This window comes from Microbacterium sp. Z6_144, from assembly GCF_057197625.1.
This window is the reverse complement of sequence record NZ_JBXVPT010000001.1, coordinates 1,570,513-1,628,183: the sequence shown is the minus strand read 5'-3', so window position 1 is coordinate 1,628,183 and position 57,671 is coordinate 1,570,513. Positions and strand designations below refer to the sequence as shown.

Below are 57,671 nucleotides of genomic sequence, written 5' to 3'. Positions count from 1 at the left end.
TGTTCGTGTTCGCGCCGCAGGCGGTCTCGGAGGTCGCGCTCGGGCAGACCGTCCGCGTGACCGGAGTGGTCAGCGAATTCAACGGCCTGACGGAGCTGACCGTCGGGCCCGGCAACGCGCAGGTCATCGCCGGCGCCGCCGACCCTGTGCCCGCCCCGGTGGGGTGGCCCACCGATGACGCCCAGCGGGAGGCGCTCGAGTCGATGCTCGTGCAGCCGCTGGGCTCCTTCACCGTCACGAACACCTTCACGACCAACCAGTACGGCGAGGTCGGACTCGCAGCCGGCGACGAACCGCTGCGCCAGCCGACGGATGCCGCGACCCCGGGCAGCGACGAGGCGGCGGCGATCGCCGCCGACAATGCTGCGCGCGCGGTGACGCTCGACGACGGTGCGTCGACCAACTTCCTGAGCGCCGCGAACAGCGGGCTGACCCCGCCGTACGTGTCTCTGACGGAGCCGGTGGTCGTCGGCGGTGCGGCGCGCTTCGCCGAACCCGTCATCGTCGACTGGCGCAACGGCGCATGGAAGCTCAACCCCCCGCGCGCGCTGGTCGGCGACGGCTCGGGCGACGGCGACGGTGTGGAGTTCTCGAATCCCCGTACGGCGGCTCCCACCGGCGTGGGCGGCGCTGTGAGCGTCGCATCCTTCAACGTCCTGAACTACTTCACGACGCTCGGCGACAGTGGCCCGTCGTGCGAACCATTCGTAGACCGCACCGGCAACGGCAACAACGTGGACGAGGGATGCCTGCAGCGCGGCGCGTGGGATGCGGCGGACTTGGAGCGTCAGCAGGACAAGATCGTCTCGGCCATCACGACCCTCGACGCCTCCGTCGTCGGGCTGATGGAGATCGAGAACTCCGCGGCGCTCGGCGAGACGCCCGACGAGGCCACGGCCTCGCTCGTGGACGCACTCAACGACGCCGCGGGAGCAGGCACGTGGGACTACGTCCGATCCTCGGAGGAGCTGCCGCCCGTCACTGAGCAGGACCTCATCACCAACGCGATCATCTACCAGCCGGCGCTCGTCGAACCCGTCGGACCGTCGCGCGCCCTGGGTACCCTGAGCGAGAGCGACGAGGCGTTCGGCAACGCGCGTGAGCCGATCGGTCAGGTCTTCGAGCCCCTCGCCGGAGGCGACCCGTTCCTGTTCGTCGTGAACCACTTCAAGTCGAAGGGATCGGCCGGACCGCTCCCCGGCGACGAGGACAGCGGTGATGGACAGGGGGCATCGAACGCTTCCCGCGTGGCGCAGGCGACCGCGCTGCGAGACTGGGTCACCGACATCCAGGGCGACACCGCCTCCGTCGTGCTGGCGGGAGACTTCAACTCCTACGGCCAGGAGGACCCGCTGCAGGTGCTCTACGCGGGGGGCTACACCGACGCGGAGGCTGCCTTCGACCTCGGCGAGTCGAGCTACTCGTTCCAGGGACTCTCGGGCTCACTGGACCACGTTCTGCTGAACGAGGCGGCGCTCGCACGCGCCACCGGCGCCGACATCTGGAACATCAACTCGGGCGAGTCGGTCGCGCTGGAGTACAGCCGCTACAACAACCACGGCAGCCTCTTCCACGAGCCCGGCCCGCACCGCTCATCGGACCACGACCCGGTCACGGTCGGCCTCGCCGCCGAGGAAGCACCGGTCGAGATCGACATCCTGACGATCAACGACTTCCATGGTCGCCTGGAGGCGAACCCGTCCGGTGACGAGGCGGGTGCTGCGGTGATCGCCGGGGCCGTGAAGGCGCACGAGGCGGAGAATCCGAACACCTTGTTCGTGTCGTCCGGTGACAACATCGGGGCATCGACGTTCACGTCGCTGATTCAGGACGACAACCCCACGATCGACACCCTGGTGGCATCGGGGCTGGACGTGAGCGCGGTGGGTAATCACGAGTTCGACCGGGGGTTCGATGACCTCGTGAACCGTGTGCTCCCGCGGTTCGGCGGGAACACCGACCCGGCGAATGTCACCGCCGGGCAGCGTGCACTCGGTGAGGCCTACGGACTGGGCGCGAACGTGTACGCGAAGGGCACCACCGACCCGGTGCTTCCCGAGTACGTGATCAAGGAGCAGGACGGTGTGGGCGTCGCGTTCATCGGGACGGTGACACCGGACACGGCGACGATGGTCGACCCCGCCGGGGTCGCGACCATTGAGTTCGGGGACCAGCTGGAAGCGGCCAACCGGGTCGCCGCCGCACTGGCAGCCCGGGATGATGTAGATGTCATCGTGCTGCTGACCCACTCCGGCGCCGCGACCTCCGGCGACTGCGCGGCCCTCGCGGCCGATCGGGCCGGGTTCGGGGCGCTGGCGACCGGCGCGTCGGCGGAGATCGACGCGATCGTGTCGGGGCACACGCACCAGACCTACGCGTGCGACGTACCCGTCGATGGGGCTGCGGGTCAGACCCGCCCCGTGATTCAAGCGGCGGAGTACGGCAAGGCGATGGGCAAGCTCGACATCGCCTACGACCGGGTCCGCGACGAACTGGTCTCCATCGATGGAAGCACCTTCCCCTTGAAGGGCGCGTACCCCGCCGACGCGGACATCCAGGCGACGGTTGACGCGTACGTCGCCGAAGCCGACGTGCGCGGTGCCGTGCCGGTCGGGGAGATCAGTGGCGACATCCTCCGCGGCGGCGCCAAGCCCGGTGATGACCGCGGGGTGGAGTCGTCGATGGGGAACTGGGTCGCCGACGTGTACCTGTGGGCCACCAGTGACAACCCGCAGTTCGCGGGCATCCCGGCCCAGATCGCGTTGATGAATCCGGGCGGCCTGCGAGCGGACCTGCTCCGCGGCGAGGACGGCATCGTCACCTACAAGGAAGCGGCCCTCGTACAACCCTTCGCCAACACCCTGGTGACGGTCACCCTCACCGGCGCGCAGATCCAGGAGATCCTGCAGCAGCAGTGGAAGGCGACCGGCGACCGGCCCAAGCTGCACCTGGGGGTCTCGGACGGGTTCAGCTACGAGTACGTCGAGGATGCCCCGCCTCCCGGGCAGGCCGCACCGCGGAGCGGGCAGGTGGTCTCGATGAGCTATCAGGGTGAGGCGATCGCTCCGACGGACACCTTCACGGTCGTGACGAACTCGTTCCTCGCCAATGGCGGCGACGGATTCACCACCTTCGCCGAGGGCACCGACCGCACCGACACCGGTCAGGTCGACCTCGACGCGACGCTGGCGTACTTCGAAGCGTTCGACGTGGTCGACCCGGCGCCCCTCGGTCGCGCGATCGTGTCCCCCGTCGGCAACCCGGGTCAGAACCCGGGGACGCCGCCGACGCCCGTCGACCCCGGCGGCACCCCGCCGGCGGGGGGCCCGCAGACCGGGCGCGACTGGGCCGATGTCACGCTCAGCAACGGCGGTCGCGTCGAACAGGGCGGCGTGCTGCGGGTCACCGTCAGCGACCTCGACCCCGGGCGGCAGATCGCCGCGACCCTGTTCAGCGACCCGATCATCGTCACCGGCATCCCCGCGGCCGACGCCTCCGGCGTCACGTCGTTCTCGATCGCGATCCCCGCCGACTTCGACCTCGGCGCGCACCGCCTGGTCATCACGACAGCCGGACTCGACCCCATCCAGGTCGGCGTCACCGTCCTCCCATCCGGCGCCCTCGCGGTCACCGGTGCGGAACTGCCGTGGGGTGTCGCCCTGGCGGGCGGGTTCCTGCTGGTGGCCGGCGGCCTGGCGTTCGTCCTCCGGCGCCGGACCGCCGCGTCGCGCTGACGCGTGCAAGGCGGCCCCGGTCTCCCGTGCGGAGAGGCCGGGGCCGCGTCGTATCGTGGAGGCATGTCGGTCCACGTGGTGTTCGTGCACGGGATCCGGACATCGGCGACCATGTGGCGCGCGCAGGTCGCCTACCTCGAAGAGCGCGGTACTCCTGCGACAGCCGTGGACCTCCCCGGTCACGGCTCGAGGATGGCCGAGACGTTCACCCTCGACGGGGCGTTCGAGACGATCGACGCCGCCGTCCGCGCCGCCGCCACGGATGGCCCCGTCCTGCTGGTGGGGCATTCGATGGGCGGACTCCTCTGCATCGAGTACGCCGGGGCCCAGGACACGCCTCCGATCGACGGCTTCATCGCGGCATCCTGCACCGCCATCCCCCGCGGCATCGGTCTGGCCACCTACCGGGCGCTGGCCCGCGGCTTCGACGCCCTCCCCGGCCGAGGGCTGCGGATCACGCAGTACATGCTGCGGAAGACCCTTCCCGCCGAGACCGCCGGTGACTTCGGCGCGGGCGGTTACGCGTTCGACGCCCAGGACAGCGCCATGGCCAGCTTGTCCGTGCTCGACCTGCTCGCAGCGCTCCAGCGCATCCGCGTGCCGCTGTGGTTCATCAACGGCCAATACGACCAGTTGCGGATCAACGAGCGGCTCTTCCGCAAGGTCGCACCCCAGGCCGAACTCGTCGTCGTCCCCCGCACCACGCACCTGGTTTCGGCCATGCGCCCGGAGGTGTTCAACGCCCTCCTCAACCTGGCGATCACGACCATCGAGCAAGACTGATAGACTCGGTCATTGGCTTGCGTGTGGGTCCCACCCCTCACGACCGCTGCGTGGCACCCCTCTACTGTCACGCGGCATTGACCAGATCACTCCGAACGAAAGACGTCGACCGTGGCGAATATCAAGTCGCAGATCAAGCGCAACAAGACCAACGAAAAGGCGCGTGCGCGCAACAAGGCTGTCAAGAGCCAGCTGAAGACCGAGGTGCGCCGCACCCGCGAGGCCATCGCCGCCGGCGACAAGGCCGCCGCGGAGAAGGCACTCGCAACGGCGACCAAGCGGCTCGACAAGGCTGTGAGCAAGGGCGTCATCCACGAGAACCAGGCGGCGAACCGCAAGTCGGCCATCGCCAAGCAGGTCGCGGCTCTCTAAGACCGTTTCGAAGGCCCGTCCCGTTCGCGGGGCGGGCCTTCGGCGTACCCGGCTCGCTCGTCAGGCGGCGAACGGGGCGCGGGTCGCGATGACGGTGATCATCCGCTCGAGCGCGAAGATCGGGTCGCGCGAGGCGCCCTTCACCTCGGCATCGGCACGGGCGGTGGCCTGAATCGCCATCCCCAGCGTCACCTGCGACCATCCGACGAGGTCGCGCCGCGCCCGGTCCACCTGCCAGTCCTTCATCCCCAGCCGGGCAGCGAGAGCCCCGGACGGCTCTCGGTTGCCGGCGACGCGTGCCATCGTCCGCAGCTTCATCGCCACCGCGGCCACGAGCGGCACCGGATCGGCGCCGGAGGCGAGCGCATGGCGCAAGGCTAGCAGCGCATCGCCGTAGCGTCCGGCGATGGCGAAGTCGGCGACGGTGAACGCCGAGGTCTCCACCCGGCCGCCGTAGTAGCGCTCGACGATGCGGTCGTCGATGTCGCCCGGAACGTCGGAGATGAGCTGCTGGCAGGCCGAGCCCAGCTCGGTCAGATCATCCGCGAACGCGGAGACGAGCGCGCGCAGCGCCGTGGGAGCGATCCGCTTGCGTGCGGCGGAGAACTCCCCCGCCGCGAAGTCGTACCGGTCGGAGTCGCGCTTGATCGCCGGGCACGCGATCTCGATGCCACCACCCTGACCCGCGCGGACGGCGTCGAGGAGCTTCTTACCGCGGACGCTGGCACCGGTGTGCCGCAGCACGACCGTCGCCCCCTCCTGCACCTGAGAGAGGTAGGAGATGGCCTCGGCGAGGAACACGTCGGAGCAGCGTTCGACGCCCGAGATGCGAACCAGGCGCGGCTCACCGAACAGGGACGGGGAGCTGACTCCCAGAAGTGTTCCCGCGACGTAATCGTCGGCGCGCACATCGCTGACTTCGAGGCTCGGGTCCTCCGCCCTCAAGTACTCGCGGATACCGGCGATCGCGCGCTCCGCGCACACTTCCTCCGGGCCCGAAACGAGCACGATCGGTGCCGGCTGCGGATCACGCCACGACACCTGCGGAATCGCCGAGCGCGTCTTCGCCGGCGCGCTGCGGCGGGGTGTCGGGGCCATGTCTCCAGCCTAACCAGCGGGTGAGACGCTGCGCTCGCGCCACAGTCGCAGCGCCTCCCCCTCCCGCCACACCGCGACCGCTCCGTCGGTGTCCGATCGCGCGATGCGCGTGCCCTCCGCCCGGAGGATGTCCAGCAGCGTCTCGCGGGGGTGGCCGTAGTCGTTGCCCCGTCCGACGGGGATGAGGGCGACGTGCGCACCGGCGGCGTCGTACAGCGCCGGGTCCTGGTCGGCGCTCCCGTGGTGGGCGACCTTCACGATGTCATACCCGCTCAACGGAGCCGCGCCGCGCATCCGCGTCTGGGGCTCTTCCGACAGGTCTCCCAGGAGGAGACTGCGTGGCAGGCCCCCGCCGTCCACATCCATGGCGACGCTCGCGTCGTTGCCGGGCTCACGAACGGATGCGGCGGGCCAGAGCACGCGCACTTCCGCGTCGCCGAACGACCCGTGGTCGCCGGCGGACACCTGTCGTCGCGACGCTCCGCTCTCCTGCAGTGCCGCAAGCGTCCGCGCGCCGTCGGCATCCGGCGGCCCGTGCCAGACGGTTTCCACCCGCCCGAGCAGTGCCTCGACTCCCCCGGAGTGATCGGCATCGAAGTGCGTCAGGATCAGCAGGTCGACGCGCGATACGGCGAATCGCTCCAGGCAGGTCTGCAACGGCTCCGGGTCGGGTCCGGTGTCGATGAGCGCGACCGCGCCGGCCGAACGCATCAGGACGGCATCGCCCTGACCGACGTCGCACATCGCGACCTGCCAGCCCACCGGAACCGTCCACGGCGCCGCGACGCTCACCAGCGCCGCCTGGCCCGCAGCGAGCCCGCCTGCGACGGCGACCACGAGGAATCCGGAGGATCGGAGCACGAGCCACCGGCGGACGCCGTCGCGCGGAATGAGGATGACGGCGGTGACCGCGGCACACAGCACCGCGAGCGTCGCGACCCCGAGGGTTCCCTCCAGCCACGGTGCCCGCTGCGCGGGAATGCCCGCCATCGTCTCGGCCACGCCGGCGATCCACGACGCCGGGATCCACGCGAGAGCGACGAGCCCCTCCTGCAGGACAGGAAAGGGTGCAGCCAGGCAGGCGAAGAGCCCCACTACCGTCGCCATCGGAGCGGCAGGTCCTGCCAGCATGTTGGCGACCACGCCGAGGACCGGCACGTGCGGGTCGAGGAGGATCAGGAGCGGGGCGCAGGCCAGTTGCGCAGCCAACGGCACCGCGACAGCCAGCGCCAGCGGACGTGGGATCCTTCGCCCCAGCGCCATCGCGAGCGGACCGGCGAGGACGAGCAGCGACGCCGTCGCCGCCACCGACAGCGCGAACCCCCACGCCAGCGCCAGCCACGGATCCAAGAGCAGGAGGACCGCGACGGCGATGCTCAGAACGGCGATTCCCGAACCTGCGCGGCCGAGCGCCAGCGCCAGCATCGCGATCGACGCCATCGCAGCGGCGCGCACGACGCTCGGCTCGGGGGTGACCAGGAGGACGAACAGTGTCAGAGCACCCATCCCCACCGCGACGCGGACTCCCCGCCGCGCACCGCAGAGAGCCGCGCACCCGAACGCGAGCCCGACGACGATGGCACAGTTGGCGCCCGAGACGGCGGTGAGGTGTGACAGCGAGGCGTCGGTCATCGCGTCATCCAGCGCCGTCCCCACCGCCGCGGTGTCGCCCACCGCGAGCCCGGGGATGAGTGCGGCTCCCGGACCGGGAAGGCGAGCAGCGGATGCCGCGAACTCCGATCGCAGGCGCCACAGCAGCTCCCAGACACCCGTCGGGGCACTGATGACGTCGATACCCGAGGAGACCCGGACGACCACGACCTCCCGGTCTCCGGGGTCGGGAGTCAGCGCTGCACCGGACACGCGGATGCGAGCGCCCAGATCCACGCCGCGCGTGGCGGCGTCGCGGTCGTCGGCGGCGACGCCGATGCGGACGGGCAGATGACCGGCCACACCTCGCGCGCCGGAACGGAGGAGGTGGGCCGTGGCGTCGAACCAGACGTCGCCCGAGGGCCCGGGGTCCAGGCGGCCGGTCACGGTGGCCTCCACCTCGACGAACCGACCCCCGGGCCCCGCCACGACACCCGTCGCCTCACGCGCGGGCTGCACCCCGGCCACGTGCGCGCACGCTCCCCCGGCGACGCCGAAACAGACCGCCACGACGGCCAACCACCTCCGCGGGCGCCGAAGCACCACCGCGACGGCGACGGCGACCACGGCGAGGAACCAGCAGGCCACGGCGGCCGCACCGGCCGAATCGGGCAGCAGAACGGCGACCGCGGCCGCCGTCCACGCCGTCGCTGCCACGGGAACCAGTCGAAGCCCGCGTCGCGACGCGTTCACACGCGCACCTGATCGCGCATCCCGGCCAGGAGCTTCTCACCGATGCCCGGCACCGCGAGCAGATCCTCGATGCTCGCGAAGCGCCCGTTCTCCTCCCGCCAGGCCAGGATGCGCTCGGCCAGTGCCGGCCCGATGCCGGGCAACTCCTCCAACGCCGCTGCATCCGCGGAGTTGAGATCCACGACGCCCTCGCCCGCCGGCTGGACGCTGCTCCCTGCCCCGGACGATGGCGGGCCAGCTCCCACGACGGGCACGACGATCTGCTCCCCGTCCGCCACGGTGCGGGCGAGGTTCACGGCGCCCCGGTCCGCGTCGGCCGCGAAACCGCCCGCGGCGGCCACGGCATCCACCGCCCGCGCGTCGGAGGGCAGCGCGTACAGGCCCGGCGCCGCGACCGCCCCGGCCACGTGCACGTAGACCGTCGTCGGCGGCGCGGTAGCCGGGGAAGGCGCCGGCGCGGAGGTCACGGTCTCGGCGGCGCCGGGCGATCCACGAAGGATGCCGATGGCCACCGTGAGGGCGAACGCACCGAGAACGAGCACGACGACCGCGCCCGCCCCGATCCGGCGGCGGGCGCGGGTTCCCTCGGATTCCGAAGCCACCCGCGCCACGCTAGGCGTCGCGGCCCCGCGGCCGCGGCCCGTTCCGGCGTCCCGTGGATGGGCCTTCCCGCACGACGGGTGGGGAGGAGGCTACTTCGTGGAGAAGCTCACGACCTTCGGCGGCCTCACGACCGCCCGGACGACATCCCGGTCGCCGAGAGCGCGCTGAACCTTGACGTCGGAGCGAGCGAGCTCCTCCAGGGCTGCGGCGTCGATCCGGGCCGGAACCTCGAGGGTGGCGCGTACCTTGCCGTCCACCTGCACGATCGCGGTGACGGTCTCCTCGACGAGGAGGGTGGGGTCAGCCGACCGCCACGGCACGAGTCCGACGAACGGCTCGTAGCCGAGCACGGCCCACATCTCCTCCGCCGTGTGGGGCGCGAAGAGGTCGAGCACCATGGCCGTCACCTCCGCCGCTTCCCGCACCGCCGGATCGCTTGCACCGGCCCCGGAGTCGATCGCCTTGCGGGTGGCGTTGACCAGCTCCATCAGGCGCGCGACGACGACGTTGAACTTGGTCTGCTCGACCAGCCCGGGGGCGTCGGCGAGGAGGCGATGCGTCACGCGGCGCAGGGATGCGTCACCCTCGGCCCACACGACGTCGGGGCTGCTGTCGACGTCGTTCGCGACGCGCATCGCCCGGGCGAGGAACTTCGCAGCCCCCGTCGTGGACACGTCGTCCCAGTCCTTGTCATCCTCCACCGGGCCGGCAAAGGCCAGGGCGACCCGCAGCGCGTCGGCGCCGTGGGTGTCGAGCTCCTCCTGGAAGAGCACGAGGTTGCCCTTGCTCTTGGACATCTTGGTCCCGCCCAGGATCACCATGCCCTGGTTGATGAGGTTCGAGAAGGGCTCCGTGAACTCCACCATGCCCATGTCGAACATGGCCTTGGTGATGAACCGCGCGTACAGCAGGTGCAGGATCGCGTGCTCGACGCCGCCGATGTAGAAGTCGACCGGTCCCCACTTGTCGGCCTCGCGGCTGGAGAACGGCTGGGTCTCATCTCCCGGTGACAGGAAACGCATGTAGTACCACGACGAATCCACGAAGGTGTCCATCGTGTCGGGGTCGCGTCGCGCGGGTGCACCGGTCTCCGGGTCGACGGTCTCGACCCAGCCCGTGGCCGCGCCCAGGGGCGAGGTGCCCTTCGGCGTCAGATCGAGGCCCTCGACGTCCGGCAGGCGAACGGGCAGTTGATCCTCGGGCACCGGCATGATGCGGCCATCCTCGCCGTGCACCATCGGGATGGGCGTGCCCCAGAAGCGTTGGCGCGAGATGAGCCAGTCGCGCAGGCGGTAGGTCTTGGCCGCACGGCCGCGGCCGCTGGCCTGGAGGATGTCGATGACCCGGGCGATCGCGGTGCGCTTGGACAGCCCGTCCAGCGGACCGGAATTGATCATCCGCCCCTCGCCGGTGAGTGCCACACCCGTCCGCCGCGGATCCAGCTCGTCCAACTGACCCTGCAGCGGGTCGATCGGCACGCCGTCCTCGTCCACCTCGATCACCGGGATCGCGCCGGTCACCGGCGCCGTGGTGTCGACGACGACCCGCACCGGCAGATCGAAGGCCCGGGCGAAGTCGAGGTCGCGCTGATCGTGCGCGGGAACGGCCATGACCGCTCCGTGCCCGTAGTCGGCGAGGACGTAGTCCGCCGCCCAGATCGGCAGCCGCTCGCCGTTGACGGGGTTGATCGCGTAGCGCTCGAGGAAGACACCGGTCTTGGGCCGGTCGCTGGACTGCCGGTCGATGTCGGTGATCTTGCGGACGCCGTCCAGGTAGTCCTGGAAGCGCATCCGCGCCTCGGGCGAGGCATCCGCCACCAGCTCGGCGGCGAGGTCGGAGTCGGGAGCCACGACGAAGAAAGTCGCGCCGTAGAGCGTGTCGGGGCGGGTGGAGAACACCGAGACCGTACCGGGGCGCCCCTCGATCTCGAACTCGATGTCGGCGCCGATGGAACGGCCGATCCAGTTGCGCTGCATCTGGATGACCTTCTGCGGCCAGAACCCCTCGAGCTGGTTCAGGTCATCCAGCAGCCGGTCGGCGTAGTCGGTGATCTTCAGGTACCACTGCGTGAGCTTCTTCTTGATGACCTCGTTGCCGCATCGCTCGCAGCGTCCGTCCACGACCTGCTCGTTGGCGAGCACCGTCTGGTCGAAGGGGCACCAGTTGACCGGGCTCTCCTTGCGGTAGGCCAGGCCTCGCTCGTAGAGCTTGAGGAACAGCCACTGGTTCCAGCGGTAGTACTCCGGGTCGCTGGTGTGCAGGACGCGGCTCCAGTCGAAGGAGACTCCGTAGTCGTGGAGGCTCTGCTTCTGCTGCGCGATGTTGGCGTAGGTCCACTTCACCGGGTCGGCACCGCGCTGGATGGCGGCGTTCTCGGCCGGCAGACCGAACGAGTCCCACCCGATGGGGTTCAGGACGTTGTACCCGCGGTGCCGCCAGAACCGCGCGACGATATCGGAGTACAGGTAGTTCTCGGCGTGGCCCATGTGGAGGTCGCCCGACGGGTACGGGAACATCGCCAGCACGTACTTGCGTGGGCGTGAATCGTCCTCTCCCCCTGCGCGGAACGGGTCGCGTTCGGCCCAGAGATCCTGCCACTTCCGCTGGATCGCGTGCGGATCGAATCCACCGCTGTCGGCGGCGGTGGAAGGCGTGGTGGTCTGGGACACGGAGGAGCCAATCTGGAGCGTCGGAAGGCGCCTCGCGAGCGCCACTCCCAGATTACCGGACCCCTGCCGCGCCCAGTCGGGGGGCAGCTCCGCACCCAGAGCGGCCAGCGGTGCGCGGGCTTTGAGGGCGACCTCGGCCACTTCCGCATCCACTCGTGATCCCCAGGTGATTCCGCCTCCCGCACCGACGTACGCACCACCGGGGTGCGTGACGACGCTGCGGATCACCATTGCCAGATCGGCGGCTCCGTCGTCGCCCACCCACCCGAAGCATCCCGCGAACACCCCGCGGGGGGCGCCCTCCAGCGAATGCAGGATCGTCATCGCCGACAGCTTGGGCGCCCCGGTCATGCTCCCGGCGGGGAACGTCGCATCCAGCACGGCACCGACCGTGGTGCCGGGCTCCAGGGTTCCCGCGATCGAACTGACCAGCTGGTGGACGGCCGGGTAGGACTCCACCTCCAGCAACCGCTCCACGACCACGCTCCCCGGCCGGCACACCCGTGAGAGATCGTTGCGCATCAGGTCGACGATCATGACGTTCTCGGCGCGCTCCTTCGGGTCGTTCCGGAGTTCCGCCACGAGCCGGCGGTCCACCCCCGGATCGGCGTCGCGCGGACGGGTGCCCTTGATCGGATGCGTGCGGACAGTGCCGCCGGAGATCTCGAGGAACCGCTCGGGGGTGGCACTGGCCAGTGCCACGGCGCCGGAACGCACGAGCCCCCCGTGATGGGAGGGGGCAGCCGTGCGCAGACGCCCGTATACGGCGAGCGGGTCGACGGCGCCGGCGACGGTGAACCGTGTCGTGAGGCACAGCTGATACGCGTCTCCCTCGCGGATGCTGTCACGGCACCTGTCGATGAGCTCGGCGTACTGCGGGGCGGTGTGCCGCGCCGTCGCCGTTCGCCTCTCCGGTCCCGAGGCCGGTGCCGAGGAGACATCGACCGCGGCGCCCACCCGCGCCGCGAGAGCGTCCGCCCGGTCCGGTGGCGCGATCACCCACGTGCGCCGGGCCGCGTGGTCGAACGCGACGACCTCGTCCACGCGGAGCCACAGTTCGGCGGGTACCGGTTCGTCCGCCGCGTGCACCGGCGCGCCCGCCGATGCCGCGCCGGGCTCGTAACCGATCCAGCCGACCCACCCGCCACGGAATGGGCCGGCTTCGGAGCGCTCGGCATGCTGCGTCGTCTCCACGGCACGCACCCGGGCGGGATCGGCCTCGGGGACACCGAACCCGACCCAGCTCCAGCCCTCCTGCGCCTCCGGTCCGGCGTCGAGCCAGAACACGTGCGGGTGGGAAGCGGCGAGCAGCCCGAACACCGCCGCGGGGTCCCCCCACCGCGGCAGCACGACGGCGACGGAAGACGGCGGCACGCTCCCAGGCTAGAGGGGGCGGGCGCCTCTAGGCTCTGTCCCGTGAACGAGATCCTCACGGACCTGCTGAATGCGGTTCAGGGCGTCGATCCGGTTCTCCGCACGCTCGTGGCAGGGCTGGCGATCCTCCTCGAAACCAGCGTGCTGGTCGGGCTCATCGTCCCGGGTGACACGGTCGTCATCGTCGCCGGCACCGCGATCTCGTCCCCGTGGGATGCTGTCGCCCTCGGCATCTCGGTGGTGGTCGGCGCGCTCGTCGGGGAGAGCATCGGGTTCGGCCTCGGTCGGTTCCTGGGGCCGCGCATCCGTACGTCCCGGTTGGGCAGGCGCATCGGTGAGCCAAACTGGCAGCGCTCGGAGCGCTACCTACGGCGGCGCGGGGGGCCGGCGATCTTCCTGTCCCGCTTCCTCCCGGTACTGCACTCCCTCGTGCCGCTCACGGTGGGCATGAGCGGGTACAGCTATCGGCGCTTCCTCGCGTGGACCGCCCCGGCGTGCGTCGTGTGGGCCACGCTCTACATCACCGTGGCCGCGCTGGCCGCGGGCACGTACCGCGAACTGGCCGACCGGATCCACTTCGCGGGCTACATCTTCGTCGGCGTCATCGTCGTCTTCCTCGTCCTGGTATTCGTCGGCAAGAAGCTCATCGAGAAGGTCGAGCGGCGCCACCTGGACGCATCCGAGCCCGAAGACGTGGAACACTGAACGGAATGTCCTCCGCCGAACCGCAACGCACCAAGGTCCTCTGGCTCGCCCGACTGGAGCGCCGCCTGCACGCCTGGCGTGAACGGCGCTCGCGGGGGCGAGGGCTGCGCCCGCAGGTCGCCGGTTTCCCCGGCTACGGAGGCGAGGACTGGGTGCGCGTGCTCGGTCGCGTGCTGATCGCCCCGCCGATGCGCAAAGACGCCACCGGCGAGTACGCGAGCGTGCGGGGCTGGCGCAGTTTCGTCTCCGTTCCCGTCGGTTACGCGCAGGTGCGCATCACGGTGCAGGGCACCACGCACGAGGTTGTCGCCGACCGGGGCGGCGTCATCGACACCGTCGTGCCGGCACGTCTTGACCCGGGCTGGCAGACGCTGACGATGTCGGTGGAGGGCAGCGAACCCGCCGAGACGCGCGTGTTCATCGTGGCCTCCGACGTGCGATTCGGCGTGGTCTCCGACGTCGACGACACCGTCATGGTGACCGCCCTCCCGCGACCGCTGCTCGCGGCCTGGAATTCCTTCGTCGTCGACGAGCACGCGCGCCAGCCCGTGCCCGGGATGGCGGTGCTGCTGGAACGGCTGACGCGGGACAACCCCGGCGCGCCGATGCTCTACCTCTCCACCGGAGCGTGGAACGTGGCGCCCACCCTCATCCGCTTCCTTCGCCGGCACCTGTTCCCGCCGGGGTCGATCCTCCTCACCGACTGGGGCCCCACGCACGACCGCTGGTTCCGGAGCGGCCGCGACCACAAGGCCTCGAATCTGCAGCGCCTCGCGGCCGAGTTCCCGCAGATCCGCTGGCTGCTGGTGGGTGATGACGGACAGCACGACGACGAGATCTACACGAAGTTCGCCAGCGAGAACTCCGGCTCGGTCGCCGCCGTCGCCATCCGCCGCCTCTCCCCCGCCGAGGCCGTCCTCGCCGGTGGCCGGACCGTCGTCGACGACCACTCGGCGGCGAACGTGCCGTGGGTGACCGAATCGGACGGCGCCGGACTCCTCGAGCGCCTCGAGGACGTGGGAATCATCTCGAGCGACCCGCACGCCTGAGGTCGCCCCCACCGCGTACGGTGGAAGCATGTGCGGTCGATTCGTCGTGGCCAACGTCGGTTCCGAGCTCGTCGGGGTGCTCCGGGTGGATGTCGAGGCCGAGAACCTGCCCGCACCGTCGTACAACATCGCCCCCACGGACACCGCGGCGATCGTGCTGGATTCCGCCAAGACCGAGCCCCCAACGCGCCGCCTGGAGCCCGCGCGATGGGGGCTGGTGCCCGGATGGGCGAAAGACCCGAAGGTCGGCGCGCGGGCATTCAACGCCCGGAGCGAAGAACTCGAGGACAAGCCGATGTTCCGTCGTGCACTGGAGAAGCGTCGCGCCGTGATCCCGGCGTCCGGCTACTACGAGTGGAAGGCCACCGATTCGGGAAAGGTGCCGCACTTCATCCATCCCGCCGAGGGCTCTCCGATGTTCTTCGCGGGCTTGTACGAGTGGTGGAAGAACCCGGCCCTGCCCGACGACGACCCCGACCGATGGATGCTGAGCTTCACGATCCTCACACGGGATTCGATCGGCCGCCTCGGCTCGATCCACGACCGCATGCCGCTGTTCATGGACCCCGATCACGCCGACGCGTGGCTCGACCCGTCCACCGACAACGTCCGTGACGTGCTGGATGCGGCGATCGACGCGGCTCCCGCCGTCGCCGACGCACTGGAAGACCATGTCGTATCGAAGGCTGTGGGCAACGTCCGCAACAACGGCCCGGAGCTCATCGAACCCGTCGACGAGTGACCCTCGCCTATCCTCGGAACGTGTCCGTCGACCTCGCTCCTCCCCCCGTCCTCCACGCCGAGGAGTGGCACGAGCGCGCACGCGCGCATGCCGAGCGCGCCGACGCGTTGACGGCCGGTCGCCGCGAACGGGCCGCCCGGGGTGAGACGCATCCGGTCGATGACTTCCTCTTCACGTACTACTCGTACCGGCCGGCGCTCCTGCGCCGCTGGCACCCGGGGGCGGGCGTCCAGCTGCGCGATGCCACCGAGCGCACCACGTGGCGCTGGTACCGGGCCGGGGACGAACCGGGCAGCGCAGTGGTCGACGCCGAGCTCCTCCGCACCGAGCGGGCATCGCTCCTTCGCGGCATCCAAGGCCTCCTGCGCTCGACTGCGGGACGGGCGCCGGTGTACGGATGCTTCGGACTCCACGAGTGGGCGATGCTCTACCGCACGAGCGAGGTGCGCCATCCCGCTCCCCTGCGCCTGGGTGCCGCCGGTACGGACGAGGTCGTGGAGTCGCACGACCTGCGCTGCACGCACTTCGACGCCTTCCGCTTCTTCACACCGGACGCCGTGCCGCGCAACCGCGACGCGCTCTCCCGGGATCACCAGGCATCGTTCGAGCAGCCGGCGTGCCTGCACGCCGGGATGGATGTGTACCGATGGGCGGTCAAGCTCGGCCCCCTCGTGCCCGGGGAGCTCCTTCTGGACTGCTTCACCCTCGCGCGCGAGATCCGGCAACTGGACATGCGCGCCTCCCCCTACGATCTGACCGCGTGGGGGTACACGCCGGTCGCCATCGAGACCCCCGATGGCAAGGCCGAGTACGTGCGGCAGCAGCGCGGCTTCGCCGCACGGGCGGCGGGTCTGCGGGAACGCCTCCTCGCGGTCGTGGGCTGATCAGCCCGCGGGGTCGCACGCCGGGCAGGGCACGAAGCCCCCGCCCGCATCGGCACGCTCGAGGCGGAGGGCCGCCACGCGGGTCGCCGCCTCGTCCAGCCGGCCCGCGGGGAGCGTCCCGGATTCCACCGCCGCGACGATTCCATCGACGATCTGCGACGCGGAGTCTGCAGTGGTGAACATCACGGACAGCACGAGGTCGTTGCCGGCGGCCAGGGCCGCCACGGCGTTGGCAACCGGATCGGCGAATCCGGGTTCCCCCGAGGCCTGCAGCATCCCGAGGTCGTCCGTGACGGAGACGCCCGTGAAGCCCAGCTCCTCGCGGGCGATCCGGTGCCACTCGGGCGACAGGGATGCCGGCACGGAGTCCACGGCCGTGTACCGGAGGTGTCCGTACATCAGCAGCGGGGCGCCCGCGTCGATCCCCGCAGCGAACGGCACCGCATCGCTCGCGCGCCACTCTTGGAGCGTCTCGTCCGTTTCCGGAATCCCGGCGTGCGAGTCCCCCGGGGCGGCCCCGTGGCCCGGGAAGTGCTTCAGCGTCGACGCGGCCTGGCTCCCCTCGCCGGTCAGGGCCGCGACGACTCGCTCGGCAGAGCCGGCGGGGTCGGCCCCCAACGCCCGGCGGAAGATGAACATCGAGCGGTCGGGGGTCACGTCGGCCACGATGCCGAAGTTCACCGAGATGCCGGCACGATCCACGAGCGCTGCGCGGGCGGCGAACGCGTCGCGCGCGGCGTCGGGCGCGACATCCTTCAGTGTGCGGGCCGCGGGGAAGCCATCCCATGGGAGCCGGGACACGTCGCCGCCCTCCTGGTCGATCGCGATCAGCGTCGGGAAGGCCGGCTCGGGGGTGAGGGCGGCGGTCAGGGCGCGCAGCTCGTCCTCGTTCTCGGGGACGTTCGCACCCATCAGGATGAAAGCGCCGAGCCCGTTCGCGTCGCGATAGGCGGCCGCCGTGGCGGGATCGGTGGTCGGAACGTGGCCCATCACGACGCTCGCGGCCTTCTCGCGCAGCGTCATCGTCGCAACGCGGGCGGCGGCCCGCGCGTCGGCCGCCGAGTCGTCGAGCGGCGCGGCGGCGACGCGTACCTCTCCGCCGCTCGCCGGGGTGGGCGATAGGTCATGGGTCGCGGGATTCCCGCCCGGCCCGGCAGCGGCCAGCAGCACCGCGGCCGCTGCGAACGGTGCGAGGAGGACTCGGATCACGCGGACCAGCCGACTCGGTCGGCCCCCACCGCATCTGTCACCGCGTCGACCAACCCGGGGAACCGCTGCTCGAGCTCGCGCTTGCGCAGCCGGATGTCGTGCGTGCGGCCATGTACCTCGTAGGCGACGAGGCCGGCTTCGCGCAGGGTCTTGAAGTGGTGCGCGCAGGTGGCTTTCGAGGTCGCGAACGCTTCCCATACCTCGGACTTCGGGCGCGGGTCGCCGTCGGCAAGCATTCGGACGATGGCGAGCCGGGTCGGGTCACCGAGCGCCTTCAGCACGCCCTCCATGCTGACGTCTGTCATGTCCGGTACGGGGTACTCCGGCATTTCGTCACTCCGATCGTTCCATAGATGTCGAACTCTTCCCTAAGCTGTCCGTATGACACCCATCGAACAATCGTACCCGGGGTCGCGAATCCCTGTGTCGGTCCTCGTGCGGCTCTGGGTTCTCGCGGGAGCGATGTTCGCCGTCGGCACCAACGCCTTCGTGATCGCCGGCGTCCTGCCCGACCTCGCGCGCTCCTTCGGCGCGACGACGGCCGTGGTGTCGACCGCGATCACCTGGTATGCCGCCGTCGTGGCCGTTGCGGCACCGCTCGTTGCGACCTTCCTCGCGCGTGTGCCGCGACGCGCACTGCTCACGGGTGGGATGGCCCTCGTGGCGATCGGCATCACGATCACGGCCGTCGCGGGCACCGTCGAGATCTTCATCGCGGGGCGCATCGTCGCGGCGTTGGGCGGGGCCGCGCTCGTTCCGCCGGCGACGGCGGCCGCCCCCGCGCTCGTCGACCCCCGCCACCGCGGCGCGGCGATCGCCATCGTGACGTTCGGGTTCTCGGGCGCGATCGCGTTCGGGTCGCCTCTCGGGGCGGCTCTCGCCAGCGCCGTCGGATGGCGCACCGCACTGGGAATCATTGCGGGGCTCGCCGTCGTCCTCGCCGTCGTGATCGGGCTCACCCTGACGCGTATCCCGGATGCGGTGGGGGCGACGCTGCGCGCCCGCTTGGCGGTGCTCGCCGACCGCCGCATCCTCCTCGTGCTCCTGGCCATGGTGTGCGTCACGCTCTCGTTCAACGTCCTGTACGTCTTCAGTGCGGAGGTGCTGGCACCGGTTCTCGGACCCTCGCACAGCCTGCTGGCCGCCGCATTGCTCGCCTTCGGCCTCGCCAGTCTCCTCGGCACGTGGCTCGGGGGACGCATGGTCGACCGGATCGGCGGACGACGGGCCACAATCATCGGTCTTCTCGGGATGGCGGTGGTGTACGTGGTGCTCGAGACCTCGACCACCTTCCTCCCCGGGGCGATCCTCATCTACGCGATCTGGGGAGTCGTCGCGATGAGTCCCCAGGTCGGCATCCAGGATCTCCTGGTGGTCGCCAATCCCGCCGAGGCGGGGGTCACCCTCTCCTGGTACTCGACGGCGATGTATCTCGGTATCGCGCTCGCACCCATCGTCGGTGCCGCGGCGCTCGGGGTCGGGCGTCTTGCCATCCCGCTTGCCGCATTGGGGGCGGCGATCCTCGCGCTCGCGTTCGTCATCGGGTCGCGGCGGCGAAGTCAGCCCGCAGGCGCCTGAGCCGGCCGTCAGTTGGCCATGCGGATCTGCTGGCCTTTGACGAGGGGGTAATCGGCGAGCGTGCTGCCGTCGAGGTCTTCCTGGTGCATGTCGACCCCGGTCACCTGGCTGTTCTCGTAGGTCGTGTAGTAGTAGATCCCCTGATCGGTGTTGCAGCACGAGGAGTAGATGGTGATCTCGAATTTGCCGGGCGACACCTCGACGCATCCTCGCTGCTGGGCGACGGATCCCAGGATCTGGAAGAACTGGCTGATCGATTCCGACTCGGAATCCCCCGAGACCGAATTCAGCTTCGTGAAGGCGGCCTTGACGAAACGCGATGACGACGACAGATCGCCGGGCAGGCCGATCGCTCCCATTCCACGGCTGTAGACGTCGAACTCCAGTTCGTCGGAGAAGTGCGCCTCCGGCGGGTTCTTGGACAGGTGCATGAAGTTGTTGAGGTTGAACGACTGGATGTCGAAGGTGGGGTTGTTGGTGAGGACGCCGATGGGGTTGTCGTACACCTTAAGGCCCTCCTTGACGCTTTCCACCGTGAGGGACCGATTGCGGTCGGAGATGATCCAGTGCAAGGGCGACAGCGGGAAGGTCTCGCTGAAATTGATCTCCACGAGGCTCAGCCCGGCCAGAGCCGTCTTCACCTCGTCGACGGTCTCGAACTGCCCGAGGATCCACGGGATGAACTCGAACGGGGTGATGTTGGTCTTGTCCCGCGCCTCGGGCTTGTAGTCGGCGTTGTCCGGGAAGTTCAGCCCGGCCATGCTCAGGCCCTTCTCGTTCGTCGCGTCGTAGTACAGCGGGTACCCGTCCGCGATGGTCGCCATCCCGATGATCGCGTGGTGGGTCGGGAGCGCGGCCGCTTTACGGAATTCGAAGGGGAAGTTCCGCGGCGTCACGGTGACCGTCTCGTTGTAGGAGAACTCCAGATCGAGATTGCGCCCGAAGTAGTGATCCCGAGTGGTGTAGTTCGCTCCTGTGCACATGTGGCCCTCCGGTGTGAGCTCGTCGGTCTCACGTTGTGCGGCCACCGTACGGCGCTGAAGACCACGTCACTAAGGCCGAAAGACCCACGGACACCGTGCGCCGAATGGCGAGGTGCGGAGACGTCTCCAGAGGAAGAAAAACGTCCTCGCTCCCCAGACCGGGAGCGAGGACGTTCTGCCTCACAAGAGACTTCGGTGGACCTGAGGGGACTCGAACCCCTGACCCCCTGCACGTTGTGTGCCCGTGGCTGGTTGCTTGAAATCTCGGGGCAAACCGCCCTCCGACCGGGCATTAGCTTAGTCAATCTTTGGCCGCACTGGACCGCTGTTTACCGCACCGGAGTGCCGCCGAGTGCCGCGTCCGTCGCCCATCGAGTGCCCCGTGAGTGCCGCTGCTCAGGCTGACAGCTTTGCCACGCCGGCATTCGAGAATCGCAAACCGCCACCAGGCACTTGGGGGTGAGCATCGCCCCGGCGGGTGATGCCGCGGACGCGCGCGTCGCGTCGCGCTACTTGGTGGTGGCGTCGAGCTGCGCTCGGGCTCAGCATCCTCCTAGCGTGCCGATCCTCCGGGCGCGCAGACCCTCGCGTCGCGGCCCGCCGTGCGCGGGGGCGGCTGCGCCCGAAACGAGACCCCGCCGCGTACTACGTGCTGAGATCATGCAGCGCCGTGAGGAATGTCCTGATGTCCTCACAGATCGCGTCCGCGGGCATCTTCTTAGCAACCTTCGCAGCCTTGACACCGAAGTGCCCTAGTACGCTCTTGGCGCGCGCATCGAGAAATGCGTCTGCGGCATCGGACTTTGTCCAGTTGCCGTCAATCGTGCCGAAGCCGAACACGGAATCGAGGTCGCTCCTAACCGCATCTACGCTCTTGCCGGACGCCGCCGCGATCGCTTCGGGCCAAATTAGGTACGACTCTATGTACCTTCGGCGCCATTTCAGAGCGGTGAAACCATCCTCACTACCGTTGCTCTTGTCGTGAAGCGTGGCATCGACTGTTGCTGCTGGCTCGTCGTCGCGGTCGCGGATACTAAGTGCCCGCACGTCGCCGAACTCGGAACGCAAGGAGCGCCAAACGATCTTCCGTTCCTTCACGTGGTCGCTTGTCTGCCACTCTGCAACGTTTGCCGGCCAGGTGATGCCGCACACGGTGGCAAGTGTTCGCAGCACATCCCGATCGGACTTTCCCTCGTAGAAGAGGACACGCTTGTTCTTCCGAACGCGATCAATTCGCGGCGCGTAGTCGCTTCCGATGCCCACCATCAGACCGACCTTTTGTTCGTCCTCAGCGAGATACCGGAAACGCGGAGTAGCGCGCCCCCGAACTTCGAGGATCTCAGCCGGCGGGGTGGTCCTGATGATCTCCGTAGAGTGGGTGGCAAGCAGCACCTGCTTGTCGAACTGGCTCGCAAGGCCAGAGAGCCTCTCGACCATTTGGGCCTGCAGCGCGGCATGCAAATGTGCATCTGGCTCATCAAACAGCAGCACATCGATCGCGGGGGAAGTGGCGAGCGTATATACGCTGAGCCACTGGAGGAATCCGCTGCCTTCAACCATCAAGTCTCGCGGCTTGTACTTCGGGTAGCGCGTCAGCTTGTAGCCGTCGACTTTGCCTTTCACGACATTCGCTTGGATGTAGGAGTGATACTCCTCGTTGAACTCTGGCATCACGATCTCGGCGGAGAACACCTCGCGCAAAGTACCCTGAAGCAACTCCCACGGATCCTCTTCACGGAGCTTCGCGAGATCCTTGTCCGGAACGCGTGTCTTGCCCTCGGCAAGCTCGTCGCGTTTCGCGAGGTTCGCGAGTCGCATATCGAGCAGGAGGTTTCTCAACACTGCGCCCGCGAGTCCCTCCCCAATACGCCGGCGGCGCATCGCGCCTGTTGCGCGTTCCTCGCGCGCTGAGATTCCTGCGAAGGGTGGTAGGTACGCGATCACCGGGACACGATCCTGTGTGGTTAGGTTCGACGACGACACCTTCACGAAGAGCCGATCGTTTGCGAGCGACAGGGAGAATTCAAGGTGTTTCTCGTCGCCGCTTGGATCTGGCCACCAGCAGCCGATCGCCAGCGTGTAGCCGTCGGGGTCGACTCCCGGCACTTTGGATGACTTGAGATTCGTCCAAAGGTGATTCAGCGTTGGAACGTTGATCGGAGAGAACTCATCGTCGCCCACACCTAAGCCGAGCGGGGCAAGCCCGTCCTTCGTGAGCGCATCTGTGCCCTTCTCAGCAACAGTCGCCACCTTGCAGAACTCCCAGACCGCCAGCGCCTGCAGCAACGAGGACTTGCCCGCGTTGTTGCCGCCGGCAACGATCGTGAGTCCATCGCGCAGCTTCACCTTGTCGTCAGTGAACTGCTTGAACCGCTTTAGGGTGACTTTGCTCAGTCTCATCTAGCTCGCTCCACCCGGCAAACGATATTCGAGATCGCAAACGTTGATCGCGCAACACGCGCCCGGCATCCGACGGAGCACACCGCGTGCCGTGCTGCCGGCATCGCGCTGCAGGAGGGATGCTGCCCCGCGAGCTGCACTCGTGGTGAACGTACTCTCCAAGATGCAGCGGCCGCCGCGGTTCGCTGCGCGACGCGCGGTGCCGAGCTTCGAACGGCGCGGGGCACATTCCTCAAGGGCGGTGTGTCTCGCCCGCGCTGTGTGCCGTATCCCCCGGATATTTCTAACCCCTCCCGTAAGAATGAAGACTGGGGCGGGGTGTCCCAGGGTCGCTCCCAGAAAAACGGGGTCCGCCCGCGTGGCGGTATGCGCCACACCCGCCACACCGCCGCCCATCCGGCGTTTTCTCCTTTTGACCAGGGCTTTTGTTGATCCGTCGTGTCGCCACACGACCGCCACACGACCGCCACACGACCGCCACAGTACCTGCCACACGATGATGCGCCCCGCAGCATCGGTCTATCGACTCGACGCTGCGAGGCGCACTGTTGCTCTCGGGGTGCGGAGCACGTTGCTCACCTATCAGCGGCATGATCTACTGCCTGTAGATACTCCAACCCCCTGGCCCCCCTATAAGGCCCTCACGGTGAACACGACCGTAGCACGCTCACTCACCATGGCGCAAACTTCCCCGCGTGCAGCAGCTCGGTCAGGTGGTCACCCTGCGCCCTGGACAGCTTCCGGCGAGCTTCGTAGAACGGGACGCCCTGTGCTTGCATCTCGCTCAGCCGCTCCCGCATCCGGTGTTCCACGCGCTGAGATCTCAGCTGCTGGCCCTCGTCAGGTTCGGCCAGCGCCTCGGCCACCGTATCGAGCGTGTCGAGTGAGTGAGCGAGCACAGCGCCTGCCAGGTGCCAATCCTCCGCCGTCAGGTGAGATCGCCCGGCCATGTTCGCCAGCGCTATGGCAATGATCGCCCGGTTCAGCAGCACGCGGCTGTTGATCGGCTCCCGCTCCCCCCGGTGCGCGGCGCGGGTGTCCGCTTCGTGTGCCGCGTCCATCTCGGGCAGGGCGTCCACGTATCGCGCGCCGTCCCACTGCGAGAGGGGCACGTATACGGGCGGCTGTTCGGCGCTCGGGCGCGGGGCGTCTGCCGCCTCGGGATCTTCCGCCACCAGCCACACGAACCGGGCTGACAGACCGCCGGCCACGGCCCCGTCACCCAGCAGCGGCCCAGCCCGACGCGGCTGTACGCCGAGTGTGAGCACTGCCCTGTAGCTGCCGGCCGGGATGGTCACGCCGTCGCCCTTCGCGTTCTGCCCGCCGATGGTTTCCCCGGAGGTCACAGACTTGATCGTTTCGAGCATGGTCGAGCCTGTGCGGTCACCCTGCTGCGCGAGCTGGCCTACTTCATCCCAGTGCAGCCACACCGCGTGATCCGGGCGGGCGTAGGTCAGCTGAGGATCTTCGCCCTTCTCCGTGTGGACCTTCCCGAGCATGGTCGCGATCGCTTCACCGCTGCGCGCGTGCGCGGTCTCAGGCACGTCCTCCCCTTCGAACATCACGGCGCAAGCTGCGCCACGGATCGCGGTGGACTTACCCGCGCCTGAGCGGCCCACCAGGGCCAGCGCGAGATTCAGCGGGGTGCCCTCAGGGTGCAGCGCAGAGCGATAGCGCACCGGGTACGGGATCGTGAGCAGGGATCGGCTGATAGCGGCAGCCAGCAGCGCCCACGGCGAGGCAATGCGCCTGCGCGCTTCGTAGCGCAGTGCGATCAGCTCGGGCCGCTCGCTCATCCACACCGCCCCCGAATCGGGCAGCGGCTCGACGGCCACCGGAACCGCAGGGACCGTCACGACGCGCCGCCCATCGTTCGGCGTGCGCTCGCGATCGTGCGCGTCGCTTCTGTCTCCGTCAGGCCCGCGGCGACGGCTGCCCCTTCCAGCAGATCGAAAGTCAGTGCGTCGTGGCCGTCCCGGATAGCCTGACAGGTCGCCCAGAACAGTCGCCCGTTTCGCGTGCCCTCCGGGGCGTCCTGTACGAATGCCGCCAGGTACGCCGCGCGCCCGCTCAGTCTGCTGGCGTGCTGCGTCGAGCTGGCCGGCGTCGCGCGGGGCGAGCGACGAGGTTCGGCTGGCCGCAGCAGCTCGCGCAGGGCCGGGGGCAGCGGTGCCGGGGGTGCATCCTCCCACCGGTAGGGCTGCCCGGTGTCAGGGTGCAGGCTCGGGGGCATGACGAGGTAGCCGGTTTCGGTCTTGACGTCGATGCCAGCCGGCAGGCGGGTCGAGGTCAGCGGCCTTCCCGGATTCAGGAAGTACAGGTGACGGCCCCCTGTGCCACGGCCGGAATGCACGGTGAGTGTGCGCGGTAGTTGCCCACCTGCGGCATCCGCAAGCTCTGCGAGGCTGCCGCCGTTCTGAGGGTCGATATCGAGCACCAGCAGCGAGCGAGGCACGCGTGCGCCGACGTTGCGCCGTGCGCCGCCGGGCCACCATGCCGCGATCTGTTGAGGGTCGGTGGTTGCGTCCTTGACGCCGTGCGCGGTCATCGGGATCTTGCCGCGCAGCGGGATCACCGGCCAGCCGGCTGCTGCGAGGCGCAGTGCGTCGTCGCGTGTAGGCAGGGCGCTCACGAGAGCACCCCTCCGCGCGAGGCTTCGAGCTTCACCAGGTAGTCGATGCCTCGGCCGCGATCACGGCGGGACATGCGCAGCGGCACCAGGGCGCGAGCGTCGATCTGATCGAATGCGAGTCCTACACGGCGCGAGTTTCGACCAGCGCGAATGTCGGCGCGGATCTCGGGCGTCACCGCGTAGTAGACGGCTTGCACTAGCTTGGCGGCGAGGGGTGTCGCTTCGGGCAGCTCGGGCGGTAGGTCGCAGTCTGCGCGGCGCAGCACGTACCAGCGGAGGGCGGCTGTGGGGGCGCTGGCGCTTCCAAGGGGGCTGTAGGTAGACATCGGTTTGGTTCCGTTTCGGGTCACACAGACCGGCGCAGGCGCGGGGTGCGGGGGTGCCTATGGGTGTGAGCAGGGCGCTCTGAGGCGCGAGCCGGCGCTATGCGTCGGTCTAGTGCCGGAAATGGCCGGCAGTCCTGTGCCGCAGAGTGCGGCGGGATGGGCTCGCGCTTACACCAGGCCGGCTGGCGCTGGGGCGCGGGGCGCGAGAGGCAACCGCCAGACGGGGGCAGCTCGCAGGGCAGCAGTCGCGGCGCGGGCGTGCGCCTCTCGCAGCGCGAGCGGGACGGCAGCCGAGACCATGGCGCGCAGCTCGGCGCTGGCTCGGTCGCGCGCCGCGACGAGCGCCGCTCTGCGCTCACGCAGCGAGATCGCGCGGGTGGGCACTCCGGCTCGCTTCGCAAGGGCTCGCACGGCGGCGCGGTTCGGGTGATCGTCCGGGAGCTGCTGCGCGAGCCATTCGAGGCTGTCGCTGCGGGCCGGGATGCCGCGTGCGACGGCTGCGGCGTCGGCGTCCATTGCGCGGCGCGCACGGTCGCGCAGCGCTCGGCGGTGCAGCTCTCCGAGATCATCCGGGTGAGCATCCTCCCCCAGCGCCCAGTCGAGAAAGGCGGAATCGCGCGGGTCCGTGAGAGCAGCCGCGTCGCCCGGCGTAGTGGCGCGCAGAGCGCCGCGCGGGTTGGGGATCATCGTCGCGCCGGCCTTTCGGTAGGTAGTGGGGTCTGTTGGAAGCGTTCAGGCGCGGGGCGAGACCGGCTCTCGGGTGTTCGCTGCCACGTACTCGTCCAGCGCGGGGCGCGGGATGCGGACGTGCTTGCCGAGCTTGACGACCTGCACGCGGCGGTCAGAAACCAGCCGGCGTGCGAATCGCTCAGACGTGTTGATGTAGGCGGCGGCTTCGGCCACGGTGAGCAGATCGGGCCACGCCTCGGGGGCGGGAGCGGTGGCGGGGATCGGGCTGGCGTTCATGGTGGTATTCCTTCCATCGGGGCGTCGTGTCTGTCCCTCTCCGGTACGGGGCGGGCTGTTGCGGTCAATGGTGCGGGGGTGTCGGCGCGCGCCTCAATTCCGCACACGCCGCTGCCGTGCAGGTATGTCCAGGTAATTGACCCCGAAAACAGGTTGCCGCCGATGGATCTGGGGCCGGTTCGGGGTGCTGCGCGGGGGTGTCGGCGCACTCGGCTGGCCGTGGCGAACTGCGCGAACTGCTGCCGGCGTCACCGGCCGGCCGGGGTGGACCCAACCCGCGCCGGCGAGCTACTGGCTGGCGGGCATCGAGCTGCGCTCGGGCGAGCATCCTCGCTCGGGGCGGCGAGCTGCGAGATGCGGGCCGGGGGCGTCGAGCTGCGCGGGGTACTGGTGACATGTCCTAGACATGTCGCTGTCGAGCACGTATCCGCGCGAGGCGTTGCGGACGCGAAAAAGCCCCCGCACGCGATTGTGCGGGGGCTTTGTCCGGGGGTGGTTATGTTGTCGTGTCGGTGGCGAGCTGGCGCAGCTGTGCGGCGGCGGCGTCCAGCAGGGCGGCTAGCTGGCCCGGTGACGCCGCTTCGGCTACTTCGGCATGTTCTGACGTGCGCAGCGTCCACTGGTCGGGATCGAGTGCCGTCGCTCGGCGCAGCACGGTCATGCCTCCGGGCAGCGTGATGCTGACGCTTTCGTGCAGCCATTCGTCGGGCAAGGCGTCGTCGCCGCCGTGCGTCCAGGTGCGTCCCTCACACCATGGCACCGGGCAGGTGAATCGGGCCGTCAGTTCGGGTGTGATCATCGTGCGCCCTCCCCGAGCGACGCCAGCGCTTCGCGCATGTCCGGTGCGAGCGTGCGCCGCTTCGCGTAGTGCTGTTCGGTCACCCGCGAGCGAGAGTGCCCGAGCGTGAGCGCTGCCGCGTCCAGTCCCCCGCTTTCGTGGTCAGCGATCGTCGTCGCCACGGTCTTGCGGAACACGTGCGGCACCAGCTCGGATGACAGCCCCGCCCAGTTCCGCACGGCGCGCAGCTGGCGGTGTACCGAGTGCGAGCCGGTGGGCAGGCCGCTGCTGGTGTGAAACAGGTAGTCGGTGCCGTGCAGGTTCGCCGCCATGGTGAGCCGTTCCAGAGTCGGCACCGCCCACTCGGGGACGATGATCGACCGCATGCCCGCTTCGGTCTTGGTCGCCGGCTGCCAGTGCTTGCGCTGGCCGTGCCCTTCGATGAGCGTTCCGGCGATCGTTACCACGGTGCGAGCGTGCCCGAAATCGACATCCTGCACCCGCAGCCCGAGCGCTTCACCGATGCGCGCCGACGTGGCCAGCATCACGTCTGTCACGTCGAGCAGCAGCCGGGACGGCTGCGGTCCGTAGCGCTCGGGGCGGTCGCGCCAATCTTCGACCGTGCGCCGGAACTGCGCGAGCTGCATCGGCTCTAGCGTCACGATCTCCTTTTCCGTGCGGGGATGCACGCGGATGCTGTCGGCCATGTCGAACGTGAACAGGTCGCGGCGCTTGCCGAGCTTGACTACCTTCCGCAGCGCTACCAGTGCGTTGCGAGCCTGTGGGGCGCGGTGCGCGTGCCACTGCTGATACGCGGCGTCGAGCAGGCTCGGCTTCACCGCGCCGAGCGGGACCGCGCCGAGCGTGGGCACGATGACGCGACGGATCAGGCGTGCCTGTTCGTGCAGGTAGGCCGGCCGCGCCTCAGCGAACGCGGCTTCTTCCGCGATCAGCGCTTCGCACAGCGCCTCGAACGTGCTCGCGAGTGTCAGCACGCCGGGGGCGCTAGCGGGGGCCACAGACACGCGCTCAGGGTCGATCCACGTTCCGGTCACGTGCGCCGCACGTTCGGTGGCGAGCCATGCCTGCGCCTCGGCGTCGCTGTCGAACCGGCGAGGGGCTCGGATCGTGCGCCCTTCCATCCGGTAGAACGCTTCGAACTTGCCCGACTCGCGCCGGCGGATGGTTCCCCACGCGGCAGGGCGCTTGCGTTTCGGGTGCGCGGAACGGGGCTGCGATTGAGCCATTTCGGGTATCCCTCTCGGAATCTCCGGGCGGACTCACGGAGTGCCCGTGAGTGCCGCTCGGATGCCACGGAGAGGTCTTAACTCTTCCCCGAAATTACCCGTCACCGGGTGTTTTTGGTGGACCTGAGGGGACTCGAACCCCTGACCCCCTGCATGCCATGCAGGTGCGCTACCAGCTGCGCCACAGGCCCGGATGCTGCCTCATGAGGCAACCACGCAAGACTACTACATTCCCCGCACACCCTCGAACTGGGGCGGGTGTCGGAGGCGGCGGATATCGTGCTCGCAACGGAGGGAACCGTCATGCCGTCGCTCGGAAACATTGTGTTCTACGCCGATGACCCGCCCGCGCTCGCGCGCTTCTGGTCGGGCGTGTTCGGGTACCCCCCTGTCGAGTTCCACGGTGACCTGCGGGACACGCTGCTCACCAACGGCCTCACCGAAGAGGATCTCTCCCACCGCGGTCTGGCGGAAGACCCCACGGGCAACGGCCCCCGCATGTTCTTCCATCACGCGGACGGGCCCAAGACGCAGCGCAACCGTCTCCACATCGACGTCACCGCCGACCGGCCGGATGGACATCATCCGATCGCCCCCGACGTACTGGACGCCGAGAAGGATCGACTCGTCGCGCTGGGGGCCGAGGTGGTGCGCCTCGTCGAGCAGGACTGGGGTCCGTGGCCCGAGCGGTACTGGCAGCTGCGCGACCCCGAGGGCAACGAGTTCTGCCTGCAGTGACTCCGGCCGACGCGCGCTACTCGGCGTGCGTGGGCAGGTCGATCGGGACCGGCGGGCAGTCCTTCCAGAGTCGCTCGAGCCCGTAGTAGACGCGCTCCTGCTCGTGGAAGACGTGCACGACGAGATCGCCGAAGTCCAGCAGGATCCAGCGGGACTCGGCGCGTCCCTCACGGCGCAGGCGCTTGTGCCCCGCTTCGAGGAGCTTCGCCTCGATCTCGTCGGCGATCGCGGCGACATTGCGTTCGTTGCGTCCGGTGGCGATGAGGAAGATGTCGACGAGCGGAAGTGGCTCCGACACATCCAGCGCGACGAGATCCTCGCCTCCCTTCGCGTCGGCGGCATGCGCGGCGACGTCGAGCATCACGCGGGAGATATCGGTGGCGGCCATCAGAAGACTCCGGTCGTCACGGCGAAGATGAGAACGCCGACAAGGGCAAGGGCGAGGACGCCGGCGGTGATCACGAGCGCCAGCATGAGCTTGTTGCCCTTCTCGGGCGCCGGGGGGCGGATGATCTCCTCGCCGGAGTGGCGGGCGGTACTGATCGCGGCGCTCGCCGCGATCGGGGTGGGCGACGATGCCGGCGGCAGCTCGCCGTCGATCAGCGCCGCGTCGAGGTCTTTGCCGTCGGTCGTGCCGTGCGCGTGGCCGACCGACCCGAGTCCAGCGGGCAGGTCGAACGACCCGGTGATGAGCACCTCGCCGGTCGAGGAGATGGGCGACATCGGTGCCGCGGTCGGGGTCTGCGACAGGATCAGGGCGTTCGGGGTCGCCACCGACCCCGTCCCCGAGCTGCCCCGGGCGATGAGCTGGTCGAAAGACGGCGGAATGGAGACCGCGGGCACCGGGCCGGCGAGGAGGTCGGAGCCCAGCTCGGGGTGCACGAGGGGCGGGGCGACGGGTGCGCGGTCGGCGGCCGGCGCGACCAGGCCCTCGAGCGGCCCGGCCTGGGAGTCCTGCGGCGCGTCCTCCACCGGCTCCGCCTCGCGCGGCTCCGCGTCGTGCGTCTCCGCGTCCTGCGGCTCCGCGTCGTGCGGCTCCGCGTCGTGCGTCTCCGTGTCCTGCGGCTCCGCGTCCTGCAGCTCCGCTTCGAGCAGTTCTACGTCGGCAGAGTGCTCGGCGCTGTTCTCCGGCGTCACGGGCACGTCGTCGCGGTCTTGCGACGGGGAAGCCAGCAGTTCCTCCACATCCGCGGCAACGGGCACCTCAGTGGCGGAGGGCACCGCGGACGCCGAGGCGGACGGTACGGCGTCGGCGTGGATCACGGGGACGGATGCAGTGCGGATACGCTCCTGAGCGCGCGCCTGACGGCGCGTCAGCGCGACCATCCCCAGGTCGACCGACGCATCGGGCGCCGGAGCGGGAGACACCGCAGCCGGCTCGGCAGCGCGTGGAAGTGGAGTGGGCGCGGGGGCGGTGGGTTCGGGGGTCGGCGTCTCGATGTCGGCGTCCGCCGGCTCCTCCTCGACGGAGGGCCGGATGATCGGATGGGCGCCGGTCGCCCGGATCTCGCGGATGCGACGGCGGGTCAGCGGAGACGTCTCGGGCTGGTCTGATGTGGTCATGCATTGCTCCGATAGAGGTGGTGCTTTGCGATGTACTGGACGACCCCGTCGGGGACGAGATACCACACGGGGTGTCCGCGGCGCACCCGGTCCCGGCAGTCGGTCGACGAGATCGCCAGTGCAGGGATCTCGAGCTGGCTGACGTCTTTGGTGGGCAGCCCTTCCGTGCTCAGAACGTGGCCGGGCCGTGACACCGCGACGAAATGCGCGAGGTCCCACAACTCATCATGGTCCCTCCAACTGAGAATCTGCGCCACGGCGTCCGCACCGGAGATGAAGAACAGCTCGGCGCCGGGCCGCTGGGCCTTGAGATCACGCAGCGTGTCGATCGTGTAGGTGATCCCGACCCGGTCGATATCGACTCGGCTCACGGTGAACTGCGGATTGGCAGCCGTCGCGATGACCGTCATCAGATACCGATGTTCGGTCTCCGTGACCTCCTGCTTGTGCCACGGCATCCCCGTCGGCACGAAGATCACCTCATCGAGCCCGAAGCTCTGGGCGACCTCGCTGGCTGCGACGAGGTGACCGTGATGAATGGGATCGAACGTCCCACCCATGACCCCGATCCGCGGAGCGCGTTCACCCGACATTCAGTGGGCCTAGTGGCCGTGTCCTTCGCGGGTGGGGGCGGGGTGGGTGCGCGCGTAGGCCTCCGCCTTGGGGGCGTGGCGGTTGGCCACGTTGCGATACGACAGCGTCACGATCCCCAGGAACGCGAAGACGGCCAGCGCCACCGCGCCATACCAGAACGTCTCCAGGGCGACGTTCCCATGGTGCTCCGCCTCCGCAGCAGCGAGGGCGATCAACGTGGCGGTGGTCATCGGGTCTCCGTTCGGGTCGAGCGCGACGCGCCCTGCCATTTTAGTGCGCTCATGCGCGGATCTGCCCTTCGCCGCGCGCCAGCCACTTCGAGCTGGTCAGTTCGGCCAGTCCCATGGGCCCGCGCGCGTGGAGCTTCTGCGTCGAGATGCCCACCTCGGCACCGAAGCCGAACTCTCCGCCGTCGGTGAATCGGGTCGAGGCGTTCACCATGACGACGGCCGAGTCCACCTCGGCGAGGAATCGCTCGGCGCTGCCGGCATCGTCCGTGACGATCGACTCGGTGTGGTGGGTCGAGTACCGGCGGATGTGAGCGAGGGCATCGTCGAGGTCGTCGACCACGCGGATGGCGACGTCCAGGCTCAGGTACTCGGCGGCCCAGTCCTCCTCCGTCGCGGGCACGGCGCTGGGATGAAGGCGCACCACGGCGTCATCGCCGTGCACGGTGACGCCGGCGTCCTCCAGGGCGCTGAGAACGTCCGGCAGCACGCGGTCGGCCGCGTCGCGGTGCACGAGCACGGTCTCCACGGCGTTGCACACACTGGGACGCTGCACCTTGGCGTTCACGATGATGTCGCGGGCCCAGTCCGCCCGGGCGCTGGCGTCGAGAACGATGTGGACGACGCCCGCGCCGGTCTCGATGACCGGCACCTGCGACTGCGTGACCACCGTCTGGATGAGCCGTGCGCTGCCGCGGGGGATGAGGACGTCGACGATGCCACGCGCCTGCATCAGCGCGCGCGCACCCTCGCGTCCGAACTCGTCGACCGTCTGTACGGCTTCGGCATCGACGCCCGACTCCACGAGGGCGGCCCTCATGCTGCGGACGAGAGCGGCGTTGGTCTGCTCGGCGGCACTGCCGCCGCGCAGCACCACGGCGTTCCCCGAGCGCAGGGCGAGCGCGGCGATGTCGACGGTCACGTTCGGGCGTGCCTCGTAGATCGTGCCGACCACGCCGAAGGGAACGGTGACCTTCTGCAGGCGCAGGCCGTTGGGCAGGGTGCGTTCGTCCAGCACGCGGCCCACCGGGTCGGGAAGGTCGGCGATGTCCCGCACCGCAGCGGCGAGGGCGGCCACCCGCGGCTCGTCCAGACGCAGCCGGTCCAGCAGAGCGTCGCCGATCGAGCTGTCACGCCCACGCTGGAGGTCTTCCGCGTTGGCGGCCACGATCAGTGCGGCATCCGCCTCCAGGCGCGCCGCGATGGCGCGGAGCATCTCCTGCTTGCGGTCGCCGTCGAGGAGGCCGATGGAGCGCGCCGCGTCCTTGGCGAGCAGCATCCGCTCGCGGGCCGATGTCGCGACGATGGTCATCCGCACAGTCTACCGACGGGGCGTGGCGACCGTTCCGACGGGGCCCGTGGGCGCGGGGGTGCCAGCCTGCGGGTCGGGAGCGAACCAGGTGCCGATGTCGCGACCGTCCAGAGCGTCTCCCACCAGGTCGGCGCTGGTGACGAGCACCCCGACTCCGGAGGACGCCGCCAGACGGGCCGCCGACACTTTCGTCGCCGCTCCCCCGGTGCCGACGCTGTTCACCACGACACTCCCGAACTGGTACCCCTGCAGATCGTCGCCGAATTCGACGGTGTGGATGGGGCGTGACCCCGGCTCCCCCGGCGGACGCGTGTACAGGCATTCGATGTCACTCAGCAGGATGAGGGCGTCCGCACCGAGGAGCTCGGCGACCAGCGCCGCGAGACGGTCGTTGTCGCCGAAGCGGATCTCGTGCGTGGCCACGGTGTCGTTCTCGTTGACGATCGGGAGGACGCGCAGCCCCAGCAGCCGTTCCATGGCCCGGCGGGCGTTCGAGCGGGGCGTGCGGTTCTCCAGATCTCCGGCCGTCAGCAGCACCTGGCCGGCGAGCAGCCCGAAGCGGTCGAGCGAGGTCTGGTAGCGCCACATCAGGACGTTCTGGCCGACCGCCGCCGCCGCCTGCTGGGTCGCGAGGTCGCTCGGGCGACCGGCGAGTTCGAGGAACGGCAGCGCCGTGGCGATGGCCCCCGACGACACCAGGACGATCTCGGTGCCCCGGGCGTGCGCTGACGCGAGAGCTTCCACGAGCGTGTCGATGCGGTGGGCGTTGTCGCCGCTGATCGAGGAGGACCCGACCTTCACCACGACCCGGTTCGCGCCGGGGACGTCGGTGCGCGTGAGCGCGGTCATGCGCCCTGTCCGTCCCGTCCCGTCAGCCGCTCGGCCTCGAGTTCGGCGCGCGCATCGGCCTTGGCGTCCATCCGCTCGTGGTAGCGCGCGCGGCGCTGCGCCGTGTTGCGGCGGGTGCTCTCATCCAGACGAGGGTCGGTGCCGCGCGGTGCGGTCATGAGCTCGGCCGCCGACGAGAGCGAGGGCTGCCAGTCGAAGACGACCCCGTCGCCTTCGCCGATGACGACGGTGGCGCCGGGCGTCGCGCCTACGCGCAATAGTTCGTCTTCGACGCCGAGGCGCTCGAGACGATCGGCGAGGTAACCGACGGCCTCGTCGTTCTGGAAGTCGGTCTGCTGCACCCACCGCAGGGGCTTCGCGCCCAGGATGCGGTACACCGGTCCGTAGGTGCCACCCTCGACGCGCACGGTGAAGTCACGGTCGGAGCCCTGGGGGCGGATGACGATGCGCTCGGCGGGTTCCGCCGCAGCCAGCTCCGCCCGGTGCTGCTCGATGAGCTCGCCGAGGGCGAAGGTGAGTTCGCGCAGACCCGCGCGCGACACGGTGGAGATCTCGAACACGCGGAACCCGCGCGCTTCCAAGTCGGGACGGACGAGGGCCGCGAGGTCTTTCGCCTCCGGAACATCCACCTTGTTCAGGGCGATCAGCTGCGGTCGCTCGAGGAGCGGGATCTGCCCCTCGGGAACGGGGTACGCGGCCAGTTCGGTGAGGATGACGTCGAGATCGGTGAGCGGATCGCGACCGGGCTCGAGGGTGGCGCAGTCCAGCACGTGCACGAGAGCCGTGCAGCGCTCGACATGGCGGAGGAACTCCAGGCCGAGCCCGCGCCCCTCGCTCGCTCCCTCGATGAGCCCCGGGACGTCGGCCATCGTGAAGCGCACGTCACCGGCCTGGATGACGCCGAGGTTGGGATGCAGCGTGGTGAACGGGTACTCGGCGATCTTGGGCCGCGCCGCCGAGACGGCGGCGACGAGGCTCGACTTGCCCGCGGAGGGGAATCCGACCAACGCGACGTCGGCCACGGTCTTGAGCTCGAGGACGAGGTCGCCCTCCCACCCGGGTGTGCCGAGGAGAGCGAATCCGGGCGCCTTGCGCTTCGTGGATGCCAGCGCGGCGTTGCCGAGCCCGCCCTGTCCACCGGGGGCGGCGACGAACCGCATGCCCGGCGTGATCATGTCCACGAGCGTCTCGCCGTCCGCCGTCTTCACGACCGTGCCGACGGGCACGGGAAGCTCCAGCGACTCGCCGAGCGCACCCGAGCGGTGATCCCCCATCCCGAAGCCGCCGTTGCCCGCGGAGCGGTGCGGCGAGTGATGGTAGGACAGCAGCGTCGTGACCTGCGGGTCGGCGACCAGAACGACGTCTCCGCCGTGCCCGCCGTTACCGCCGTCGGGGCCGGCGAGCGGCTTGAACTTCTCGCGCTTGACCGAGACGCAACCGTTGCCGCCCTTGCCCGCGCGCAGGTGCAGCGTCACCTGGTCGATGAACGTGACCATGTGGGTTCCCTTCGTGCGTGAGAGGCGGATGCGGGGCGAAGCGATGGGGGCGGGCAACGGAGCGAGGGGGTGGGCGTACGCCCACCCCCTCGGGAAACCGTGTCTATGCTCCGGGTCACTCCGCCGCGACGACGATGTTGACGACCTTGCGGCCGCCCTTGCGGCCGAACTCGACCGCGCCGGCCGACAGAGCGAACAGCGTGTCGTCGCCACCGCGGCCCACGTTGGCGCCGGGGTGGAAGTGAGTGCCGCGCTGGCGGACGATGATCTCGCCTGCACCGACGACCTGGCCACCGAAGCGCTTGACGCCCAGTCGCTGGGCGTTGGAGTCGCGACCGTTCCGAGTGGAGCTTGCGCCCTTCTTGTGTGCCATCTCTACGTCTCCCTGGCTTACTTGATGCCGGTGATCTTGACGCGCGTGAGGTCCTGACGGTGCCCCTGGCGCTTCTTGTAGCCGGTCTTGTTCTTGAACTTCTGGATCACGATCTTCGGACCGCGCTCCTCACCGAGGACCTCGGCGGTAACGGTCACCTTCGCGAGCTTGTCGGCGTCGGTCGTGACAGCGTCGCCGTCGACGAGGAGCACCGCGGGAAGCTGCACCTTGTCGCCCACCGACGCGGCGAGGCGGTCGAGAACGACAACCGTGCCGACCTCTACCTTCTCCTGCCGGCCGCCGGCGCGCACAACTGCGTAAACCACTTCACACCTGTTTCATTCGGGAGCGCACTGCTCCAAGTTGTCTGATGACGGAAGACTCGGTGCGGTTTTTCGTCTCACCGTTGACCGGCTTGTCCACGAACCGCGAAATCGCCGCCACGAAGGAGGCGAACACAACGCACCAAGGGTCGAGTTTAGCTGATGCCCGGACGAGTGGCAAAGCGGCGGGCTTCGCCGCGTGTCGAGGGCCTCCGAATAGGATCGCTGGCGTGGTGATCCTGATCGACGAGCCGATGTGGCCGGCGCATGGGCTGCTGTGGGCGCACCTGGTCAGCGACACGGATCTGGACGAGCTCCACGCGTTCGCGCGGCAGCACGGCATCCCCCGCCGCGGGTTCGACCTCGACCATTACGACGTCCCCGAGGACCAGCACCAGCGGCTCGTCGCGGGGGGCGCCCAGTCCGTCGACGGGCACGAACTGGTCCGCAGGCTCCTCGCGTCGGGCCTGCGGGTTCCGGCGCGCGATCGGCGCCGGAACCGCTGACCGCTCAGGACTCGTCTACCTGGGCCGCCTGGACGGGGGTGCCGCTCAGAGCCGCCGTGGTGACCCGTCGACGCGAGCGCCCCTGACCCGGTGCCTTCGGCTCGGGGAGGGCCTGCAGGACGGAGTCCAGCAGCAGGTCCTTCTCCGTGCGCTGCGTCTTCGCCGCGGAGTCCGGCCGCTTCTTGCGCGCCTTGCGCGCGGGGGCCTCGACGATCTGCTCGTCGGGCGCCTCCTCTGCCACGGCCGGTTCGGCCGGCGCTTCCGGGGCACCGCCGACGACCGCCTGGATCGTGGATGCGGCGATCTGCGCGAGGGCCGACTTCACGCCCTCGGTGATGACGTGCGTGCCGGTGGAGCCGCCGTTGCCACTCCCGTTGCCGTTGCCGTTGGTGCGTCCGCGCCGGTTGGACGACCCGCTCGATGCGGCAGCGCCACCGGAGCGGTGCTTCACGACCGGGTCGTGGTGCACGACGACACCGCGTCCTGCACATACCTCGCACGGCTCGCTGAAGGTCTCGAGCAGCCCCAGGCCGAGCTTCTTCCGCGTCATCTGCACCAGGCCGAGGGACGTGACCTCGGCGACCTGGTGCTTGGTGCGGTCGCGGCTCAAGCACTCCACGAGGCGACGCAGCACCAGATCGCGGTTGGACTCCAGGACCATGTCGATGAAGTCGACCACGATGATGCCGCCGATGTCTCGCAGCCGGAGCTGCCGGACGATCTCCTCCGCGGCCTCGAGGTTGTTCTTGGTGACCGTCTCCTCGAGGTTGCCGCCGGAGCCGACGAACTTCCCCGTGTTGACGTCGACCACCGTCATCGCCTCCGTGCGGTCGATCACGAGGGAACCGCCCGAGGGGAGCCACACCTTGCGGTCGAGGGCCTTCTCGATCTGCTCGGTGACGCGGAACTCGTCGAACGGATCGCCGTCGGCGTCGTAGGACTCGACACGCTCGAGAAGGTCGGGGGCAACGCCGGCCAGGTACGACGTGATCGTCTGCTGGGCGTCCTCTCCCTGGATGAGCATCTTGGTGAAGTCCTCGTTGAAGACGTCACGGACGATCTTGACCAGGAGGTCGGGCTCGGAGTGCAGGAGAGCGGGCGCCTGGATCGACTCGACCTGCTTCGAGATGTGCTCCCACTGCGCGGTGAGCCGCTGCACGTCGCGCGTCAGCTGCTCCTCGGTGGCGCCCTCGGCCGCCGTTCGCACGATCACGCCGGAGGACTCGGGGAGCACCTCCTTGAGGATCTTCTTCAAGCGCGCCCGCTCCGTGTCGGGGAGCTTGCGGGAGATCCCGTTCATCGCGCCACCGGGTACGTACACGAGGTAGCGACCGGGAAGGGAGATCTGGCTCGTGAGACGGGCGCCCTTGTGCCCGACCGGGTCCTTGGTCACCTGCACGAGGACGCGGTCGCCGGACTTGAGGGCCAGTTCGATACGGCGCGGCTGGTTTCCGGTCTCCGCCGCATCCCAATCGACCTCGCCCGAGTAGAGGACCGCGTTACGGCCCCGGCCGATGTCGACGAACGCCGCCTCCATGCTGGGCAGAACGTTCTGGACGCGACCGAGATACACGTTGCCGATGAGCGAGGCGTCCTGGTTGCGCGCGACGTAGTGCTCCACGAGCACGTTGTCCTCGAGGACGGCGATCTGCACGCGGCCGTGCTTGGAGCGGACCACCATGACGCGATCGACGGATTCCCGGCGCGCGAGGAATTCGGCCTCGGTCACCACGGGTCGCCGACGACCGGCTTCGCGGCCGTCGCGGCGGCGCTGCTTCTTGGCTTCCAGCCGCGTGGAGCCCTTGATGCGCTGCGGCTCGGTGATGTACTCGACGGTGCGCTGACGCGGTGCCGGCGGCTGCTCCTGCTCGCCCGGCTCGTCCGCACCCGCTCCGCGGCGGCGGTTGCGCCGACGCGCGTTCGCGGGAAGGCTGACCTCCTCTTCCACCGGAAGGGACGGCGGCAGCACGGGGACCTCGGGGGCGTAGAAGTGCAGCGCGGTGCTCACCGTCGACACGAAGGTCTCCGGCAGGAGACCCAGCGACACCGCGGTGGGCGGCCCCGTAGGGGCGGCGGGCTCGGCCGCCGCGGGGGGCTCGTCAGAGGATCCGGCCGCGTCGGGCTCGGCGGGCGCGAACTCCTCGAACGCCGGGGGCGGCGCACTCTCGGAGGGCGCGGCATCCGCGTCATCCCCGTCGGGCAGGCCGAGCGCCGCGGGGGCGCCCGTATCCCCCTCGACGGCAGCGACTGCTTCGATCACCGCGGCGGCTTCCGCCTCCGCAAGCGACAGGTCGGTGAGGTTCGGAGCGTCGACGGTCTCGTCCGAGGCTTCCGGCTGGTTTTCTGTTGCATCGGCCATCTCTGGCTTACTCCCTGTGGGCGACGCCGCGCGTCGCCCGGAACTCATGCGGCGCCACACCCGGCGGTGCCACCAACTCTCGCGGTCTGCAGTCGGCCCGAAGCGCGTACTGCGAAGGGCGTCCATCGCCCGAAGTCTGTCGTGATGCGGTTGCGGCGCGGCCGCGGTGCATCATCCTCCATTATCGCACTTCCTGCCGCCTCCTGCAGTCACCGCTCCGAGCCGGCCGCTTTTTCCCCCGATGGGCGGCGACAATTCGTCCAGCCTGCGATGCCATAATCCGACGCATGAGCACCACGCACTCCCCCGCGCGCCCGACCGCGTTGGCCGTCTGGCTGATCCTGGCCGGGGCGGTCGGCTGGTGGGCGGCGTTCTCGCTCACCATGGAGCGCCTGCACCTGCTGGCGAACCCGGGAGCGGCGGCATCGTGCGACTTCAGCGTCCTCATCCAGTGCCGGGCGAACCTCGACTCGTGGCAAGGAAGCATCTTCGGATTCCCCAACCCGATCCTGGGCCTGACCGGATGGGTGGCGCCCGTCGTCGTCGGCGTGGCGATCCTGGCCGGTGCACGCTTCGCCCGCTGGTTCTGGTGGCTGTTCACCCTCGGGATGGCGGGGGCGTTCGTGTTCGTGGTCTGGCTGATCTGGCAGAGCATCTTCGCGCTGGGGACGCTGTGCCCGTGGTGCATGGTGACGTGGGTCGTCACGATCCCGTCGTTCTACGCGGTGCTCCTGCATGTGCTGCGCACCGGGATCGTCCCCGCCCCCGCCGGCGTACGCCGCGCGGCCGGCACCCTCATGGGGTGGCTGCCGCTGCTGGCGGTGCTCAGCTACGCCGTCATCGCCGTCATCGCCGAGCTGCAGCTGCACGTCATCCAGTCGCTGTAGTCACGCCAGCGGCCGCCTGGGGGTCAGGGGAACCAGAGCCCCAGCTCACGAGCGGCGGATTCCGGGCTGTCGCTGCCGTGGACGAGGTTCTGCGCGACCGCCAGGCCCCAGTCGCGACCGTAGTCACCGCGAATCGTGCCGGGCGCCGCCGCGGTCGGGTCGGTGGTGCCGGCCAACGAGCGGAAGCCCTCGATGACGCGATTGCCGGCAAGGCGGATGGCGACGGCGGGGCCGGACATCATGAACTCCAGCAGCGGCTCGTAGAACGGCTTGCCCTCGTGCTCGGCGTAGTGCCGCTCGAGCCGCGCGCGGTCCGGCTCCACCAGACGGATGTCGACCAGGGCGTAGCCCTTCGCCTCGATCCGGGCGAGGATCGCACCGGTCAGGCCACGGGCCACCCCGTCGGGCTTCACCAGGACGAGAGTCTCTTCGGTCGCCATGTTCATTCTCCGTTCGAGGTTTCCCGCTGCGCGGCAGCGGCGGCGTTGCGTCGGTCCAGCGCAGCCCCCTTGATCGTCGCATACGCCCACAGGGCACCGAAAACGAGCGCGACCAGCACCAGCGCCGGAAGCAGGATCGCGCCGAGGGCGAGGAGGAGCTGCAGCACCCAGCCCAGCGCGATCGCCCAGCGGTGCCTCAGCATCCCCGCGGTGAGGATCATGAGCAGCGCCAGCACGGTGCCACCCACCACGCCCCACCACGGTTCGAGTCCCGGCGGCAGCGCCCGGAGGCCGTACACGACGAGACCGCCGAGGAACACCACGATCGACTCGAACCCGAGGACGACCGAACCCAGGGATTCTGCCGCCCCCCTGGGGCGCCTCTCGCGCGGCGTCACGCCTGCCACCCGTCCTTCCAGCCCTCGATCTCCGACACCCGCACGGTCTCGCCGGCCAGCACGACGGACCCGGCGACCACGACCGCGCGGCGATCGGATGACGCCGCCCACTCCCGTGCGGCGTCCGCGGCGTCTTCCAGGCCGGGGTGCACCGTGACCGCGAGCCCCGCCGCCTCGGCAAGATCCGCGATCGCGTCGGGATCGCTCGCCCGCTCCGAATCCGGTGCGGTGGCGAAGACGTGGGCGGCGATCGGCGCCAGCGCCGCCATGATGCCCACCGCATCCTTGTCCCTGAGGACACCCAGCACGACGCCCCACTCGTCCACATCGAACGATTCCCGCAGGGCGGTGACGAGTGCGCGGGCGCCGTGCGGGTTGTGCGCGGCGTCCACGACCACGGTGGGATGCGCCCCCACCAGCTGCAGGCGACCCGGAGACGTGACCTGCCCGAGTCCGTCGCCCACCACCTCGTCGGTCAGCGGCTGTGTCGCGCCCCCGATGAGCGACTCGACCGCGGCGATGGCCAGAGCCGCGTTCGCCGCCTGGTGTGCGCCGTACAGCGGCAGGTACTGCTCGGCGTAGGTGCCGGCGAGACCGCGCACCGAGATCTGCTGGCCGCCGACGGCGAGCCGGTGCTCGGCGAGGGCGAACTCCTCCCCCTCGAAAGCGAGCGTGGCGCCGCGCGCCGCGGCCGCTTCACGCAGCACCGCGACGACCGCCGGGTCCTGCCGGGCCGACACCACGGCGGCGCCGTCCTTGATGATCCCCGACTTCACCCGCGCGATCTCCGCGAGCGTTCCGCCCAGCCGATCGGTGTGGTCGAGGTCGACGGGTGTGAAGACGGCGACGTCCCCGTCGGCGGTGTTGGTCGAGTCCCACGACCCGCCCATGCCCACTTCCAGGACGAGCACGTCCACGGGCGCGTCCGCGGCGACGACGAACGCCAGCACCGTGAGCAGCTCGAAGAACGTCAGCGGCGCGTCACCGGCGGAGGCGAGCTCGGCGTCGACGAGGTCGACGAACGGCGTGATCTCCTCCCACGCATCGGCGACCGCGGCATCGGCGACGGGTTCGCCGTCGATCATGATCCGTTCGGTGAACCGCTCCAGGTGGGGGCTCGTGAACAGCCCGGTGCGCAGGCCCAGCGCACGCACGAGGCTCTCGATGATGCGGCTCGTCGACGTCTTCCCGTTGGTGCCGGTGACATGGATGACCCGGTACGTGCGCTGCGGGTCGTCCAACAGTTCCAGCACGCGTCGAGTGCGCTCCACGCGCGGCTGCACCCACTGCTCCCCCTGCCGCTGGAGGAGGGCGGCGTACACCGCGTCGGCACGTGAGCGATCGTTCATTCGTTGTCCTCCGTCGCCAGCCGGGTGACCCCGACGCGGAACGCTCCTGCGTTGGCGTACGCACGCGCGGCGAACCGACCGGTGTGCTCCGCTTCAACGTCGGGGGTGGAGCGCAGTGTTCCCCGGGCGAGGACGGTGGCGGCGTCGGCGACCACGCAGGCCTCCCGGGCCAGGGTCTCCCCGGCGATGTCGGCCACGTCGAAGGCGGTCGTGACGGCAGCCGCGTCGGCCGGGTCGTCGAAGGTCAGGACGAGGCGAATGCGGTCGCTGACGTCGAATCCGGCGGCCTTGCGGGTGTCCTGCACCGCGCGGATCACGTCGCGGGCCAGCCCTTCGGCCTCGAGTGCCTCGTTCGTGGTGGTGTCCAGCAGCACGAACCCACCCGTGGGCAGCACGGCAAGCGCTTCACCCTCCGGCCGGCCGGTGGTCTGGACCACCAGGTCGTACTCGCCCGGCTCCAGTGCGATGCCACCTGCGCTGACCACCCCGTCGGCTTCGGTCCAGTCGCCCGATCGGGCGGCCTGGATGGCCTGCTGCACCTGCTTTCCCAGACGCGGTCCCGCGGCACGCGCGTTCACCGTCAGCCGGTGGGTGATGCCGTACTCGGCGGCGGTGCCGGCTTGCAGTTCGACCAGGTCGACGCGTTTGACGTTGAGCTCGTCGGCGAGGATGTTCTCGAACTGGGCGAGGGCGTGCGCGTTCTCGATGACCACCGTCAGACGCGGGAGCGGGAGCCGGACCCGCTTGCCCTCCTTCTTCCGCAGTGCGTTGGCCGCGCTGGAGACATCACGGACGGCATCCATCGCCGCGCGGATGTCTTCGGCTGCCCCGAAGGCGTCGGCGTCCGGCCAGTCCGTCAGGTGGACGCTCCGTCCGCCGGTGAGGCCCTGCCAGATCCGCTCGGTCACGAGCGGCAGGAGCGGCGCCGCGACTCTCGTGAGGGTCTCCAGGACGGTGTACAGCGTGTCGAACGCCTCCCGGGAGGCCGGGTCGTCCTCGCGGACACCGAGCCAGAATCTGTCGCGCGAGCGGCGGATGTACCAGTTGGTCAGCACCTCGCCGAAGTCCCGCAGCCGTTCGCTCGCGGTCGTCGAGTCGAGCCCCTCCAGATCGGCCGCCACGCCACGGACGAGCTCTCCGGTCAGCGCGAGGATGTAGCGGTCGAGGACGTCCGTGGAATCGGTGCGCCATTCGGCCTCGTACCCCCCGGTCCCTGAGCCCGTCGAAGAGCCGTCGGCGGTCGCTGCGTTGGCGTAGGTCGCGAAGAAGTACCACGCGTTCCACAGCGGCAGCAGGAACTCCCGCACGCCGGAGCGGATCCCCTCCTCCGTGACGACGAGGTTTCCGCCGCGGAGCACCGAGCTCGACATGAGGAACCACCGCATCGCGTCGGAGCCGTCGCGGTCGAACACCTCGCGGACGTCGGGGTAGTTGCGCAGCGACTTGGACATCTTCTGTCCGTCGTTGCCGAGCACGATGCCGTGCGCGGACACCGCCTTGAACGCCGCCCGGTCGAACAGCGCGGTCGACAGCACGTGCATGACGTAGAACCAGCCGCGCGTCTGCCCGATGTACTCGACGATGAAGTCGGCCGGTGCGTGCTGTTCGAACCACTCGTGGTTCTCGAAGGGATAGTGCACCTGGGCGAACGGCATCGACCCGGAGTCGAACCACACGTCCAGCACGTCCTCGATGCGACGCATCGTGCTGCGTCCGGTCGGGTCATCCGGGTTCGGGCGCGTCAGCTCGTCGATGAACGGGCGGTGCAGGTCGACCTCGCCGTCGGCGTTGCGGGGCAGACGGCCGAAGTCGGCTTCGATGTCGGCGAGCGAACCGTAGACATCCACGCGCGGGTACTCGGGATCGTCGCTCTTCCACACCGGGATCGGCGAGCCCCAGTACCGGTTGCGGCTGATCGACCAGTCCCGCGCTCCCTCGAGCCACTTGCCGAACTGACCGTCCTTGACGTTGTCGGGAACCCACGTGATCTGAGCGTTGTTCTCGATCATGCGGTCCTTGATGTCGGTGACGCGCACGAACCAGCTCGACACCGCCTTGTAGATGAGCGGGTTGCGGCACCGCCAGCAGTGCGGATACGCGTGCTCGTAGCTGGCCTCGCGGACCAGGCGTCCGCTCTGGCGGAGGAGGCGGATGAGCGGCGTGTTCGCGTCCATCCACAGCATCCCGGCGACATCGCCGACAGCGGGGAGGAACCGTCCGCCGTCGTCCAGCGACAGGATCGTGGGGATGCCTGCGGCGTCGGCGAGGCGCTTGTCGTCCTCGCCGTAGGCGGGGGCCTGGTGGACGATGCCGGTGCCGTCGGTGGTCGTGACGTAGTCGTCGACCAGCACGCGCCACGCGTCGCCGGTGCCCCACGTGTCGGCGTCGGCGTAGTAGTCGAAGAGGCGGTCGTACGCGACGCCCGCCAGCTCCGAGCCGAGGACCGTCTGCTGCACGGCGCCTGCCGCATCCTCGGCGGAGGCGTACCCGAGATCTTTGGCGTAGCCGGGCAGAAGCTCCTCGGCGAGCAGGTACCGGTGCGCCGACGTCTCGATCGCGTCGTCGGCCTGCTCGGTCGCTGAGCCTGTCGAAGGGCGGTGAACGTCGGCGGCGCCGTCCGGGCCGCCGGGGACCACGACGTATCGGATGCCGGGGCCCACGGCCAACGCCAGGTTGGTCGGCAGCGTCCACGGCGTGGTCGTCCATGCCAGGGCGCGGACGCCGGTGAGGCCCAGCACCTCCGCCTTCGCCCCGACCAGGGGGAAGGTCACCGTGACCGACGGGTCCTGGCGCGAGGTGTAGACGTCGTCATCCATGCGGAGTTCGTGGCTGGACAGCGGCGTCTCATCGCGCCAGCAGTACGGCAGCACGCGGTAGCCCTCGTAGGCCAGACCCTTGTCGTGGAGGCTCTTGAACGCCCACAGCACCGACTCCATGTACGTGGGGTCGAGAGTCTTGTAGCCGCGCTCGAAGTCGACCCAGCGCGCCTGGCGCGTGACGTACTCCTCCCAGTCGCGCGTGTACTGCAGCACCGATGAGCGTGCCTTCGCGTTGAAGGTGGCCACCCCCATGCGCTCGATGTCGTCCTTCTCGGTGATCCCGAGCTGCTTCATCGCCTCGAGCTCAGCGGGAAGGCCGTGCGTGTCCCACCCGAACACGCGGTCGACCTTCTTGCCGCGCATCGTCTGGAAGCGGGGGAAGAGGTCTTTCGCGTAACCGGTCAGGAGGTGGCCGTAGTGCGGGAGGCCGTTCGCGAAGGGAGGCCCGTCGTAGAACACCCACTCCTCGGCGCCCTCTCGCTGCGCGATGGATGCGCGGAAGGTGTCGTCCGCGGCCCAGAACGCGAGCGTGTCGTCCTCGATCGCAGGGAACCGCGGGCTCGGCACGACAGGCGCGGCGCCCGCCTGCCCTGAGCTCGGCGAAGCGTCGGCGGCGGGTCCGAACGCGGATTTCGGGTAGGTCATGTCTCTCCAGCAGGTCGTGTTCTCCCTGCGAGGACGACCGTTCCGGGCCGCGGTACCACCCCGCGTGACTCCTCCACCCCTGCGGCGGGGCGGAGAAATCCACTCTCACTGCGGCTGTGACGGGCCTGACCCGCTCGGTTCTACTGAGGGCTCGTGCCCCGTTCTTCCGAGAGCTCCCCGGTGATGGCCGGATCGGTGCTCTTGCCCACGAGTCTACCCGCCCGGGGCTACCGCGCCGCCAGCAGCTCGCGAGTGAAGGGATGCCGCGGATCGGCGAACACCGACCCGGTGGCGCCGGCCTCGACCACGACACCGTCCTGCAGGACCAGAACCTGGTCGGCAAGGGATGCCACGACGTCCAGGTCATGGGAGATGAACATCATGCTGAGTCCCCGCTCGGCCTGCAGCCGCTGCAGCAGCGCGAGCACCAGCTCGCGCACGGTCGGGTCGAGGGCCGACACCGGCTCATCCAGCACCAGGATGTCGGGGCGTGGCGCGAGCGCGCGTGCGATCGCAGCCCGCTGCCGCTGTCCGCCGGAAAGCTGCACGGGTCTGCGAGAGGCGAGCGCGGGATCGAGGTCGACCTCGCGCAGCAGGCCTGCGACGGCGGCCGCGCGCTCGCGCCGTGGCATCCCGCCGGCGGAGAGGGCTTCGCGCAGCGACCTGCCGACCGTCCACCGCGGGTCGAAGGCGCCGAGGGGGTTCTGGTGGACGAATTGCACGCGACGGCGGAGCGCACGATCGTGCCCGCTCCCCCAGGACGTACCGCCGATGCGCACCTCGCCGGCGTCGGGGCGGGATGCACCCACCACGAGTCGGGCGAGGGTGGTCTTGCCCGACCCCGACTCCCCCACCACGGCGAGGGTCTCCCCGGCGTGCAGGTCGAAGGAGACGTCGCTCACGGCCGGACGGTCGAACGCCTTGGATACGCCCCGAACCGTCAGCACCGGCGCGCCCGCGGGGGCCGATGCCGGGCGCGGGTCGTGGCGGGCGGCCGCCACGAGCGCCTGAGTGTAGGGATGCTCGGGCTCCCCCAGCACCGCTGCGGCCGGACCGGTCTCCACGAACCGGCCGTCGCGCATGACCGCGATCCGATCGGCGACCCGGCGGACGGCGGCGAGGTCGTGGCTGATGAGCACGACCGCCACCCCCGTGTCGGCGATGCCGCGCAGCAGATCCAGGACGCGTGCCTGCACCGTGACGTCGAGCGCGGTGGTCGGCTCGTCGGCGACGAGGATGACGGGTTGCGCCGCGAGAGCGGAGGCGATGAGCGCCCGCTGGCGCTGGCCGCCGGACAGCTCATGCGGGTACTGGCGCACGCGGCGCTGCGGGTCGGGCATGGCGACGTCGGCGAGGAGGGCGAGGGTCCGCGCGCGGCGCGCGGCGCGGCGCATCCCTCGCTCATGCAGCCGCAGGGGCTCCTCGATCTCGGCCCCGATGCGCCGGAGCGGGTCCAGCGACACCAGCGCGTCCTGCGACACCAGAGCGATCCGCGCCCCGCGGAGCCTTCGCCAGTGCGCGTCGTCGAATCCTCGGGTGTCGGTGCCGTCCACCACGAGTTCGTCCGCGGTCACGGCGGCGCCGTCCGGAGCCAAGCCGAGGAGTGCGCGCGCCGTGAGCGACTTGCCCGCGCCGGATTCACCGACGATCGCCAGGCACTCCCCCGCCGCGACGGCGAAGTCGACGCCATCCACGACGGTCGTCGCGCCGAACGCCACCCGGAGCCCCCGCACCTGCAGACCGCTCATGCCGGACGTCCCTCGCTGCGCGCCCGCACGGCGCGGCCGAGCACCGTCGCCGCCACCACGGTGACGGTGATCGCCGCACCAGGGAACACCGCCACCCACCACGCCTGGCCGAGCACGTTGCGCCCGCCGGAGAGCATCAGGCCCCACTCCGGCGTGGGCTCGGTGGGCCCGAGACCGAGGAAGCTCAGCCCCGCCGCGGCCAGGATGCTGGAGCCGATGCCGATCGTCGCCAGGACGCTCAGCGCCCCGAACACGCCCGGTACCACGTGGCGGAGGAAGGCGGCAGGCGCCGGCACCCCGAGGATGCGGGCGGCCTCCACGTGTTCGGCGGTGCCCAGGCTCCGGGTCTGGGCGCGCGCGAGTCGCACGTACACCGGGACCGCGGCGATGGTGACGGCGACGGCGACATTGGCGGGGCCCGGCCCGAGGATCGCAACGACCACCAGGGCGATGAGGAACTCGGGGAACGCCAGCAGCACGTCGGTCGCTCGCATCGCCACCGCATCCACGAGCCGCGGCGCGACGCCGGAGAGGGAGCCCACCACCAGCCCCACGGCCAAGGCGAACGCCGTGGCCAGCAGTCCGATCCCCACCGAGCGCGACGCGCCGTACACCACGCGCGAATACACGTCGCGGCCGCTCTGATCGGTGCCGAACAGGTGGTCGCTGCTCGGCGGGAGGAGCGCCTGCGTCACCTCGGTCTGGAGCGGATCATGCGTCGCGAACAACTGAGGGGCGAGGGCCACCAGGCCCACCAGCGTGAGCACCGCGACGGCGACACCGACCAGCACGCGCCGACCGCCGGTCATGACACCCTCCGGGTGCGAGCCGCATCGGTGCGCGCGTCGCGCAACCGCGGATCCAGGAGCGGGTACACCAGTTCGACGATCAGGGTGACCACGACGAAGACGACCGCGCTCAGGAGGATGATGCCCGTGATCACGGGGAGGTCGCGGTCGGAGATGGCCGCGAGCGTCACGCGGCCGAGGCCCGGTCGGGCAAAGACCGTCTCCACCAGCACCGCGCCCCCCAGCAGCGACCCGACGAAGTAGGCCGCGAGGGTGACGGCGCCCGTCGAGCCATGGCGGAGCGAGTGGCGCACGGTCAGCCAGGTGGGGCCAGCCCCGCGCGCCCGCACCGTGGTGGCGAACGGCTGCCGCTCCGCCGACTCGATCCCGTCGCGGAGGACCTGACCCAGCAGTGCCGCCACCGGCAGCGCGAGCGTCACGGCGGGGAGCACGATGGTCGCCGGATTCCGCGACCCGGATACGGGGAACCACCCCAGGCCGAACGCGAACACGCTCAGCAGCAGCAGCCCGATCCAGAACACCGGCGACGACAGGATGATCAGCTCCACCGTCGCGACGATGCCCCGGGCGATCGGGTTGCGGGCGACGAGCACGACGGCGAAGGCCACGATCGCCGCCACGACGAGCGCGGTCGCCGTCAGCTGGAGGGTCGGACCCAATTGCCGCCCGATCACCTCGGTCACCGGCATCCGCAGCTGGTACGACTCTCCGAGGTCGCCGCGCAGCAGTCCGGCGAGGTAGCCGAGGTACTGCTCGATCGGCGGGCGGTCCAGGCCCAGTTCCTCGCGGATACCCTGCCTGACCGCGTCGCTGACCTGCGCCTGGGGCCCGAGCATCACGGAGACCGGGTCGCCGGGGATGACCCGGAACGCCAGGAAGGCGAGGGTCGCCGCCCCCCAGAGCACCACGACCACCGAGATGACCGCGCTCCCCAGGCGCGCCAGCACCACGCGGGTGCGGTTGCCGTCGTCCATCTGCTCTCCGCGCCCGGGTGAGGAAGGACCGCGCGCCGGCGTCAGCCGACGGTCACGTCATAGAACAGCGGGCGCCCGTAGAGATCGTAGGTCAGGCCGGAGATGGTCTCGCCCACCGCCGTGATGAGCGACGGGCTGTACAGCGGCACGATCGCGACGTGCTGGGCGTTCCACTGCTGCAATTGCGCATAGACCGCGTTGCGCGCGTCCTGATCCGTGGATGCCACACCCTCCTGCAGGAGCGCGTCCACGGCGGGGTCGCTCACCTGCGACGCGTTCTGGAAGCCGTCGGTGTGGAGGTGGCTGCGCAGCAGGTCGGGATCCACGCCGGAGAAGCCCCAGTCCGTCAGGTCGAAGGTCCTGGGCTCGTACTGCTCGTTGTAGGCGCCGGGCTCGAGCACTTCGCGGACGACCTCGAAGCCGACGTCCCTGAGGTCGGACTGGATGGCGTTGGCCAGCGCGACGCGATCATCGGGCACCGGCGTCCAGGCGATCCAGCGAGCCGAGAGCCGCTGTCCGTCCCTCGTCCGGTAGCCGTCGGCATCCCGCCCGGTCCATCCCGCCTCGTCCAGGAGCTGGTTCGCCCGCTCGGGGTCGAACTCCCAGGTCCCCTCGAGCGACGCGTCGTACCCCGGGGTCGTGGAGCCGAGCACGCTCCACGCGCGCGGGAACTGACCGTAGAAGATCTCGGTGACGGCGGTGTCGACGTCGATGGCACGGGAGAACGCCTGCCGCACGCGCTCGTCGGCGAAGACCCCGTACGCCTCGTTGAGGTAGAGCGAGTAAGGCAGCCCGGGATACTCGTTGGCGTCGACGGTGAGCGTGTCGGGGAGCTCGGCGGCCAGGTTCGGCGGGATGTTGCTGGCCAGGTCGGCCTCGCCGCTTTCCACCACCCCCGCGCGCACGGCGGCCTCGGGGAGGATCTCGACCCGCAGGGTCTCGAACGGCGCAGCATCCTGGCCGTCCGGCCCCCACGCGTAGTCGTCATTTCGGGTGTAGACGAGCTCCTGGTCGGGGGTGTACTCGGTCAGCTCGAACGGACCGGTCCCCACGGTGACGCCGGGGCCGCCGGCCCTGAGCTGGTCGGCGGCGTCCTCGAGGACCGCCGGTGAGTAGAACCCGAGCAGGGATGTGCTCGCCGCCTGCAGGAACGGCGCGTACGGCTGCGTGAAGCTCACACGCACCGTGCGGTCGTCGATCACCTCGGTGCCGGCGTAGAACTCGCCGCCCAGCATGCTCGCCGCCTGCGCGGAGGCCGTCTCCGGGTCGGCGATGCGGTCGAAGTTCGCCTTCACCGCTGCGGCATCGAAGGGCTCGCCGTCGTGGAAGGTGACGTCGTCCCGGAGGGTGAACACATAGGCGGCGCCGGCATCCTGGATCTCCCACTCCTCGGCCAGCCAGGGCGAGAAGGTCCCGTCGGCTTCCTGGAAGACCAGCGAGTCCAGCACGGAGCGCTGGATCATGGCGGAGACATCGAGCTGGCTGGTCTGCGGGTCCATGTGCCCGGCCGACAGGTTCGCGCCCTCGATCGCCCACACCACCTCGCCGCCGCCGTCGTCGTCGGCGCTGCCGCCGCCGGAGCACGAGCTGAGCGCGATGGCGGCGACGAGGGTGAGAGCGGCGGCAGGAACAAGCCTGCCCAGTCGGTGAGCGGGCATGAAGACCTCGAGACGAAGGAAGGGACGGCGGGTCCACCGTATCGGATTGGTGGACGCAGTCGAACAACGCGGGCGGTCCCGGCGGCATTCCCTCTGCCATCGCGGGTATGTCGCGGATCGAGGAGATCTCAGATCGAGGCGACCGCGGGTATCGAGGGGATCTCGCGAATTGAGGAGCGGCCACCCGCATCCGCTCCTCAATTCCCGCGATCTCCTCGATTCCCGCGGGCACTCGAGGCCGGCGAGTCCATGATCCGCGGATACCACTCCCCCTCCCCACCTCTCCTCCGCGGAGAGTTGTGCACGGCCACGCCTCAGCCGCGCACGCTCTGCGACTCTTCGGCCGAGGATCCCTGCATGGATGTCCTCGGATGGGTCGTCGCGCGCGGCGGGGTGGTACGCACGACGGACCTGCGTCGGGCGGGCGCGAGCGAGTACCGCATCCGCGAGCACGTCACCTCCGGGCAGCTCATCCGTCCCCGCGGCGGGTGGGTCGCCCTCCCCTACGCCGATCCGGTGCTCATCGCGGCGGCCCGTGCCGGTGTCGTCCTCACGTGCGTCACGCTCGCCGCCCGGCTCGGCCTGTGGGTGCTGCGCGACGGAGACGAGCACCACGTCGCCGCACCGGCCTCGGCCGGCGCCGTGAGAGCCCGCGGCGCCCACGTGCACTGGGCCACACCCATCGTGCCGCGTGTACCCGGTTCCCTCACCGATGCGGCGGAGAACATGCTCGCGCTGGTGGCCGCCTGCCAGCCGTATGAACGCGCGCTCGCGACCTGGGAGTCGGCGATCCAGTCGGGGATGGTCGATCTGCATCAGCTCCGCCGCCTCCCCTTCACCGGTCGAGCGCGCGAGATCCTCGACGTCGCGACCCCGTTCAGCGACTCGGGTCTGGAGACCTTCGTGCTGGTGCGCCTCCGATGGCTCCATCTGCCGATCGTGCCGCAGGCCTGGATCGCCGGGCACCGAGTGGACTTCCTCATCGGCGACCGGCTGGTGCTGCAGATCGACGGGGCGCACCATGTCGGCCAGCAGCGCGCAGAGGACATCGCCCACGACGCGCTCCTGGCCACCCTCGGCTACCACGTCGTCCGGGTGGGCTACATCCAGGTCATCGACCGCTGGCACGAGGTGCAGGGTCTGGTCATGCGCGCGGTCGCGCAAGGGTTGCACCTCGCCCGCTGACGCGCGTTCCGAGGGGATCACGGGAACCGAGGATCCGGATGCGGCGGAGCCTCCTCGATCCTCGGGTTCTCCTCGATTTCCGCGGCCCAGGCCCCGGCGCGAAACCCCGCCCAGGCCCCGGCGCGAGTCGGGGACGCAGGGGCCGGGCGAGCCGGAGGGGGTCCGGAGCGGACGGTAGAATCGAGGCGATCCCACACTCAGGCACGTTCACACGGTGCCGCACATATCGAGGAGCCTCCCGTGACCGACGCGCACATTCCCGACAAGCCCGCCCTGGAGGGTCTCGAGCAGAAGTGGGATGCCGCGTGGACCCAGCAGGGCACGTACCTGTTCGACAGGGCCCGCGCCGTGGAGGCCGGTCGTGGGGGCGTCTTCTCGGTCGACACCCCGCCGCCGACGGCCTCCGGGAGCCTCCACATCGGCCACGTCTTCAGCTACACGCACACCGATGTCAAGGTGCGCTTCGAGCGCATGCGCGGCAAGACCGTGTTCTATCCGATGGGGTGGGACGACAACGGCCTGCCCACCGAGCGGCGCGTGCAGAACTATTACGGGGTGCGCTGCGACCCGTCCCTGCCGTACGACGCGGGCTTCGCCCCGCCCTACGAGGGAGGCGACAACAAGTCGAGCAAGGCCGCCGACCAGGTGCCCATCAGCCGCCGCAACTTCATCGAGCTGTGCGAGCGCCTGACGGTCGAGGACGAGAAGACCTTCGAGGCGCTGTGGCGCTCCCTCGGCCTGAGCGTGGACTGGACCCAGACCTACCGCACGATCTCCGACGAGACGATGCGCAGCAGCCAGCTGGCGTTCCTGCGCAACCTGGAGCGCGGCGAGGCCTACCAGGCACTGGCTCCGACCCTCTGGGATGTCGATTTCCGTTCCGCGATCGCCCAGGCCGAGCTCGAGGATCGCGATCAGCCCGCCGCCTACCACCGCCTCGCCTTCCACGGCGCGGACGGAGACGTCTTCATCGAGACCACGCGCCCCGAGCTTCTGCCGGCGTGCGTCGCACTCGTGGCGCACCCCGACGACGAGCGCTACCAGGCGCTCTTCGGATCGACCGTGCGCACGCCCCTGTTCGACGTGGAAGTGCCCGTGCTCGCCCACCCGCTCGCCCAGCCCGACAAGGGCTCGGGCATCGCGATGATCTGCACCTTCGGTGACGTCACCGACATCATCTGGTGGCGCGAACTCGACCTCCCCAACCGCACGATCATCGGCCGCGATGGCCGGGTCCTCGCCGATGCCCCCGAGGTGATCGAGACGGATGCGGCGAAGGCCGCGTACGCGGAGCTGGCCGGCAAGACCGTGTTCAGTGCGAAGAAGCGCATCGTGGAGTTGCTGCAGGAATCCGGCGACATGATCGGCGACCCCAAGCCCTTCACCCATGCGGTGAAGTTCTTCGAGAAGGGCGACCGGCCGCTGGAGATCGTCTCCACGCGCCAGTGGTACCTCCGCAACGGCGCCCGCGATGCCGAACTGCGTGAGCGTCTCATCGCGCTCGGCCAGGAGATCGCGTGGCATCCCGACTTCATGCGGGTCCGCTACGAGAACTGGACGAACGGGCTCACCGGCGACTGGCTCGTGTCGCGCCAGCGTTTCTTCGGGGTTCCGATCCCGGTCTGGTACGGCCTGGACGAGAACGGCGACCGCGACTACCACCGGGTGCTGACCCCCGACGCCGCGGCACTCCCGGTCGACCCCACCACCGACGTCCCCCCCGGCTACACCGAAGACCAGCGCGGCGTGCCGGGCGGGTTCGACGCCGAGCGCGACATCTTCGACACGTGGGCCACGTCGTCCCTCACGCCGCAGCTGGCCGGCGGATGGCAGCGGGACGAGGAGCTGTGGAACACCGTCGCCCCGTTCGACCTTCGCCCGCAGGGCCAGGACATCATCCGCACGTGGCTCTTCTCCACCCTGCTGCGCAGCGCACTGGAGGACGGCAGGGCGCCCTGGTCGGATGCGGCGATCTCCGGCTTCATCGTCGACCCCGACCGCAAGAAGATGTCGAAGTCGAAGGGGAACGTGGTCACCCCGGCCGACATCCTCGTCCAGCACGGTTCCGACGCGGTCCGCTACTGGGCGGCGTCGAGCAGGCTCGGCACCGATGCGGCGTTCGATCCGCAGAATCCCACGCAGATCAAGATCGGCCGACGTCTGGCCATCAAGCTGCTCAACGCCGCCAAGTTCGTCCTGTCCTTCCCCGTCCCCGAGGGGGCGGAAGTGACCCACGCGCTGGATGCCTCGATGCTGGCCACCCTCGACGGGGTCGTGCGCGAGGCGACGAAGGCGCTGGAGGCCTACGACCACGCCCGCGCCCTCGAGGTGACGGAGTCGTTCTTCTGGACGTTCTGCGACGACTACCTCGAGCTGGTCAAGGAGCGTGCGTACGACCGCACCGACGTCGGCCAGGCCTCCGCGGCCCTGGCCCTCCGTCTCGCGCTGTCGACGCTCCTGCGCCTCTTCGCCCCGGTGCTGGCCTTCGCGGCGGAGGAAGCCTGGTCGTGGTTCAACGACGGTTCGGTGCACACCGCCCCGTGGCCGGAGCCGATCGCCCCCGACCAGACCACGACGGGGGGCACGGCCGGTGACCCTGCGGTGCTGGCCGCCGTGGGCGAGGCGTTGATCGGGATTCGCCGCGCCAAGACCGAGGCCAAGGTCTCGCAGAAGACGCCGGTGGATGCGATCACCCTGGCGGGACCGTCCGCGGATGCGTTGCGTCTCGCGGAGGGCGACCTCCGCGCCGTCGGACGCATCGCCTCCCTCACGTTCGTGGATGCCGACACCACGGCGGTCCTCGACATCCAACTCGCCACGCAGGAGAACTGATGCAACTCGGAACCCGTTGGACCTTCGGCGACACTCCGCCCGCTGCCGTGCCCGAGGCGCTGCACGCACAGATCGCGGCGGTGGAGCGGCTGCTTCCGGCAGACCAGCTCGCTCACCAGCCCGCGCCGCGCTGGACGTTGACCTGGCTGGAACACCGCCCCGTCGCCGAACTGGACACCGGTGTGATCGTCACGGTCGACCCGAACGGCGAGGTCGTCGTGCGCAAGGACGACGACACCGGCATCTCTTAGTCGTCCTCGACCGCCGGGGCGCCGGCCTCGGCCCCGGCTTCCCGCGTTCCGCGGATGAGGAGCCGGGCGGAGCCCAGCGTCGTGATGAGGACCACCGCGGCGGCGACAACGAACGGCAGCCGCAGATCGACGCGCGCCACGACGCCCCCGAGCACGGTGGCGACGGGGAAGAGTCCCCATGTCAGCATTCGGATCACCCCCAGCACCCGTCCGAAGAGCATCGGCGGCACGATCTGCTGTCGAAGGGCGGCCCAGGGGACGTTCCAGAGCGACACCGCGAAGGCGAACACGGCGAAGGACACGACCGCGACGACCACCCCTGGCGCCAGCCAGATCGCTGTCATCCCCGCCACGGCCACGAGGTTCGCGCCCAGCATGACCGGGCCGCGGCCGAAGCGGCGCACGAACCATGCCGCGAGGACCGACCCGAGGATGGCGCCCACTCCCAGGCCCGCCGTGACGAACCCGATTGCCCCGGGGGCGACCCCCTGTTCGTCGAGGAAGTACAGCAGCGTCGTCGCCTGCGCGAAGCTGAACGCCGAACCGAGGACTGAGACGAACACGACCATGGCCCGGAGGTAGCGGTGCCGCGCGAGATAGCGGAGAGCGTCGCGCGTCGGGACTCGCGCGGGGGGCGCAGGGACCGCGCCCGGGACCAAGGGCGGTTCAGCCGAGGGCGATTCAGCCGTGGGCAGCGAAGGGGCCTGGCGGACCGGTCGCGCGGCCGTCAACGGCAGGAAGAGGGCGAGGACCACCGGCACGAGATATCCGGCCGCTCCGAACCACAGCGGCAGCGCGAGCGCGACGGCGTACAGGACTCCCGCCATGGGCGTCGCCACGAAATTGTCGATCGTGCCCTGCGCAGCCTGGATGCGCCCGTTGGCGCGCTCGAGCTGATCGCGGCGAACGACGCTGGGGACGACGGCGTTGGTGGCGTTGTCGAAGAGCGTCTCGCCGACCCCGAACAGAAGGGTGCCGATCATCAGGGCGGCCACCGTCATGTCGCCGGTCGCTCCGAGAACCGCCAGCCACAGCGCGGCCGCGCCCCGCAGCCCATTCGCCGCGGCCATCACCATCCGCCGATCGAAGCGGTCGACGACCATGCCGGCGGGAAGGCCGAACACGAGCCAGGGCAGGAAGGCGAGGGCGCCGAACAGGGAGATGATCAGCGGGTCGCTCGTGAGGGTGGTCGCGATCAACGGCACCGCGGTGCGCCCCACCCCGTCCGCGAAATTGCTGAAGGCCGCTGCGGTCCAAAGCTTGCCGAAGTCTCGCCCCAGGCCGTCGCCAGCGAGAGCAGTCATGTCAGGATCCTCCGGTGATACCGTCAGCGGAATGCGTGCGCGCACTCGCATGCAAGACAAGCTCTGCATCGCCCTTGCACATTCCCGTTCGGCGCGCACCCGCCACCGGGAACGCGGCCGGGTCTGGCTACGCTGGCGGGATGGATCGCACCAACCTCCTCCTCACGGCCAGCGGCCTGCCCCACGGACTCCCCGATTACGCCGCCATTCGGGCCGACGACTATCTGCCGGCGTTCCAGGAGGCCATGGCCGCACAACGCTCCGCGGTGGACGCGATCGCCGGAGCGGCTGAGCCGCCCACGTTCGAGAACACCCTGCGCGCCCTGGAGGACAGCGGTGAGATGCTGGACCGCGTCGCCCGCACGTTCTACACCGTGTCGTCCGCGGACGCGAGCGTGGAGATCCAGGACATCGAAGAGACGCTCGCCCCGCTGATGTCCGCGCACCAGGACTCCATCGCGCTCGATGCGGACCTGTTCGCCCGCATCCAGACCATTCACGACGGCCTCGGCGACCTCGACCTCACCGACGAGCAGCGGTACCTCGTGCAGCGCCGATTCCGGGAGATGTCACGTGCCGGCGCAGGCCTGAGCGATGACGAGAAGTCGCAGCTCATGGACATCAACCGGCGCCTGTCGGTGCTGACGACGACGTTCGAGAAGAACCTCCTGGCCGACACCAACGACCTCGCCGTCGTGTTCGACGACGCCGCAGAACTCGATGGCCTGTCAGACGGGGAGCTCTCCGCGGCCGCGCAAGCCGGTGCCGATCGCGGACTTCCCGGAAAGTACGTCGTCACGCTGACGCTGTTCACCGGCCATCCGTATCTGTCCGCCCTGACCGTCCGCGAGAGCCGCCGGCGGCTCCTCGAGGCCTCGCGCGCCCGTGGCATCCGGGGCAATGCCAACGACAACCGCGGCGTGCTGCAAGAGATCGCACGGCTGCGCGCGGAACGTGCGCACCTGCTGGGATACCCCAGCCACGCCGCCTACGTCACCGCCGACCAGACGGCAGGGTCGCCCGAGGCCGTCCACGCGATGCTCCGCCGGCTCGCTGTGCCCGCCGCCCGCAACGCCCGGCGAGAGGAGCAGAAGCTGCAGGAGCTCCTCGACCACGAACCGAGTACGTTCACCCTCGAGGCGCACGACTGGGCGTTCTACACCGAGAAGGTGCGCGCGGCGGAGTACGACCTCGATCGCACGGCGCTGCGTCCCTGGTTCGAGGCGGAACGCGTGCTCACGGACGGGGTCTTCTTCGCGGCCGAGCGCCTCTACGGCGTCCGGTTCCGCGAGCGGGCAGATCTGACCGCGTACCACCCGGACGCCCGTGTGTTCGAGGTGTTCGAGCCCGACGGCTCGTCGCTGGGGTTGTACATCCTCGACCTGTACACGCGCGAGACCAAGCGGGGCGGGGCGTGGATGAACTCCATCGTCGTGCAGTCCGACCTCCGCGGCACGACTCCGGTCGTCGTCAACAACCTCAACGTCGCCAAGCCCGCGGCGGGAACCCCGACCCTCCTCACCCTGGATGAGGTGACCACCCTCTTCCACGAGTTCG

At 69.9% G+C, this 57,671-nt stretch carries 49 protein-coding genes, 1 tRNA gene and 2 pseudogenes (2 of these 52 only partly in view); 15 read left to right on the top strand and 37 right to left on the bottom strand.

The window, feature by feature from the left end; translation table 11 throughout:
- From AC2DGY_RS07965 to rpsT, 3 genes are all read left to right on the top strand, one after another.
- Positions 1–3,734, top strand: the 3' portion of a protein-coding gene (locus AC2DGY_RS07965) for an ExeM/NucH family extracellular endonuclease (protein ID WP_484509153.1). It extends 919 nt beyond the left edge of the window; the window shows 3,734 of its 4,653 coding nt (coding positions 920–4,653); its start codon lies off the left edge, out of view; its stop codon occupies positions 3,732–3,734.
- A 63-nt stretch (positions 3,735–3,797) separates the two neighbouring features.
- Positions 3,798–4,517 carry an alpha/beta fold hydrolase gene (locus AC2DGY_RS07960; RefSeq protein ID WP_484509152.1) on the top strand — a complete coding sequence of 240 codons (720 nt, stop codon included), beginning with the start codon at positions 3,798–3,800 and terminating at the stop codon, positions 4,515–4,517.
- A 111-nt stretch (positions 4,518–4,628) separates the two neighbouring features.
- The gene (rpsT, locus tag AC2DGY_RS07955; protein WP_484509151.1) at positions 4,629–4,889 is read left to right on the top strand and encodes a 30S ribosomal protein S20; all 261 of its coding nucleotides are present in this window, start codon (positions 4,629–4,631) and stop codon (positions 4,887–4,889) included.
- A gap of 60 nt (positions 4,890–4,949) precedes the next feature.
- Here rpsT and holA read toward each other — a convergent pair whose 3' ends face one another.
- The 5 genes and pseudogenes from holA to AC2DGY_RS07930 all read right to left on the bottom strand — a co-directional run.
- On the bottom strand, positions 4,950–5,987 hold the full coding sequence (gene holA / locus AC2DGY_RS07950) for a DNA polymerase III subunit delta (RefSeq protein WP_484509150.1): 1,038 nt from the start codon (positions 5,985–5,987) through the stop codon (positions 4,950–4,952).
- A 9-nt stretch (positions 5,988–5,996) separates the two neighbouring features.
- Complete coding sequence (locus AC2DGY_RS07945) at positions 5,997–8,294, bottom strand: ComEC/Rec2 family competence protein (RefSeq protein WP_484509149.1); 2,298 nt, start codon at positions 8,292–8,294, stop codon at positions 5,997–5,999.
- A gap of 32 nt (positions 8,295–8,326) precedes the next feature.
- A complete protein-coding gene (locus AC2DGY_RS07940; protein WP_484509148.1) occupies positions 8,327–8,932 on the bottom strand; it encodes a ComEA family DNA-binding protein in 606 nt (201 codons plus the stop codon).
- A gap of 90 nt (positions 8,933–9,022) precedes the next feature.
- Positions 9,023–11,602, bottom strand: a complete 2,580-nt coding sequence (gene leuS / locus AC2DGY_RS07935; RefSeq protein ID WP_484509989.1) for a leucine--tRNA ligase — start codon at positions 11,600–11,602, stop codon at positions 9,023–9,025.
- A gap of 132 nt (positions 11,603–11,734) precedes the next feature.
- Positions 11,735–12,559, bottom strand: a pseudogene (locus AC2DGY_RS07930) (anthranilate synthase component I family protein); the annotation flags it as partial.
- Between the two features lie 459 nt (positions 12,560–13,018).
- Here AC2DGY_RS07930 and AC2DGY_RS07925 point away from each other — a divergent pair.
- Genes AC2DGY_RS07925 through AC2DGY_RS07910 form a run of 4 tightly spaced genes read left to right on the top strand, consistent with a single transcriptional unit; the run spans position 13,019 to position 16,356 of the window.
- Positions 13,019–13,681, top strand: a complete 663-nt coding sequence (locus AC2DGY_RS07925) for a DedA family protein (RefSeq protein ID WP_484509147.1) — start codon at positions 13,019–13,021, stop codon at positions 13,679–13,681.
- 5 nt (positions 13,682–13,686) lie between these two features.
- Positions 13,687–14,730 carry an App1 family protein phosphatidate phosphatase gene (locus tag AC2DGY_RS07920; protein WP_484509146.1) on the top strand — a complete coding sequence of 348 codons (1,044 nt, stop codon included), beginning with the start codon at positions 13,687–13,689 and terminating at the stop codon, positions 14,728–14,730.
- 28 nt (positions 14,731–14,758) lie between these two features.
- Entirely contained in the window at positions 14,759–15,472 is a 714-nt protein-coding gene (locus AC2DGY_RS07915) for an SOS response-associated peptidase (RefSeq protein WP_484509145.1), read from the top strand.
- A gap of 20 nt (positions 15,473–15,492) precedes the next feature.
- Positions 15,493–16,356 (top strand): 3-methyladenine DNA glycosylase, encoded by an 864-nt coding sequence (locus AC2DGY_RS07910; protein ID WP_484509144.1) that lies wholly within the window; start codon positions 15,493–15,495, stop codon positions 16,354–16,356.
- Here AC2DGY_RS07910 and AC2DGY_RS07905 read toward each other — a convergent pair whose 3' ends face one another.
- Entirely contained in the window at positions 16,357–17,565 is a 1,209-nt protein-coding gene (locus AC2DGY_RS07905) for a glycoside hydrolase family 3 N-terminal domain-containing protein (RefSeq protein WP_484509143.1), read from the bottom strand.
- A complete protein-coding gene (locus AC2DGY_RS07900; protein WP_484509142.1) occupies positions 17,562–17,870 on the bottom strand; it encodes an ArsR/SmtB family transcription factor in 309 nt (102 codons plus the stop codon). The genes AC2DGY_RS07905 and AC2DGY_RS07900 overlap by 4 nt, the downstream gene beginning before the upstream one ends.
- A 76-nt stretch (positions 17,871–17,946) precedes the next feature.
- On the opposite strand from AC2DGY_RS07900, the gene AC2DGY_RS07895 reads away from it, so the two are divergent.
- On the top strand, positions 17,947–19,143 hold the full coding sequence (locus AC2DGY_RS07895; protein WP_484509141.1) for an MFS transporter: 1,197 nt from the start codon (positions 17,947–17,949) through the stop codon (positions 19,141–19,143).
- 8 nt (positions 19,144–19,151) lie between these two features.
- On the opposite strand, the gene bsh is transcribed toward AC2DGY_RS07895, so the two are convergent.
- From bsh to AC2DGY_RS07840, 11 genes and pseudogenes are all read right to left on the bottom strand, one after another.
- Positions 19,152–20,171, bottom strand: a complete 1,020-nt coding sequence (bsh, locus tag AC2DGY_RS07890) for a choloylglycine hydrolase (RefSeq protein ID WP_484509140.1) — start codon at positions 20,169–20,171, stop codon at positions 19,152–19,154.
- A 600-nt stretch (positions 20,172–20,771) separates the two neighbouring features.
- A complete protein-coding gene (locus AC2DGY_RS07885) occupies positions 20,772–22,526 on the bottom strand; it encodes an ATP-dependent nuclease (RefSeq protein WP_484509139.1) in 1,755 nt (584 codons plus the stop codon).
- Between the two features lie 671 nt (positions 22,527–23,197).
- A complete protein-coding gene (locus tag AC2DGY_RS07880; protein ID WP_484509138.1) occupies positions 23,198–24,322 on the bottom strand; it encodes a hypothetical protein in 1,125 nt (374 codons plus the stop codon).
- Between the two features lie 56 nt (positions 24,323–24,378).
- Positions 24,379–25,158 carry a bifunctional DNA primase/polymerase gene (locus AC2DGY_RS07875; protein ID WP_484509137.1) on the bottom strand — a complete coding sequence of 260 codons (780 nt, stop codon included), beginning with the start codon at positions 25,156–25,158 and terminating at the stop codon, positions 24,379–24,381.
- Positions 25,155–25,484 (bottom strand): hypothetical protein, encoded by a 330-nt coding sequence (locus AC2DGY_RS07870; protein WP_484509136.1) that lies wholly within the window; start codon positions 25,482–25,484, stop codon positions 25,155–25,157. Before AC2DGY_RS07870 ends, AC2DGY_RS07875 begins: the two co-directional genes overlap by 4 nt.
- 168 nt (positions 25,485–25,652) lie before the next feature.
- A complete protein-coding gene (locus AC2DGY_RS07865) occupies positions 25,653–26,171 on the bottom strand; it encodes a hypothetical protein (protein ID WP_484509135.1) in 519 nt (172 codons plus the stop codon).
- A gap of 45 nt (positions 26,172–26,216) precedes the next feature.
- A complete protein-coding gene (locus AC2DGY_RS07860) occupies positions 26,217–26,450 on the bottom strand; it encodes an excisionase family DNA-binding protein (protein ID WP_484509134.1) in 234 nt (77 codons plus the stop codon).
- Between the two features lie 496 nt (positions 26,451–26,946).
- The gene (locus AC2DGY_RS07855) at positions 26,947–27,249 is read right to left on the bottom strand and encodes a hypothetical protein (protein WP_484509133.1); all 303 of its coding nucleotides are present in this window, start codon (positions 27,247–27,249) and stop codon (positions 26,947–26,949) included.
- Positions 27,246–28,223, bottom strand: coding sequence for a tyrosine-type recombinase/integrase (locus AC2DGY_RS07850; protein WP_484509988.1), 978 nt, complete (start codon positions 28,221–28,223; stop codon positions 27,246–27,248). Before AC2DGY_RS07850 ends, AC2DGY_RS07855 begins: the two co-directional genes overlap by 4 nt.
- 75 nt (positions 28,224–28,298) lie before the next feature.
- A pseudogene (locus AC2DGY_RS07845) lies at positions 28,299–28,475 on the bottom strand (hypothetical protein); the annotation flags it as partial.
- A 115-nt stretch (positions 28,476–28,590) separates the two neighbouring features.
- A tRNA-Ala gene (locus tag AC2DGY_RS07840) sits at positions 28,591–28,666 on the bottom strand.
- Positions 28,667–28,778: 112 nt separating this feature from the next.
- On the opposite strand from AC2DGY_RS07840, the gene AC2DGY_RS07835 reads away from it, so the two are divergent.
- Positions 28,779–29,213 (top strand): VOC family protein, encoded by a 435-nt coding sequence (locus tag AC2DGY_RS07835; protein WP_484509132.1) that lies wholly within the window; start codon positions 28,779–28,781, stop codon positions 29,211–29,213.
- 16 nt (positions 29,214–29,229) lie between these two features.
- Here AC2DGY_RS07835 and rsfS read toward each other — a convergent pair whose 3' ends face one another.
- From rsfS to rplU, 9 genes are all read right to left on the bottom strand, one after another.
- A complete protein-coding gene (rsfS, locus tag AC2DGY_RS07830; RefSeq protein ID WP_484509131.1) occupies positions 29,230–29,601 on the bottom strand; it encodes a ribosome silencing factor in 372 nt (123 codons plus the stop codon).
- Complete coding sequence (locus AC2DGY_RS07825; protein ID WP_484509130.1) at positions 29,601–30,776, bottom strand: hypothetical protein; 1,176 nt, start codon at positions 30,774–30,776, stop codon at positions 29,601–29,603. The genes rsfS and AC2DGY_RS07825 overlap by 1 nt, the downstream gene beginning before the upstream one ends.
- On the bottom strand, positions 30,773–31,369 hold the full coding sequence (gene nadD / locus AC2DGY_RS07820) for a nicotinate-nucleotide adenylyltransferase (RefSeq protein ID WP_484509129.1): 597 nt from the start codon (positions 31,367–31,369) through the stop codon (positions 30,773–30,775). The genes AC2DGY_RS07825 and nadD overlap by 4 nt, the downstream gene beginning before the upstream one ends.
- A gap of 9 nt (positions 31,370–31,378) precedes the next feature.
- Positions 31,379–31,600, bottom strand: a complete 222-nt coding sequence (locus AC2DGY_RS07815; RefSeq protein ID WP_484509128.1) for a hypothetical protein — start codon at positions 31,598–31,600, stop codon at positions 31,379–31,381.
- A 49-nt stretch (positions 31,601–31,649) separates the two neighbouring features.
- The gene (locus AC2DGY_RS07810; RefSeq protein ID WP_484509127.1) at positions 31,650–32,909 is read right to left on the bottom strand and encodes a glutamate-5-semialdehyde dehydrogenase; all 1,260 of its coding nucleotides are present in this window, start codon (positions 32,907–32,909) and stop codon (positions 31,650–31,652) included.
- A gap of 9 nt (positions 32,910–32,918) precedes the next feature.
- Complete coding sequence (gene proB, locus AC2DGY_RS07805) at positions 32,919–33,758, bottom strand: glutamate 5-kinase (protein ID WP_484509126.1); 840 nt, start codon at positions 33,756–33,758, stop codon at positions 32,919–32,921.
- Entirely contained in the window at positions 33,755–35,254 is a 1,500-nt protein-coding gene (gene obgE / locus AC2DGY_RS07800; RefSeq protein ID WP_484509125.1) for a GTPase ObgE, read from the bottom strand. The genes proB and obgE overlap by 4 nt, the downstream gene beginning before the upstream one ends.
- Before the next feature lie 115 nt (positions 35,255–35,369).
- Positions 35,370–35,627, bottom strand: coding sequence for a 50S ribosomal protein L27 (rpmA, locus tag AC2DGY_RS07795; protein WP_484509124.1), 258 nt, complete (start codon positions 35,625–35,627; stop codon positions 35,370–35,372).
- Between the two features lie 17 nt (positions 35,628–35,644).
- On the bottom strand, positions 35,645–35,953 hold the full coding sequence (rplU, locus tag AC2DGY_RS07790) for a 50S ribosomal protein L21 (RefSeq protein ID WP_484509123.1): 309 nt from the start codon (positions 35,951–35,953) through the stop codon (positions 35,645–35,647).
- A 227-nt stretch (positions 35,954–36,180) separates the two neighbouring features.
- Between rplU and AC2DGY_RS07785 the strand changes: the two genes are divergently transcribed.
- Positions 36,181–36,456, top strand: coding sequence for a DUF4031 domain-containing protein (locus AC2DGY_RS07785; RefSeq protein ID WP_484509122.1), 276 nt, complete (start codon positions 36,181–36,183; stop codon positions 36,454–36,456).
- A gap of 4 nt (positions 36,457–36,460) precedes the next feature.
- On the opposite strand, the gene AC2DGY_RS07780 is transcribed toward AC2DGY_RS07785, so the two are convergent.
- The gene (locus tag AC2DGY_RS07780) at positions 36,461–38,815 is read right to left on the bottom strand and encodes an Rne/Rng family ribonuclease (protein WP_484509121.1); all 2,355 of its coding nucleotides are present in this window, start codon (positions 38,813–38,815) and stop codon (positions 36,461–36,463) included.
- Between the two features lie 287 nt (positions 38,816–39,102).
- On the opposite strand from AC2DGY_RS07780, the gene AC2DGY_RS07775 reads away from it, so the two are divergent.
- On the top strand, positions 39,103–39,702 hold the full coding sequence (locus AC2DGY_RS07775; RefSeq protein ID WP_484509120.1) for a vitamin K epoxide reductase family protein: 600 nt from the start codon (positions 39,103–39,105) through the stop codon (positions 39,700–39,702).
- Positions 39,703–39,725: 23 nt separating this feature from the next.
- Here AC2DGY_RS07775 and ndk read toward each other — a convergent pair whose 3' ends face one another.
- The 8 genes from ndk to AC2DGY_RS07735 all read right to left on the bottom strand — a co-directional run bounded on the left by ndk (position 39,726) and on the right by AC2DGY_RS07735 (position 50,542).
- On the bottom strand, positions 39,726–40,142 hold the full coding sequence (gene ndk / locus AC2DGY_RS07770; RefSeq protein ID WP_484509119.1) for a nucleoside-diphosphate kinase: 417 nt from the start codon (positions 40,140–40,142) through the stop codon (positions 39,726–39,728).
- A 2-nt stretch (positions 40,143–40,144) separates the two neighbouring features.
- Complete coding sequence (locus tag AC2DGY_RS07765) at positions 40,145–40,549, bottom strand: DUF4233 domain-containing protein (protein ID WP_484509118.1); 405 nt, start codon at positions 40,547–40,549, stop codon at positions 40,145–40,147.
- Entirely contained in the window at positions 40,537–41,889 is a 1,353-nt protein-coding gene (locus tag AC2DGY_RS07760; protein ID WP_484509117.1) for a bifunctional folylpolyglutamate synthase/dihydrofolate synthase, read from the bottom strand. The genes AC2DGY_RS07765 and AC2DGY_RS07760 overlap by 13 nt, the downstream gene beginning before the upstream one ends.
- The gene (gene ileS / locus AC2DGY_RS07755) at positions 41,886–45,353 is read right to left on the bottom strand and encodes an isoleucine--tRNA ligase (RefSeq protein WP_484509116.1); all 3,468 of its coding nucleotides are present in this window, start codon (positions 45,351–45,353) and stop codon (positions 41,886–41,888) included. Before ileS ends, AC2DGY_RS07760 begins: the two co-directional genes overlap by 4 nt.
- A 227-nt stretch (positions 45,354–45,580) precedes the next feature.
- Positions 45,581–47,101, bottom strand: a complete 1,521-nt coding sequence (locus AC2DGY_RS07750) for a dipeptide ABC transporter ATP-binding protein (RefSeq protein WP_484509115.1) — start codon at positions 47,099–47,101, stop codon at positions 45,581–45,583.
- Positions 47,098–47,910: an ABC transporter permease gene (locus tag AC2DGY_RS07745; RefSeq protein WP_484509114.1), complete on the bottom strand. Its 813-nt coding sequence runs from the start codon at positions 47,908–47,910 to the stop codon at positions 47,098–47,100. Before AC2DGY_RS07745 ends, AC2DGY_RS07750 begins: the two co-directional genes overlap by 4 nt.
- The gene (locus AC2DGY_RS07740) at positions 47,907–48,884 is read right to left on the bottom strand and encodes an ABC transporter permease (RefSeq protein WP_484509113.1); all 978 of its coding nucleotides are present in this window, start codon (positions 48,882–48,884) and stop codon (positions 47,907–47,909) included. Before AC2DGY_RS07740 ends, AC2DGY_RS07745 begins: the two co-directional genes overlap by 4 nt.
- A gap of 41 nt (positions 48,885–48,925) precedes the next feature.
- Positions 48,926–50,542, bottom strand: coding sequence for an ABC transporter substrate-binding protein (locus AC2DGY_RS07735; protein ID WP_484509112.1), 1,617 nt, complete (start codon positions 50,540–50,542; stop codon positions 48,926–48,928).
- Positions 50,543–50,899: 357 nt separating this feature from the next.
- Here AC2DGY_RS07735 and AC2DGY_RS07730 point away from each other — a divergent pair, with 357 nt between their 5' ends.
- The 3 genes from AC2DGY_RS07730 (at position 50,900) to AC2DGY_RS07720 (ending at position 54,810) form a co-directional block, all read left to right on the top strand.
- A complete protein-coding gene (locus AC2DGY_RS07730; RefSeq protein WP_484509111.1) occupies positions 50,900–51,727 on the top strand; it encodes a DUF559 domain-containing protein in 828 nt (275 codons plus the stop codon).
- A gap of 240 nt (positions 51,728–51,967) precedes the next feature.
- Complete coding sequence (valS, locus tag AC2DGY_RS07725) at positions 51,968–54,559, top strand: valine--tRNA ligase (RefSeq protein WP_484509110.1); 2,592 nt, start codon at positions 51,968–51,970, stop codon at positions 54,557–54,559.
- On the top strand, positions 54,559–54,810 hold the full coding sequence (locus tag AC2DGY_RS07720) for a hypothetical protein (protein ID WP_484509109.1): 252 nt from the start codon (positions 54,559–54,561) through the stop codon (positions 54,808–54,810). Before valS ends, AC2DGY_RS07720 begins: the two co-directional genes overlap by 1 nt.
- Here AC2DGY_RS07720 and AC2DGY_RS07715 read toward each other — a convergent pair.
- Positions 54,807–56,114: an MFS transporter gene (locus AC2DGY_RS07715; RefSeq protein ID WP_484509108.1), complete on the bottom strand. Its 1,308-nt coding sequence runs from the start codon at positions 56,112–56,114 to the stop codon at positions 54,807–54,809. The genes AC2DGY_RS07720 and AC2DGY_RS07715 overlap by 4 nt on opposite strands.
- Positions 56,115–56,254: 140 nt before the next feature.
- Here AC2DGY_RS07715 and AC2DGY_RS07710 point away from each other — a divergent pair, with 140 nt between their 5' ends.
- Positions 56,255–57,671, top strand: partial view of a M3 family metallopeptidase gene (locus AC2DGY_RS07710; protein WP_484509107.1) — the 5' portion only. 635 nt of this gene lie beyond the right edge of the window; 1,417 of the gene's 2,052 nt are visible here — the first part of the coding sequence; its start codon is at positions 56,255–56,257; its stop codon lies beyond the right edge, outside the window.

What these genes read in the sequence shown, in the direction of transcription:
- proB (WP_484509126.1), bottom strand. Translation starts at nt 33,758, where the DNA reads ATGACCGCGCTCACGCGCACCGACGTCCCCGGCGCGAACCGGGTCGTG.
- AC2DGY_RS07885 (WP_484509139.1), bottom strand. Translation starts at nt 22,526, where the DNA reads ATGAGACTGAGCAAAGTCACCCTAAAGCGGTTCAAGCAGTTCACTGAC.
- AC2DGY_RS07860 (WP_484509134.1), bottom strand. Translation starts at nt 26,450, where the DNA reads ATGAACGCCAGCCCGATCCCCGCCACCGCTCCCGCCCCCGAGGCGTGG.
- AC2DGY_RS07880 (WP_484509138.1), bottom strand. Translation starts at nt 24,322, where the DNA reads ATGAGCGAGCGGCCCGAGCTGATCGCACTGCGCTACGAAGCGCGCAGG.
- AC2DGY_RS07865 (WP_484509135.1), bottom strand. Translation starts at nt 26,171, where the DNA reads ATGATCCCCAACCCGCGCGGCGCTCTGCGCGCCACTACGCCGGGCGAC.
- AC2DGY_RS07720 (WP_484509109.1), top strand. Translation starts at nt 54,559, where the DNA reads ATGCAACTCGGAACCCGTTGGACCTTCGGCGACACTCCGCCCGCTGCC.
- AC2DGY_RS07960 (WP_484509152.1), top strand. Translation starts at nt 3,798, where the DNA reads ATGTCGGTCCACGTGGTGTTCGTGCACGGGATCCGGACATCGGCGACC.
- ileS (WP_484509116.1), bottom strand. Translation starts at nt 45,353, where the DNA reads ATGACCTACCCGAAATCCGCGTTCGGACCCGCCGCCGACGCTTCGCCG.
- AC2DGY_RS07750 (WP_484509115.1), bottom strand. Translation starts at nt 47,101, where the DNA reads ATGAGCGGTCTGCAGGTGCGGGGGCTCCGGGTGGCGTTCGGCGCGACG.
- AC2DGY_RS07760 (WP_484509117.1), bottom strand. Translation starts at nt 41,889, where the DNA reads ATGAACGATCGCTCACGTGCCGACGCGGTGTACGCCGCCCTCCTCCAG.
- ndk (WP_484509119.1), bottom strand. Translation starts at nt 40,142, where the DNA reads ATGGCGACCGAAGAGACTCTCGTCCTGGTGAAGCCCGACGGGGTGGCC.
- AC2DGY_RS07825 (WP_484509130.1), bottom strand. Translation starts at nt 30,776, where the DNA reads ATGACCACATCAGACCAGCCCGAGACGTCTCCGCTGACCCGCCGTCGC.
- holA (WP_484509150.1), bottom strand. Translation starts at nt 5,987, where the DNA reads ATGGCCCCGACACCCCGCCGCAGCGCGCCGGCGAAGACGCGCTCGGCG.
- AC2DGY_RS07915 (WP_484509145.1), top strand. Translation starts at nt 14,759, where the DNA reads ATGTGCGGTCGATTCGTCGTGGCCAACGTCGGTTCCGAGCTCGTCGGG.
- rsfS (WP_484509131.1), bottom strand. Translation starts at nt 29,601, where the DNA reads ATGGCCGCCACCGATATCTCCCGCGTGATGCTCGACGTCGCCGCGCAT.
- AC2DGY_RS07715 (WP_484509108.1), bottom strand. Translation starts at nt 56,114, where the DNA reads ATGACTGCTCTCGCTGGCGACGGCCTGGGGCGAGACTTCGGCAAGCTT.
- AC2DGY_RS07775 (WP_484509120.1), top strand. Translation starts at nt 39,103, where the DNA reads ATGAGCACCACGCACTCCCCCGCGCGCCCGACCGCGTTGGCCGTCTGG.
- AC2DGY_RS07920 (WP_484509146.1), top strand. Translation starts at nt 13,687, where the DNA reads ATGTCCTCCGCCGAACCGCAACGCACCAAGGTCCTCTGGCTCGCCCGA.
- AC2DGY_RS07735 (WP_484509112.1), bottom strand. Translation starts at nt 50,542, where the DNA reads ATGCCCGCTCACCGACTGGGCAGGCTTGTTCCTGCCGCCGCTCTCACC.
- AC2DGY_RS07730 (WP_484509111.1), top strand. Translation starts at nt 50,900, where the DNA reads ATGGATGTCCTCGGATGGGTCGTCGCGCGCGGCGGGGTGGTACGCACG.
- AC2DGY_RS07745 (WP_484509114.1), bottom strand. Translation starts at nt 47,910, where the DNA reads ATGACCGGCGGTCGGCGCGTGCTGGTCGGTGTCGCCGTCGCGGTGCTC.
- AC2DGY_RS07740 (WP_484509113.1), bottom strand. Translation starts at nt 48,884, where the DNA reads ATGGACGACGGCAACCGCACCCGCGTGGTGCTGGCGCGCCTGGGGAGC.
- AC2DGY_RS07855 (WP_484509133.1), bottom strand. Translation starts at nt 27,249, where the DNA reads ATGATCACACCCGAACTGACGGCCCGATTCACCTGCCCGGTGCCATGG.
- AC2DGY_RS07835 (WP_484509132.1), top strand. Translation starts at nt 28,779, where the DNA reads ATGCCGTCGCTCGGAAACATTGTGTTCTACGCCGATGACCCGCCCGCG.
- AC2DGY_RS07780 (WP_484509121.1), bottom strand. Translation starts at nt 38,815, where the DNA reads ATGGCCGATGCAACAGAAAACCAGCCGGAAGCCTCGGACGAGACCGTC.
- AC2DGY_RS07870 (WP_484509136.1), bottom strand. Translation starts at nt 25,484, where the DNA reads ATGTCTACCTACAGCCCCCTTGGAAGCGCCAGCGCCCCCACAGCCGCC.
- rpmA (WP_484509124.1), bottom strand. Translation starts at nt 35,627, where the DNA reads ATGGCACACAAGAAGGGCGCAAGCTCCACTCGGAACGGTCGCGACTCC.
- AC2DGY_RS07810 (WP_484509127.1), bottom strand. Translation starts at nt 32,909, where the DNA reads ATGACCATCGTCGCGACATCGGCCCGCGAGCGGATGCTGCTCGCCAAG.
- AC2DGY_RS07815 (WP_484509128.1), bottom strand. Translation starts at nt 31,600, where the DNA reads ATGACCACCGCCACGTTGATCGCCCTCGCTGCTGCGGAGGCGGAGCAC.
- AC2DGY_RS07895 (WP_484509141.1), top strand. Translation starts at nt 17,947, where the DNA reads ATGACACCCATCGAACAATCGTACCCGGGGTCGCGAATCCCTGTGTCG.
- nadD (WP_484509129.1), bottom strand. Translation starts at nt 31,369, where the DNA reads ATGTCGGGTGAACGCGCTCCGCGGATCGGGGTCATGGGTGGGACGTTC.
- obgE (WP_484509125.1), bottom strand. Translation starts at nt 35,254, where the DNA reads ATGGTCACGTTCATCGACCAGGTGACGCTGCACCTGCGCGCGGGCAAG.
- AC2DGY_RS07900 (WP_484509142.1), bottom strand. Translation starts at nt 17,870, where the DNA reads ATGACAGACGTCAGCATGGAGGGCGTGCTGAAGGCGCTCGGTGACCCG.